This is a genomic window from Streptomyces caeni (genome assembly GCF_042678285.1).
GTDB lineage: Bacteria > Actinomycetota > Actinomycetes > Streptomycetales > Streptomycetaceae > Streptomyces > Streptomyces caeni.
The window spans coordinates 1-50,123 of sequence record NZ_JBHUDX010000051.1; the positions used below are offsets into that span (position 1 = coordinate 1).

Here is a 50,123-nt window from a genome sequence, read left to right on the forward strand (position 1 = left end):
TGGTACTGCAGGGGGGACCCTGTGGGAGAGTAGGACGCCGCCGAACTCCCTTTACGGCTCCGGCTCTTGGGCATTCGCCCGAGGGCCGGAGCCTTTGTTTTGCCGCTCGGCCTCGGTGGCACCGCCCCCTCCGCACCGCGGTGGGAACCCTGCGGGTAAGGTCAGGGGGCATCGTAGGCTCGTTTCCCGCAGGAGGCTCCCGGGTGGAGGTCCAGGAGACCCGTGTCCAGACGGACCGGGTCCTCACCATCCCCAACATCCTCAGCATGGCGCGGCTCGTCGGCGTGCCCCTCTTCCTGTGGCTGATCCTCAGGCCCGAGTTCGGCGGGCCCAAGAGTGACGGCTGGGCCCTGCTGGTGCTCGTGCTGAGCGGCATCAGCGACTACCTGGACGGCAAGCTCGCCCGGCGCTGGAACCAGATCAGCAGCCTCGGCCGGCTCCTCGACCCCGCGGCCGACCGCCTCTACATCGCCTCAACACTGGTCGGCCTCACATGGCGCGGGATTCTCCCCCTCTGGTTGATTGCTGTACTTGTGGCACGGGAGCTGGTCCTGCTGGTGATGGTGGGCGTCCTCAGGCGCCATGGCTATCCGCCGCCGCAGGTGAACTTCCTGGGCAAGGCCGCGACGTTCAACCTGATGTACGCCTTCCCCCTGCTGCTCCTCAGCGACGGAAGTGGATGGATCGCGTCACTCGCTGCTATTTTCGGATGGGCGTTCGCCGGATGGGGTACAACGCTGTACTGGTGGGCAGGAGTCCTCTACGTGGTTCAAGTCCGCCGACTTGTCAGGGCGGACGCCATGGCCGATTGAGCCCGCAGATTGGGCGGCCGTAGTGGCTCGATGGCCCGCGCAGGAAAACTGCGGGACAATCTAGACGGGTGAAGTCGGCTAGACCGTCGTCTCTTCGAGGAGGACGCTTCCGACATGAAGGCCGTCGTAATGGCGGGAGGCGAAGGCACGCGCCTTCGCCCCATGACCTCAAGCATGCCCAAGCCGCTCCTGCCTGTGGCGAACCGCCCGATCATGGAGCACGTGCTGCGGCTGCTGAAAAGGCATGGGCTCAACGAGACCGTCGTCACCGTCCAGTTCCTGGCCTCGCTGGTCAAGAACTACTTCGGCGACGGTGAAGAGCTCGGGATGGAGCTCACCTATGCCAACGAGGAGAAGCCACTCGGTACCGCCGGGAGCGTGAAGAACGCAGAGGAAGCACTGAAGGACGACGCGTTCCTCGTCATCTCCGGTGACGCCCTGACCGACTTCGACCTCACTGATCTGATCAATTTCCACAAGGAAAAGGGCGCCCTGGTCACCGTCTGTCTGACGCGTGTGCCGAACCCGCTGGAATTCGGCATCACCATCGTCGACGACGAGGGCAAGGTCGAGCGCTTCCTGGAGAAGCCGACCTGGGGCCAGGTCTTCTCCGACACCGTGAACACGGGCATCTACGTCATGGAGCCCGAGGTTTTCAACTACGTCGAGCCCGATGTGCCCGTCGACTGGTCCGGCGACGTCTTCCCACAGCTGATGAAGGAGGGCAAGCCGATTTATGGCTATGTCGCCGAGGGCTACTGGGAGGACGTCGGCACGCACGAGAGCTATGTGAAGGCGCAGGCCGACGTTCTGGAGGGCAAGGTCGACGTCGACATCGACGGCTTCGAGATCTCTCCGGGCGTATGGGTGGCGGAGGGCGCGGAGGTGCACCCCGACGCGGTGCTGCGCGGGCCGCTCTACATCGGCGACTACGCCAAGGTGGAGGCCGGTGCGGAGATCCGGGAGCACACCGTCGTCGGCTCGAACGTCGTGGTGAAGAGCGGGGCCTTTCTGCACAAGGCCGTCGTCCACGACAACGTGTACATCGGCCAGCACAGCAATCTGCGCGGGTGCGTGGTCGGCAAGAACACCGACATCATGCGTGCGGCCAGGATCGAGGACGGCGCCGTCATAGGCGACGAGTGCCTCATCGGTGAGGAATCGATCGTTCAGGGGAACGTACGGGTCTACCCGTTCAAGACCATCGAGGCCGGCGCCTTCGTCAACACCTCGGTGATCTGGGAGTCCCGTGGGCAGGCGCATCTCTTCGGCGCGCGTGGTGTGTCCGGGATCCTGAACGTGGAGATCACGCCCGAACTGGCCGTCCGGCTGGCCGGCGCGTATGCCACCACCCTCAAGAAGGGGTCCACGGTCACCACCGCCCGCGACCACTCCCGAGGGGCACGGGCCCTCAAGCGCGCGGTCATCTCGGCCCTCCAGGCGAGTGCCATCGACGTACGCGACCTGGAGAACGTCCCGCTGCCGGTGGCCCGGCAGCAGACGGCGCGGGGCAGTGCCGGCGGAATCATGATCCGGACATCGCCCGGCGTGCCGGACTCCGTGGACATCATGTTCTTCGACGGGCAGGGCGCCGACCTGTCGCAGGCCGGCCAGCGCAAGCTGGACCGGGTCTTCGCGCGGCAGGAGTACCGCCGGGCCTTCCCCGGTGAGATCGGGGACCTGTACTTCCCGTCCAGCGTCTTCGACTCGTACACCGGGTCGCTGCTGCGGAGCGTCGACATCACCGGGATAGCCGAGTCGGGCCTCAAGGTCGTGGTGGACGCCTCGAACGGCAGTGCGGGGCTGGTTCTGCCGAGCCTGCTGGGCAAGCTCGGCGTGGACTCGCTGACGATCAATCCCGGTCTCGACGAGGCCCGGCCGACGGAGTCCGCCGACACGCGGCGGTCCGGGCTGGTGCGGCTCGGGGAGATCGTGGCGTCGTCGAGAGCGGCGTTCGGGGTGCGATTCGACCCCGTGGGCGAGCGACTGTCCCTCGTCGACGAGAAGGGGCGGATCGTCGAGGACGACCGGGCACTGCTGGTGATGCTGGACCTGGTCGCAGCCGAGCGACGCAGCGGCCGGGTGGCACTGCCGGTGACCACCACGAGGATCGCCGAGCAGGTGGCCGCGTACCACGGGACGCAGGTCGAATGGACGACCACCTCACCCGACGACCTCACCCGGGTGGGCCGGGAGGAGTCGACCATTTTCGGCGGTGACGGGCGCGGCGGGTTCGTCGTGCCCGAGTTCAGCAGCGTCTTCGACGGCACGGCCGCCTTCGTACGGCTCATCGGGCTGGTGGCGCGGACGCAGCTCACCCTCAGCCAGATCGATGCGCGGATCCCGCGTGCGCACGTCCTCAGGCGCGATCTCGCGACCCCCTGGGCCGTCAAGGGCCTGGTGATGCGCCGGGTCGTGGAGGCGGCGGGGGAGCGCTCCGTCGACACGACCGACGGCGTGCGGGTGGTGGAGGCCGACGGGCGGTGGGTGCTGGTGCTGCCCGACCCCGCCGAGGCCGTCACCCATCTGTGGGCCGAAGGACCCGACGACGCGTCCGCGCAGGCCCTGCTCGACGAGTGGTCGTCGGTCGTGGACAGCGCCGGCCGATAAATCGCACACCACGCGCGCGTGCCGGACAAGTGCCCCCAAGGGGGCCTGTCCGGCACGTCGGTGGGGCCATTCGGAGGTAGCCCACGCGACGTGCGACGATGTGCGGCATGCCGCAGCCGCCACCCGTTCGGAGCACAGCCTCGCGCCCCCCGCGTCCGGATGCCTCCATGTCGTTGCTCACCAACGTCATGGACCACAGCCTGGATGACGGGTACGCGGAGGCCGCCGCCCGGAAGACGGCCGACGACGCCGGTGGCATGCCCAGAACGGTGCGGGCCAAGCTCGGCCTCGCGGCCGGTCTGGTGCTCGCCGCGGTCGTGGTGACCGTGGGCGCCGCGCAGGCGCGCATAGCGGCACCGACGGTCGCCAAGGAACGCCAGGAGCTCATCGACCGGATCCAGCGGGAGACCGCGGCTGCGGACAAGCTCGAAGGCACGGTCGACAAGCTGCGCGACGACGTGAGCGCACAGCAGCGCGAGGCCCTGAAGATGCACGGGGGCAGCGGCCGAGCGGATCTGGTGGGGCTCCTGTCCGGCGCCGTCGCGGTGCACGGCCCGGGCGTGAAGCTGGTCGTGAACGACGCCAAGGAGGCCAGCACGGGGGGCGACGGCAACCCGCGTGAGACCTCCGGCTTCTCCGACACCGGACGTGTCCGCGACCGTGACATGCAGCGCGTCGTCAACGGCCTGTGGGAGTCGGGCGCCGAGGCGATCGCGATCAACGGGCAGCGGCTGACCTCGCTGTCGGCGATCAGGGCCGCGGGTGACGCGATACTGGTCGACAACAGGCCGCTGGTGCCGCCGTACACGGTGCTCGCGGTGGGGGACGGGCGGCGGCTCAGCACCAGGTTCCAGAACAGCGCCGACGGGCTGTACCTGCATGCGCTTCAGGAGAACTACGGGATCCGGACCGGCATCTCCGCCGAGAGCGACATCCGGCTGCCCGCCGCACCGAGTGTGACCGTACGTACAGCACAACCGAGCACAGAGAAGGGCACATCGTGATCGCCGTACTGGGCCTCGTCGTCGGAGTCGTGGTCGGCCTGTTGGTCCGGCCCGAGGTTCCGGCGGTCGTCGAGCCTTACCTCCCGATCGCCGTCGTCGCGGCGCTCGACGCCGTGTTCGGGGGCCTGCGGGCCATGCTCGACGGCATCTTCGACGACAAGGTCTTCGTGGTGTCGTTCCTGTCGAACGTGGTGGTCGCGGCGCTGATCGTGTTCCTCGGCGACAAGTTGGGCGTCGGCGCGCAGCTGTCCACTGGCGTGGTGGTCGTCCTCGGCATCCGCATCTTCTCCAACGCGGCGGCGATCCGCCGGCACGTGTTCCGGGCGTGAGCGCGATGAGCAACGAGGACCACAGGCCCGAGCCGCCGCGGGCCCCCGAGCACCGGCTGCGCAGGGAGTTGCCGCAGGAGGTCCCCGTGCCGGCGACCGGGACCGCACGGGCGCCGGACGAGGAGCAGGAGCCCGGGTCGGCGCTGAGCGGCCGCGGGCGTCTGGTGAAGGCCCTGTGGCCGCCGCGCGTCACGCGAGCCCAACTCATCGTCGCCCTCCTGCTCTTCGGCCTCGGCTTCGGACTGGCCGTCCAGGTCGCCTCCAACAGCGACGGCGGCAGCGCCCTGCGCGGCGCGCGCCAGGAGGATCTTGTGCGCATCCTCGATGAACTCGACGACCGTACGCAGCGTCTTCAGGACGAGAAGCAGGGTCTCGAACATCAGCGGTCCGAGCTGGAGAACAGCTCGGACCGGGCCGAGGAGGCCCGCAAGCAGACCGCCGAGAAGGAGAGGCAACTGGGCATCCTCGCGGGCACCGTGGCCGCGCAGGGGCCCGGTATCACGATGACGATCGAGGACACGAAGGGAACGGTCCAGGCGGACATGCTGCTCGACGCGATCCAGGAGCTGCGCGCGGCCGGGGCAGAGGCCATCCAGGTGAACGGCGTGCGGGTCGTCGCCGACACATATCTGTCGGATTCCGGCAAAAGTGTGAGTGTCGACGGGAACAAGATCAGCCAGCCTTATCGTTTCAAGGTCATCGGCAAACCGCAGGACCTCGAGCCGGCGCTGAACATCCCCGGAGGTGTGGTGCAGACTCTGGAGAAGGAGCAGGCCACGGTCACCGTGGAACGTTCCACGAAGATCGTCGTGGATGCCTTGCGAGCGGCGAAGCAGCCTGACTACGCTCGGTCGTCCCCCCAGTGAACCGCCGGTGCATGGAGGCGGTCCGGCAAGGGCATGAGGTTGCGGGGGGTCGGCGCACCGAATGGGTGGTGCGTGGTGGAAACTGTCTGGTGGATACGGACGTTGTGAAGATGTCCGGGTCGGCCGGTGTATGCAGTCAGGGTTCGTCCTGCCCCACGGGCGGGTCTGTTTCGGTCAAGGGGAATCGCCCGTGAAGTTGTTTGCGAAGTTGTTCGGCAAGAGCGCGCGAGAGGGCGGCGACAACGCGACTGCCCACCATCGCGCACAGCCGGGAGAGTCCGAGGGCCAGCGCCCGCTGTTCCGGGATCAGGTGGCTGGGCCGGGTGGTGACATGTCCGGAGGTCAGGGCGCGTCGTCGGTTGACCCCGCCGCTTCCGGCCGCATAGGTTTCGGGGACATGTCGGCCCTGGTGTGTTCAAGGTGCGGTCACCGCAATGCGGAGAACAGCCGCTTCTGCTCCAACTGCGGTGCGCCGCTTCGGGCCGGAGTGGTTCCGGAGCGTGCGTCGGAGACGACCTCCACGATCTCCATCTCGGGTCTGGAGGCGTACGACGCGGAGGCCACCGGCCAGACGCCGATGCCGACGCTGTCCCCCGAGGCGCAGGCGGCCGTCGACGCGCTGCCGCTGGGCTCGGCGCTGCTGGTGGTGCGCCGAGGCCCCAACTCGGGCAGCCGCTTCCTGCTGGACGCCGAACTCACCACGGCGGGCCGTCATCCGCAGAGCGACATCTTCCTGGACGACGTGACGGTCTCCCGCCGGCACGTGGAGTTCCGCCGCAGCCCGGACGGCACGTTCACGGTGGCCGACGTCGGCAGCCTGAACGGCACGTACGTGAACCGGGAGCGGATCGACCAGGTGGCGCTCTCCAACGGTGACGAGGTGCAGATCGGCAAGTACAGGCTGGTCTTCTACGCAAGTCAGCGGGGCATCTGACCCTCCCCCGGACTCCGTCCGGGGGGACCCCAGGGAAGGTCCATGCTTCAAACACCGAGCGGCGGTGCCGACAGTGGCACCGCCGCCGCGGACGGCGGCCTGATGAGCATCGGCACGGTGCTGAACGTGCTGCACGAGGAGTTCCCCGAAGTCACCGTCTCCAAGATCCGCTTCCTGGAGTCGGAGGGGCTCATCGAGCCGCAGCGGACCCCGTCGGGGTACCGCAAGTTCAGCGAACGGGACGTCGAACGGCTCGGTCAGGTACTGAGGATGCAGCGGGACCACTATCTGCCGCTGAAGGTCATCCGCGAGTACCTGGACGCCCTGGAGCGCGGCGAGGAGGTGCGGCTGCCGTCCCTGGGCCGGCAGCGCGACGCGGGTGACGGAGAGCTGCTCGGGGACCTGCTGGGCGATGCCGACACCGCGACAGGCGCGCGGATCGGCCGGGAGGAGCTGCTGACAGCCGCCGGGATCCGTGCGGAGCAGCTCGCGGAGTGGGAGTCGTACGGGCTCGTCGCACCGCTGCCGGACGGGACGTACGAGGCGGAGGCGGCCACGGTGGCCACTCTGGTGGCGGAACTGGGCCGGCATGGGATCGAGCCGCGCCATCTGCGGATGATGAAGGCCGCCGCGGAGCGCGAGGCGGGCCTGGTGGACCAGGTGGTGGCCCCGCTGCGACGCCACCGCAATCCACAGACCAGGGCGCACGCCGAGGCACGCGCGAAGGAACTGGCCGGGCTCGCGGTGAAGCTGCATGCCGCGCTGGTGCAGTCCGCCCTGGGCGCCCGCCTGCCCTGAGCCCTGACGTTCGCCGTCGGCGGATCGGGGGCCCGATCTGTGCCCGACTACCCAAACGTCCCGGGCACGGCCTAGGGTTGCTGTGTGAACGAGCTCGATGTCGTAGGTGTCCGGGTCGAGATGCCCTCCAACCAACCGATCGTGCTCCTGCGTGAAGTGGGAGGCGACCGTTACCTCCCCATCTGGATCGGCCCCGGGGAGGCGACGGCGATCGCCTTCGCCCAGCAGGGCATGGCGCCCGCGCGACCGCTGACCCACGACCTGTTCAAGGACGTGCTGGAGGCCGTCGGCCAGGAGCTCACGGAAGTGCGCATCACGGACCTGCGTGAAGGCGTCTTCTACGCGGAGCTGGTCTTCGCCAGCGGTGTCGAGGTGAGCGCCCGGCCGTCCGACGCCATAGCGCTGGCGCTGCGCACCGGAACGCCGATCTACGGCAGCGACGGGGTGCTCGACGACGCCGGTATCGCGATCCCGGACGAGCAGGAGGACGAGGTCGAGAAGTTCCGCGAGTTTCTCGACCAGATCTCACCGGAGGACTTCGGTACGAGCAGCCAGTGACCGCCTCCCTGCAGGCCCGGCCGACGCGGTGCGGTGACCGGGGCCGGCCGGGGGCTGCGTGCGTACACGGGGCTCTTCGCGCACGGGCCGCACCCGGCCGGGCGCGGAGGCCGTGGGAGAACACCCGGCGGCACGCGGAGCGGGCCGCTCCACGGGGTGGGGGCATGGATCGAAGACCAGTGCGATGTCCGGCGATCCTTCGCTCGGGCATTCGGCTAGCCTTTCCCCACGGGAGGGCACGGGAAACCACTCCTAGGGTGATTATCACTCGGCGTGCCGAGTGTGGCGATCGTTGACGCACCCCTGGTGACTGCCTACCGTCGAGAAGGCAAGTCAAGGACGGAGGTCGGCGTGAGAAGCAGCGGCGGCGGTACGGCTGGGGGTGCCCCCGGACGCAGTCCGGGAGGGAGCGGTCCGTATCCTTCCCCAAGCTCTCGGCTCCGTTCCAGCGGGGGGTACGCCCACCCCGGCGGTCCCGTGGGCTCCGCCGCCCAGCGGCCGGCGCCCGTGCCGGGCGGTGCTGGGGCGGCTTCCGAGGACATCGGCTACCGCGGTCCCACGGCGTGCGCCGCGGCGGGCATCACCTACCGGCAACTGGACTACTGGGCTCGAACGGGTCTCGTCGAGCCGAGTGTGCGCCCCGCCTACGGATCGGGGACGCAGCGGCTGTACAGCTTCCGGGACGTCGTGGTCCTCAAGATCGTCAAACGCTTCCTCGACACCGGGGTGTCGCTGCAGAACATCCGCGCCGCCGTCCAGCACCTCAGGGAGCGCGGTTTCCGCGACCTGGAGCGGATGACGATGATGAGCGACGGCGCGACGGTGTACGAGTGCACGTCGCCGGACGAGGTGCACTCGCTGCTGCAGGGCGGACAGGGCATCTTCGGCATCGCCGTGGGCGTCGTGTGGCAGGACGTCGAGAACGCGCTGTCACAGCTGCACGGAGAGCGCGTCGACACCGGTGAGACCATCGTCGGCCCCAATCCGGCGGACGAGCTGGCACGGCGCCGCAATCGGGCCGTCTGAGGCGCCGCCTGCCATACCGCGCTGTCAGTGGTGTAGGGCAGCATCGGAGATGTGAGAACCGCGCCCACGATCCTGCATCTCGACATGGATGCCTTCTACGCCTCGGCGGAGCAGGCGGCCAAGCCGAGCCTGCGCGGGAAGGCCGTCGTCGTGGGCGGGCTCGGACCGAGGGGCGTGGTGGCCACGGCCTCGTACGAGGCCCGGGCCTTCGGGGTCCACTCGGCGATGCCCATGGCCCAGGCGCGTCGGCTCGCGCCGCACGCCGCCTGTCTGGTGCCGCGCTTCGGGCTCTACCGCGAGATCAGCGAGCAGGTCATGGGCCTGCTGCGGGCTCTGTCGCCGCTGGTGGAGCCGCTCAGCCTGGACGAGGCGTTCGTGGACCTGGAGGCGGGGGGAGCGGCCTGGGACGAGGAGTCGGCACGGCTGGCCGGGGTGAAGCTGCGCGCGGACATCCGTGCCGTGACCGGGCTGACGGGCTCGGTGGGTCTCGCCGCCTCCAAGATGCTCGCGAAGATCGCCTCCGAGCGGGCCAAGCCGGACGGACTGGTGCTGATACGGCCGGGCACCGAGCGTGCGCTGCTGGGCCCCCTGTCCGTGCGGACGCTGCCGGGCGTCGGCCCCGCCACCGGGGACCACCTGAGACGGGCCGGGATCACCACCGTCGACGAGATCGCCGAGGCGGGCGAGGACGAGCTGGTGCGGCTGCTGGGCAAGGCCCACGGCCACGCGCTGTACGCCATGGCGCTGGCGCGGGACGAGCGGCCCGTGGTGGCCGAGCGGGAGACCAAGTCGGTGTCCGTCGAGGACACGTACGACGTGGACATCCACGACCGGATCCGGGTCGGCCTGGAGGTGCAGCGGCTCGCGGACAGGTGTGTGCGGCGGCTGCGGGAGGCCGGGTTGTCGGGGCGGACCATCGTGCTGAAGGTGCGGCGGTACGACTTCTCGACCCTGACCCGTTCGGAGACCCTGCGCGGGCCCACGGACGATCCCGCAGTGGTGCGGGAGGCCGCGGCGCGGCTGCTGGACTCCGTGGACACCACGGGGGGCGTACGGCTCCTCGGCGTGGGCGTCAGCGGGCTGGCCGACTACACGCAGGAGGACCTGTTCGCCCAGGCGCATCTCTCCGCAGGGGAGGCCGCGGCGGAGGAGCCCCTGGGGCCGGAGGGCGCGGACGGGCCCGCCGAGGAGCAGACCGCGTGGCCGGCCGAGCACGTCTGGCGCCCGGGACTCGACGTCCGGCACGCCGAGTACGGGCCCGGCTGGGTGCAGGGCAGCGGTCTGGGCCGGGTGACCGTCCGGTTCGAGACTCCCGGCTCGGAGCCGGGACGCGTGCGCACCTTCCGCACCGGCGACCCCGCGCTGGAGCCGGCGGATCCCCTGCCCCTGGTGCCGAGACCGCCCGGGGACCCGCCGGGGACGCGGCGAAGACCCGAGGGCGCCGAGCCGGGTGCCGCGCAGAACGCGGCCGGGGTCCGGTCGCAGAACGCGGCCCGGGCTCGGTGACGGGCAGGGCTCACGTCTCCTCCGATCCTGCGAGATGCCCGAACTCGCGGTCCGCCGGCGTGGGCGGTGCGGCCACGTCCAGGCCGTAGTGGTGGTAGAGCTGCAGCTCCTGCTCGGGGGAGAGGTGGCGTCCGACGCCGAAGTCCGGGGCGTCCTTGATCAGGGCCCGGTCGAAGGGAACCCGCAGTGTGCCCTCCACCAGTTCGCTGGGCTCCAGCGGGACGAACGCGTCCCTGCCGAACAGGCCCGTTCGTATGGCCGCCCACTCCGGTACACCGGTCGCGTCGTCGAGGTACACCTCGTCGACCGTGCCGATCTTGGCTCCGTTGCGGTCGAACGCCTTGCGGCCGATCAGATTCCGCGGATCGATGTCGGTCTGCACGGTCCCTCCAATTGGTCGCAATGCGGACTATGCACTACAAAAGAGCACATTCCGCTACATGGCCACTCGAAGGTTCCCTCGATGTCCCCGCTGGTACGCTGGCAAGCGGCTGCTGAACCCGTGCGGGAGAGTCCTCCGGAGCGATCCGGAGGCGCCGAAGGAGCAAATCCTCCCCGGAATCTCTCAGGCCCACGTACCGCACGGACGAGGTCACTCTGGAAAGCAGGGCAGGTGCCGACGGCTCCCGCTCTCACCGACGGTGAAAGCCGGAGCGCCTTGCGGCGGACCGGTGAAGCTCTCAGGTCGAGATGACAGAGGGGGAGGCCGTCGGGGCACCTTTGCCGTGGTGCCCTTCACAGGTCGCGTCAGACCAGGAGGCCTCCGCAATGACCGCCCACCGCATTCCGCTCGCCGAGCTCGAACAGGGGACGCCCTTCGAGCAGCGCCACATCGGGCCCGACCAGGAGGCGCGGGCCAAGATGCTCGCGCAGGTCGGCTACGGCTCGCTCGACGACCTCACGGACGCCGCCGTCCCGGATGTGATCAAGAACGCCGACGGCCTGGAGCTGCCGGGCGCGCGCACCGAGGCCGAGGTGCTGGCCGAGCTGCGCTCCCTCGCCGACCGCAACCAGGTCCTCGACTCCATGATCGGCCTGGGCTACTACGGGACCTTCACCCCGCCGGTGATCCTGCGGAACGTGCTGGAGAACCCCGCGTGGTACACCGCGTACACGCCGTATCAGCCGGAGATCTCGCAGGGCCGGCTCGAGGCCCTGCTCAACTTCCAGACCATGGTCGCCGACCTCACCGGCCTGCCGACAGCCGGTGCCTCCCTGCTCGACGAGGGGACGGCCGCCGCCGAGGCGATGGCGCTGTCCCGGCGCATGGGCAAGAACAAGAACGGCCTCTTCCTGGTCGACGCGGACGTGCTGCCGCAGACCGTCGCCGTGATCCGGACCCGTGCAGAGCCGACCGGCGTGGAGGTCGTGGTCGCCGACCTGGGCGACGGCATTCCGGCCGAGGTCGCCGAGCGGGAGATCAACGGCGTACTGATCCAGTACCCGGGCGCCTCCGGTGCCGTCCGCGACATCAGGCCCGTCGTCGCGCAGGCCCACGAGCGCGGCGCGCTCGTCACCGTGGCGGCCGACCTGCTCGCGCTGACGCTGCTGACCCCGCCTGGTGAGCTGGGCGCCGACATCGCCGTCGGGACGACGCAGCGCTTCGGCGTGCCCATGGGCTTCGGCGGGCCGCACGCGGGTTATATGGCGGTGCACGAGCGGTTCGCGCGCAGCCTGCCGGGCCGGCTCGTGGGCGTCTCCGTGGACGTGGACGGGCACAAGGCGTACCGGCTGGCACTGCAGACCCGGGAACAGCACATCCGCCGCGAGAAGGCCACCAGCAACATCTGCACCGCGCAGGTGCTGCTCGCCGTGATGGCCGGGATGTACGCCGTCTACCACGGGCCCGAGGGCCTGCGCACCATCGCGCGGCGCACCCACCGCTACGCCGCGATCCTCGCGGCGGGTCTGGCGGCGGGCGGGGCCGAGATCGTCCACGGCGCCTACTTCGACACGCTCACCGTGCGGGTGCCGGGCCGCGCCGACGCGGTCGTCGCCACCGCGCGCGAGAGCGGGATCAACCTGCGCCTCGTCGACTCCGACCACGTCTCGATCGCCTGCGACGAGACGACCACGCGGGCCCAGCTGGGCGCCGTGTGGACCGCCTTCGGTGTCGAGGCGGACGTCGAGGCGCTGGACGCGGGCACCGAGGACGCCCTCCCGCAGGCGCTGCTGCGCACCGACGACTACCTCACCCACCCGGTCTTCCACCAGCACCGCTCCGAGACCGCGATGCTGCGCTACCTGCGCCGGCTGGCCGACCGCGACTACGCGCTCGACCGCGGCATGATCCCGCTGGGCTCCTGCACCATGAAGCTCAACGCGACCACGGAGATGGAACCGGTCACCTGGCCCGAGTTCGGGCAGTTGCACCCCTTCGCGCCTGCCGAGCAGGCGCAGGGCTACCTCACGCTCATCCGCGAGCTGGAGGAGCGCCTGGCCGAGGTCACCGGCTACGACAAGGTCTCCCTGCAGCCGAATGCCGGCTCGCAGGGCGAGCTGGCCGGCCTGCTCGCCGTCCGTGGCTACCACCGTGCGCGCGGCGACCAGCAGCGCACCGTCTGCCTCATCCCGTCCTCGGCGCACGGCACCAACGCCGCGAGCGCCGCCATGGCCGGGATGAAGGTCGTCGTGGTGAAGACCGCGGAGGACGGTGAGATCGACGTCGAGGACCTGCGGGCCAAGATCGAGCGGTACCGCGACGAGCTTGCCGTTCTGATGATCACGTACCCCTCCACGCACGGTGTGTTCGAGGAGCACGTCGCCGACATCTGCGCGGCCGTGCACGAGGCCGGCGGCCAGGTGTACGTCGACGGCGCCAACCTCAACGCGCTGGTCGGCCTCGCCAAGCCGGGCCACTTCGGCGGGGACGTCTCGCACCTCAACCTGCACAAGACGTTCTGCATTCCGCACGGCGGCGGCGGCCCGGGCGTCGGCCCGGTCGGCGTGCGCGCCCACCTGGCGCCGTATCTGCCGAACCACCCGCTGCAGCCCGCGGCCGGTCCGGAGACGGGCGTCGGCCCGATCTCGGCGGCCCCGTGGGGCTCCGCGGGCATCCTGCCGATCTCGTGGGCGTACGTCCGGCTCATGGGCGGTGAAGGCCTCAAGCACGCCACGCAGGTGGCCGTGCTGTCCGCCAACTACGTCGCCAAGCGACTGGAGCCGCACTACCCGGTCCTCTACACCGGCCCGGGCGGCCTGGTCGCGCACGAGTGCATCATCGACCTGCGTCCGCTGACCAAGGCGACCGGTGTGACCGTCGACGACATCGCCAAGCGGCTGATCGACTACGGCTTCCACGCACCGACGATGTCGTTCCCGGTGGCCGGCACACTGATGATCGAGCCGACCGAGTCCGAGGACCTCGCGGAGCTCGACCGGTTCTGCGAGGCGATGATCGCCATTCGTGCGGAGATCGAGAAGGTCGGTTCCGGTGAGTGGCCCGCCGACGACAACCCGCTGCGGAACGCCCCGCACACCGCCGCCGCCCTCGGCGGGAAGTGGGAGCACCCGTACGGCCGGGAGGAGGCCGTCTTCCCGGCCGGCGCCGCGGCCGCCGACAAGTACTGGCCGCCGGTGCGCCGCATCGACCAGGCGTTCGGCGACCGCAACCTGGTCTGTTCCTGCCCGCCGCTGGACGCCTACCAGGAGTGATCGACGCCTGGCATGCGCCGGGGCCGGCCCGGAGCGTTCGTCTCCGGGCCGGCCCCTCGTATGCCGGGACAGCGGTGCCCCGTGTGTGCGGCTCAGGCGGCCGTCATCACCTGGTCGGTGCCCAGCGGGCGGTGCGGGGCGATGATCTGACCGTCGGGCAGAAGCTCACCGGTGTCCTCGAAGAGCAGAACGCCGTTGCACAGCAGGCTCCATCCCTGCTCCGGATGGTGCGCCACAAGGCGGGCGGACTCCCGGTCGGCGGATTCGGCGGTCGGGCACGGTGGCTGGTGCTGGCACATGGTGGTGGGGATCTTTCGCTCTGTTGTGAATTCTGAGATGGCTGTCGTGTCTGTCCCGCGGCTCGTCGCGTCGTTCATGCCGCCCCCCGTTGGCGATACGTCGGTCTGGAACCCAGTGTTGCCCCACGGGCGTCAATCCGCAGGGGTTTCGCAGCACCGCTCCTCACAGGTTCATGACGCACCACCCATGAGGACGGTTCATTCCAACTCCACTGTCCTTTCGGGTGGTTCACCGTGGCCGTAAGGGGCTAGTCCATGTGGGCCGACCAGCGGATCGTCCCTCGTACGAGCGTGGCGGGACACGGACGGGCGACCGGGCGGGAGCGTGCTTGACGGCCCGGATGAGCGTCGTGCCCCACGGCCGTCTCCGGCGGCGGGGCACGACGGGCGGCGGGACCTACGCGGGCGAGCCGAGCAGCGGCGCCGGAGTCACCCGAAGGGTGAGCACCGGGAGGAGTTCGGCGACGCGGTGCGGGCGGTGGGCGGCGATGCCGGGCGGCGCGGGCGCGAGCGGCACCAGGAGGTCGGTCGCCGCCGGGTGGCCCGCCGCACCGTCGGCGGCGCAGTCGCCGTGCAGCCACAGCGTCAGCATGTACAGCTCGGGCACGGACAGGAGCCTGGGCTGGTACGGCTGTTTCATGGCCTCTGCCTGGCTCAGGGCACGCTCGGTGGCGGCGATGTACGGGCCCTCGAAGAAGCGGGAGAACGCCCAGCCGTCGGGGGTGAGCATGGTCTCGGCGGCGGCCACGGCGCGGTTGCCGGCGCGGATGAGGAAGCGCCACCCGGCCAGCCGGGTTGCCGACGCGCCCGCAGGGGCGATCCGGTCGAGCACGTGGACGGGCAGCGGCATCTCCGGAGTGGTGGGTCCCTGAGCGGCGCGCAGGGACGGGGTGCGGGCCTCATGGACAACGGTGGGGGAACCGAGTGCCGTGAGGACGGAGCGGAGAGCGGGCGCGGGAGCCGGGGGGACATGCAGCGGCATGGTGGGTCGCCTCTCATTCGACAGGCACGGGTGCGCGGGGGCGGGCGGACGGCGCTGTCAGCTCTGGGGGGTCAGAGGGGCGGGAACTGTGCCCGGGCGATTGGAAGGCGCTGTGACGAGAGGGCTCAGGACCGCGATCGCCAACTCTCTGCCCCGTGTGCGAAGTTTATATGAAACGTGTTCACCGGGTGTTTCGGCTAGCCGTCCCGCGCGTGACGGGCAAGGGGATATCCGGTCGCTGATAAGTGCGGTTCGTCCCGATGCGGCACGAGTGCCCCGGCAGCGACCTCGGAATACTTGTCCGTAGCGGTCGGCTGGTTCTCGTCGGCGATTTTCCTCACATGGTTGCGCCCTGAAACTGCGTATGGCCGCATGCCTCGTGAATGTGCCCGGACACACCGCCTCCCAGCGTAGCGGGTGACGGCCCGGCGGGGGACGTTATCGATCGTGTTGCCGGGGCATCATCCACCGTGACCCGGGACAGCAGCGGCCGGATCGTCGGCCTGCCCATCCAAGGAGGGACACTTCGATGGGAGAGAAGGTCGTGGCAGGGCTGTTCGACCTGTCCGATCGCCAGCGCTACCGCGGCAAGCTCAGGCAGTGTCTGGCGGGACTGGAGCGCCTGCTGGAGGAGAAGCGGTTCGACCGCCCGAAGAACCTCATGGGCCTGGAGATCGAGTTGAATCTCGCCGGACCCGACGGCATGCCGAGAATGATGAATGCGCAAGTACTCGAAAAGATTGCGAGCCGGGATTTCCAAACGGAACTCGCCATGTTCAACCTGGAAGTCAACATCGCTCCGCACAGGCTGGGCGGCCGGGTATTCGACCGGCTCGCCGAGGAGCTGCGCACGTCACTCACCTATGCCGACCGGAAAGCGAACGAGGTCGACGCCGGAATCGTGATGATCGGCATTCTGCCGACGCTCGGCCGCGACGACCTCGTCTCCTCCAACCTCTCCGCCGTGGACCGCTACACCCTGCTCAACAACCAGATCGTGGCCGCGCGCGGTGAGGACTTCACGCTGGACATCGAGGGGGTGGAGCGGCTCGTGTGCACCTCGCGGTCGATCGCGCCCGAGGCCGCCTGTACCTCCGTCCAACTGCACCTGCAGGTCACCCCGGCGCGCTTCGCCGACGTGTGGAACGCGGCGCAGGCGGTCGCGGCGGCGCAGATCGCCGTCGGCGCCAACTCGCCGTTCCTGTTCGGGCGCGAGCTGTGGCGCGAGTCCCGGCCGCCGCTGTTCCAGCAGTCCACGGACACCCGGCCGCCCGAGCTGCAGGCGCAGGGTGTGCGGCCGCGCACGTGGTTCGGGGAGCGCTGGATCACCTCGGCGCAGGAGCTGTTCGAGGAGAACCTGCGTTACTTCCCCGCTCTGCTGCCGATCTGCGACGACGAGGACCCTCTGCGGGTCCTGAACGAGGGCGGCGTCCCCAAGCTTGCGGAACTCGTCCTGCACAACGGCACGGTGTACCGCTGGAACCGGCCCGTGTACGGCGTCGCCGACGGGGTTCCGCATCTGCGGGTCGAGAACCGGGTGCTGCCCGCCGGGCCCACCGTCACCGATGTGATCGCCAACGCGGCCTTCTACTACGGCGTCGTCCGCGCCCTGGCGGAGGAGGCGCGACCGGTCTGGACACGGCTGCCGTTCGAGGCGGCGGCCGCCAACTTCGACGCCGCCTGCCGCCACGGTGTCGAGGCACGCCTGCGCTGGCCGCGGCGCGGGCGCCATACCGGGACCACCGAGGTGGAGGCCGTGGACCTGGTGCGCGACGAGCTGCTGCCCCTCGCCGAGGCGGGGCTGGACGCATGGGGCGTCGAGCCCGCGGACCGTGACGTCTACCTCGGAGTGATCGACGAACGGTGCAGGCGGAGGACCAACGGGGCGAGCTGGCAGGCCGTCACCTTCCACCGGGCCCTGGAGCGGGGGATGGACCGGACCGCCGCGCTGGCCGCGACGACACGGAGGTACTGCGAGCTGATGCAGGCGGGAGAACCGGTGCACACGTGGCCGGCCGGACTGCCGGAACCCGTGCCGCTGGGATGAGCGGCCGATCGGGCGACTTGGCGTCCGCCGCCTCGGCGGCACGCGGGGCGCACGTGGCACAGGGGGCACACGCGGCGCCGAGGGCCGGTGGTGCCCGCGTCGTGACCGTAGGGCAAGCTGTGACGTGCTACGACGGTGGTGCCCCTCCCCGTTGAGTCCGTACCGTGACGAAGCCGTTTGACAGGACGAATGGGGGGAGGTACGCCCTTCGACTGGAGGCGGGAGTGCAGGTGGAGGCAGGGTCGGCGACCGGTTCTCATCCCACGGAGCAGCCGACGCGGCGGATTCTGCGGGACGAGACGCTGCTCGTGCTGGCTCTCTCGCTCGGCGCGAGCGGGGTGTCCGCGCTGATCAGCTTTGTCGGGTCGGTCACCAAGCCGGGAGGCCTCAAGGAGCAGGCGGCCACCATGAACGCCTCGGCCGCGCCCGGCCGTCCCTGGCTCGATCTGGCCTGGCAGCTCTTCGGGATCGCGTCGGCGTTGGTACCGGTCGCACTCGTCGCGCACCTGCTGCTGCGTGAGGGTGCGTCACTGCGTACGCTCGGCTTCGACCGGACTCGGCCCTGGCCGGATCTCGGGCGCGGCACCGTGGTCGCCGCGGTGATCGGATCCACGGGCATCGCGTTCTACCTCGCCGCCCGCGGTCTCGGAGCGAACCTCACGGTGGTGCCGGAGGCCCTGCCCGGCGTGTGGTGGAAGTACCCCGTCCTGGTGCTCTCGGCGGTGCAGAACGCCGTCCTGGAGGAGGTCATCGTCGTCGGCTATCTGCTGCGCCGGCTCGGCCGGTTGGGCTGGAGTCCGGGCACGGCCCTGGTGGGCAGCTCGGTGCTGCGCGGTTCGTACCACCTCTACCAGGGCATCGGCGGGTTCCTGGGCAACATGGTGATGGGCGTCGTCTTCGTGTGGCTGTACCGGCGCTGGGGGCGGGTCGGTCCCCTGGTCGTGGCCCACTCCCTGCTCGACGTCGGAGCCTTCGTGGGATACGCGCTGCTGGCGGGGAAGGTGGGGTGGCTGCCGACCGCGTGACGGATCCGGACAGGGGCGTACGACACCGCCGTACGCCCCTGCCGTCCCGTGCCGTCATGCGAGCAGGTCGCCCTCGACGACGGTGACGGCGCGGCCGGTCAGCAGGGTGCGGTCGCCGCGGAGCTCCGTGCGGACGCGGCCGGAGCGCGGGGACGCCTGCAGCCCGGTGAGTTCGAGGCGGCCGAGGCGCTCGGACCAGTAGGGGGCCAGAGCGGTGTGGGCGCTGCCGGTGACCGGGTCCTCGTCGATGCCGACGTTCGGGAAGAAGCAGCGCGAGACGAAGTCGTATCCCCGGGAGGGGTCCTCGGCGCGGGCGGTGGCGATGACGCCGCGCGCGGAGTGGCGGCGCAGCGCCCTGTGGTCGGGGGCCAGGCCCAGCACCGTCTTCTCGTCGGCGAGTTCGAGCACAAGGTCGCCGACGCCCGGTCCGGTGTCGAAGGCGGTGCGGGGCTCGGCGCCGAGGGCCTCGGCCACGCCCTCCGGGATCTCGGCACGGGTGAGCGGCGCGCTGGGGAAGTCCAGCGTGATGGAGCCGTCCTCGCGTGGCACGGCGCTCAGCACGCCGCTGAGGGTGGCGAACCGCACGGGCCCCTCGTGGGCGCCGGTGGTGCGCAGCACATGGGCGGTGGCCAGGGTGGCGTGGCCGCACAGGGCGACCTCGGTGGCGGGCGTGAACCAGCGCAGCGCCCAGTCGGCCTCGCCCCCCTCGGGCAGGCGGTGTGCGAATGCGGTCTCGGCGTGGTTGACCTCGCGGGCCACGTTCTGGAGCCATCCGTCGTCCGGGAAGGCGTCGAGGAGGAGGACCCCGGCCGGATTGCCGGTGAAGGGGCGGTCGGTGAAGGCGTCGACGATACGAATCTGCATGTCCCGACGCTAGAGGTGGGCGGAGCCGGCGGGCCAAGGCCAATGCGTGCCGAGTGGACCGGGTCTTGTCACACTCTTGCTTCCGATATATCGTTAACACATCGCGACAGATCGACGATGGAATGGAGTGAGTGCGATGCGTTCCCATGGACACGACTTCGGATTCGAACGGCACGGATGCCACGGCGGCCCCGGCCATCACGCCCGGGGCGGCTTCGAGAGCCTGCGCGGAGCCTTCGGGTCCTTCGGGCCACCGGGAGGGCCCGGCGGCCCCGGTTTCGGCGGGCCGGGCTTCTTCGGCCCGGGCGGCCCCTGGGGCGGCCGCGGCCGGGGTGGCCCGCGAGGGAGGGCTCGGCGCGGTGATGTGCGCGCGTCGATCCTGGCGCTCCTCAAGGACCGGCCCATGCACGGCTACGAGATGATCCAGGAGATCGCCGAGCGCAGTGGCGGCGCCTGGAAGCCCAGTCCGGGCTCGGTCTATCCCACCCTCCAGCTGCTGGAGGACGAGGGGCTGATCGCCAGTGAGAGCGAGGGCGGCAAGAAACTCTTCTCGCTCACCGAGGCGGGCCGCGGTGCGGCGGACGAGGGTCCCGACGCCCCCTGGGAAGAGGCCTCGCGCGGCGTCGACTGGGAGGCCCTGCACGAGATCCGGCAGGCCGGGTTCGGTCTGATGGAGGCGTTCGGCCAGGTCTGGAAGGCCGGCGACAAGGATCAGCGCGACAAGGCGCTCGCGGTCATCAACGAGGCCCGCAAGAAGCTGTATCTGATCCTCGCCGGCGAGGACTGAGGGCGGGTCGAGGTGGAAGCGGGCGCCCCGCGGCATGATGTCCGCGGGGCGCCCCCTTCGTCCGTGCGCGGCGTGCTCAGGCCACCAGCGCCCCGAGCCTGCGCAGCGATTCGTCGAGGGCCGCCGTCGCCGAGTCCTTGAGCTTGCCCGCCATGAGGGAGACCGCCGCACCGGTGAACTCGCCGTCGATGCGGACCGAGGTCGCCCCGCCGTCCGGCGTCAGCGTGTAGCGCGTGGCGACGTTCACGGCCATCGGGCCCTTGCCCCGGATGGCCAGAACGCGCCCGGGCTGCAGCTCGTCGATGGTCCAGGTGACCTCGGCCGGGAAACCCATGAGCTTCATGTTCTCCTCGAAGGTCCCGCCCACCTCCAGCGACTCGGGGCCGCCCTTCGGGAAACTGGTGTGGGTGGCGTTCCACTCGCCGTACGCCGACCAGTCCGTGAGCTGGGCCCACACCTTCTCGGCGGGTGCCTCGATACGCGCTTGCGCGCTGACTTCGGCCATGCGACCACCCCTTCGCGTCGGCTGCTGCGTCGGGCGCAGCTACGGTGTCGCGGAACGTAGCCGCAGGGCCTGGAACATTCAATACTGATGAACCGTCAGAAATTGTGGAGGCGGCTCCGGTTCCTTGCGGCGGGCCCCGCAAGGCGGCGCGCGGTCCCTGGGGGGAAGACGGCGCGATGTCATCCGCAAGGAGGAGACGCCGGTCGGCCATGCCCAACCTGTGTCGGACACGAGAATGCTGCCCGCCGGGGATGACCTGGGGTCATGGGGCTGGTGGGGTGGGGGACGTGCCACTCCGTCACACGCGGCGCGCCGCCGGGCGCGGCGCGCACCGCACGGACCCCGACGCCCGGCTCAGTGACGAGCTGGCCGCGGTGGTCGCGTGTGCCCGCAGGAGGGCGGTGCGCGACGGCGACCGGCAGATCGACACGGCGCATCTGCTGCACAGCCTGCTGGAGTCCGACCCCGAGGTGCGCGGTGTCTTCGACGGCCCGCAGACCGCACGGCTGCTCGGCTATCTCGTCCAGCGCGCCATCGGCTACGGCCTGCGGTGGCGTGGGAGCGTCGAGGACTCCGGAGCGGGGTCGGTGCCCAGCGGATCGGGGGGCTGGTCGCCGGCGGCGGCGAGCGCCGTGAACGCGGCCTGCGCGCGTGCGGAGCGGCGCGGCGGCGCCCGTGCGCGGGGGCTGGACCTGCTCGCGCTGATCGCCGCGGACCCCGGGTCGCGCGCCGTCGAGGTCCTCGCCCGCTCCGGTGTCGACGTACGGGCCCTGGCGGCGCGGATCGACGCGGTGGCCGCCGTCGAGGGGTGCGCAGGGGACGGCGGGGTCGTTGCCCGCTGAGAGGCAGGCGCGCTGAGACGGGTGCCGAGGTCCACCCCGTGAGACAGGTGCTATTGAGAGTGACGCTCATGTCGACGCCTGTCATCATGTGCCGGTGCACACGTCTCAGGGCAGTCAGGGCAACCACGGCAGAGGCGTCGGGCTGGGGCTCGCCCTCGCGTCGGCGGTCGCGTTCGGCGGATCGGGGGTCGCGGCCAAGCCGCTGATCCAGGCGGGGCTGAACCCGCTCCACGTGGTGTGGCTTCGAGTCGCGGGCGCGGCGCTCGTGATGCTGCCGCTCGCCGTGCGCCACCGTGCGCTGGCGCGCGGCCGCCCCACCCTGCTCGCCGGGTTCGGGCTGCTCGCCGTGGCCGGTGTCCAGGCCTGCTACTTCGCCGCGATCTCCCGCATCCCCGTCGGCGTCGCCCTGCTCATCGAGTACCTCGCGCCCGCGCTCGTGCTCGGCTGGGTGCGGTTCGTGCAGCGGCGGCCCGTGACGCGCGCCGCGGCGGTCGGCGTGGTCCTCGCGGCGGGCGGACTGGCCTGCGTCGTCGAGGTGTGGTCGGGGCTCGGCTTCGACCCCCTCGGCCTGCTGCTCGCGCTCGGCGCCGCCTGCTGCCAGGTCGGCTACTTCGTCCTGTCCGACCACGGTGGCGACGCCGGGGAGCAGGCCCCGGACCCGCTGGGCGTCATCGCCCACGGCCTGCTCGTGGGAGCCGCCGTGCTCACCACCGTCACCCGCCCCTGGCGCATGGACTGGTCCGTCCTCGCGGGCACCGCGCGGATGAACGGCACCCAGGTGCCGGCGTTCGCCCTCCTGGCCTGGATCGTCCTCGTCGCCACGGTCCTGGCGTATGTCACCGGAGTGCTGTCCGTGCGCCGGCTCTCGCCTCCGGTGGCAGGCGTCGTGGCCTGCCTGGAAGCGGTCATCGCCACGATCCTGGCCTGGGTGATGCTCGGTGAGCACCTGTCGGCGCCTCAGATCCTCGGTGGCGCGGTCGTCCTGGCGGGCGCCTTCATCGCCCAGTCGTCGGCGCCCGCGAAGGGGTCCGCCGAGCCGGTGGCGAGGGGCGGCACGGAAAGGGAGTTGCCGGCGCATGAAACGGCCGCATAGCGTGCCGATCATGCATTCGGACGCACTCGTTCTTCCGCCTCCGGCCGTCTGAGGCGGGCTTTCCGGACCGCATGCCCGGCGCACCGCCGGGCGGAACGGTGCTGCCCGCAGAGGAAGTCCACGGACCCCGCCGCTCGGACCTGACCGATCCGGGGTCTCCTTGCGAACTTCTGCGTATCTGCGGAGACGACTCGTGTCGAATGCTGTCTCTGGCCTGCCCGTCGGGCGTGGCCTCTTCTATCTGATCGTCGCCGGTGCCGCCTGGGGCACGGCGGGTGCCGCCGCCTCCCTGGTCTACCGAACCAGTGACATGGGGCCGGTCGCCCTGTCCTTCTGGCGCTGCGCGGCGGGACTGCTCCTGCTGCTCGCCACCCGCCTGCTGCGTCCGCGCACGCGGAGCGCCGCACCCGAACCGCTCGCCCGCAAGGCGGTACGGGCCGGTGCCACCGGCCTGGGGCTCGCCGTCTTCCAGACCGCCTACTTCGCGGCCGTCGCGGCCACCGGACTCGCCGTGGCAACGGTCGTCACCCTCGGCAGCGGACCGGTGCTCATCGCGCTCGGCGCCCGCCTGACCATGGGGGAGCGGCTCGGCCGCGGCGGGGCGACCGCCGTCGTCGGGGCGCTCGCCGGCCTGGGGGTGCTCGTGCTCGGCGGCGGTGACGCGACCGTGCGCCCGTGGGGCGTGCTGCTCGCGGTCGTGTCGGCGGCCGGCTACTCCCTGATGACGCTGCTGACGCGGTGGTGGGGACGCGACGGCGGGGCGGACGCGTCCGGCACGACCGTGTGGACGTTCGCGGTCACCGCTGTGTGCCTGCTTCCCTTCGCCGCGGCCGAGGGCCTGGTGCCGCACACCGCCGAGCCCGGCGATGTCGTAGGGCTGCTGGCGTACATCGCCGCGATCCCCACGGCCCTGGCCTATGCCCTGTACTTCGCGGGTGCCGCCGCCGTACGGTCCGCCACCGTGTCCGTGATCATGCTGCTGGAGCCGGTCAGCGCGGCGGTGCTGGCGGTCGCCCTGCTCGGCGAGCGACTCACGGCGTCGACCCTGGTGGGCACCGCGCTGATGTTGGGCTCGGTCGCCGGACTCGCCCTGGCGGAGGCGCGTGGGGCACGGAGACCGGAGGGCGAGCCGGTCCTCGTGTGACGGGGCGCTGGCCGGTACGGATCGATCAGGTGCAGGTGACCCTGTCCGCCGACGGCGGCTCGGGCCTCCAACTGGTCCTGGGAGCCGGCCGCGGCGCCCGCGGTGGTCTGCCCGACTTCCCGCAACTGGTCGCCGGGCGGCTGGAACCCTTCCACCGGGTCGTCCTCGTCCTCTCCCTGAGCGGCCGCCCGGCCGCCCGGCCGTCCTGATGGACGGCGTGGTCACCCACCGGGAACTGACTCCCGGTTCGCTTCCCGCCGGCAGCCGGCTCACGGTCACCGGTGAGGACGTCAGCGTCATGATGAACCTGACCGAGAGATCCTGCCAGTACCCGGCGCAGGACGAGTCGGCCATCGTCAACCGGATCATCCTCGGCTGCGCCCGCTTCGGGCTGGCTCCCGTGGTGGTGCCACCGCCGGTGGTCGACCCTCCGCTGCCGATCGACCGGATCCCGGTCCAGCAGGGCACCGATCTGGCCCTGCTGACAGCCTTGGCCGGGCGCTTCGGGTACGTCTTCCACGTCAGCCCGGGGCCGGCGCCGCTGACCAACACCGCATACTGGGGTCCGCCGAAGTGGATCGGGAAGCCGTCCCCCGCCTTGTCGGTCGACTCGGGAGCGGCGACCAACGTCCGGCAGATCACCTTCCGCCGCGACGCGCCGGCCCCCACCACGGTGGCCGGACTGGTGCAGGACCGGCTGAGCAACGCCGTGTTCCCGGTGCGCGGCGTGGGCAGCCCGCGGCCCCCACTGGCCGCCGAACAGGGCTGGGAGGTGCACGGCACCAACCTGCGTACCACGGCCTTCCGGGACAGCGGGCCGAGCGTCGTACAGGCCGCGGCGCGGGCCCAGGGCACCGCCGAGGCGTCCAACGACTCGCTGGTGGCCACCGGGGTGCTGGACACCCGCCGGTACGGGGCGCTGCTCACCGTCGGAGGGCTGGTGGGGGTGCGCGGCGCAGGCTGGCAGCACGACGGGCACTACTACGTGCGGCGGGTCACCCACGCCATCACCAGGGCCGGTCGGCACACCCAGGAGTTCACGCTGAGCCGAGAGGGTGTGGGAGCCACCGTGCCGGTGGTGCCGCGGTGAGCGGCCCGACGGCCGAGGGGGCGCCATGAACGGCCGGTTCTTCGGCAAGTACCGCGGGAAGGTGGCCGACAACGTCGACCCCAGGCAGCAGGGCCGGCTGCGGGTGCGTTGCCCGGCGGTGCTGGGGGAGGGGGCGAGCTGGGCGATGCCGAGCGTGCCGTACGCCGGACCCGGGGTCGGCCTGTTCCTGCTGCCGCCCACGGGCGCGAACGTCTGGGTGGAGTTCGAGGGAGGTGATCCGGACTACCCCATCTGGGCCGGCTGTTTCTGGGGCACCGGTGAGGCCCCGGTCACCCCTGCCACGGCGGACAAGAAGGTGCTGCACACCGCCGGAGTCACCGTGACCGTGGACGACCTGCCCGGCGGCGGTGGCCTGACCGTGCAGGTCGCACCGCCGCTGGTGCCGACGCCGCTCAAGCTCGCGCTGACCGCCGAGGGAATCGAGCTGTCCAACGGCTCGTCGAGCATCAAGCTCGGCCCGGTCTCGGTGTCGGTCAACAACGGTGCCCTGGAGGTGATGTGATGCCCGGCCGCCTGCTGACCGCCTGCCCGCCGTGAGCTGTGCACACGGCGGGCAGGCGGTGCCCACCGAGCCGGTGCCGCGGGTGCTGCTCGACGGGGAGCCGGCGGTGACCGCCGCGAGCTCCTACACCATCACCGGGTGCCCCTTCCTGCCGCCGGACGGCAACGGCCCGTGCGTCAGCGCGCAATGGGTGCGTACCGCCCTGCGGGTGACGATCGCCGGGAGCCGCGCGTTGCTGTCGGACGGAGGCGCGGTGTGCACACCGACCGGCACTCCGCTGACCGTGCCGGCCGTCAAGACCCAGGTGCGGGGGATATGAGATGCACATCGGATTTCCGTTCCGTGTCGACAGCCGGGGCCGGACAGCCGCAGCGGACGACGAGGACCACGCCCGCGCTCTGATCGAGCAGGTGCTCTTCACAGCCCCGGGCGAACGGGTCAACCGGCCCGACTTCGGCAGCGGACTGCGGCAACTGGTCTTCGAGTCGGCCGCCGGGGAGCTGGCCACCGCCACCAGGGCACTGGTGCACGCCGCCCTCCAGCAGTGGCTGCCCGCCGAGGTCGGGGTGCAGGCGGTGGACGTGGCAGTGGCCGACCCCACCGCCGAGGTGACGGTGCGCTACCGGACCCGGTCCATGCCCGCTCCCCGTACCGCCGTCTTCACCAGGACGGTGTAGACGGGGTATCGCCGAGATACGGGTCAAAGGGGGCAATAAGTTGATCTTGGGCCGTTGAGAGGCCGCGGCACTGGCGATCTCGCGCAATTGGGAGTCGCGTATGCACGGCCGAGTCCAAATGGTGCTCGCGTTGAGTGATCAGCGCGAGCTCGGCGGACGTCGATCGCCAGGGTCTACCGCTGCCTGGCGCGGACAACGTGCGAAGGCGCCCGACCATGCCAGAAGGCACCGAGGCAGCCCTTGCCATCAGGGGAAGTCCGGACACTCCTCGGCAAAGCCCTGCGAGACGGGCCGCCATACGCCGTGGTCCTCTCGCACGCTCAGGCGATCCGCTTCCTCCGCGGTCTCGATCAGCTGAGCAGTGGTCAAGGGGGCGGCCGCCGCGAAGACCCGCCCGAGGTGATGGCAGTGCAGCACCGGGCGGAGTTCCTCCGAGTACGGCTCATCGGCGACCGCGAAGAGATCGGGCAGGGTCCAGCCCAGCGGACCCGCTACGGCAGATAGCTGCTGCCGACGGTGCGGACTCGGGTCCCAGCGCCAGACCATCCCGTGCAGCGTGCTGAGGGACAGTCCCATGAACGGCAGTTCGCGGATGCCGAAGCCGCGATTGCGGATCAGCGCGCCGAGCACGGCGGCAAACTTGGTCTCGGCGGGACGGCGGCCCGGCCACGCCGGCTGCACGAAGCGTTCTGGAGCGGCGACGCGGGGCAGTGAGCGGACGAATGCCTCCAACGCGGCGAGCTGCGAGTGGTCGCAGTAACTGACGCGGTATGCGAACTGCCTCATGACCCCGGCGTCGCGCTCCGGGGGAAGGAGTTCCGCCGACACCGGCTGGCCTGCGACAACGAGAAGGTCGGCGGCCGGTATGTCGAGTTCGGCGGCAAGTTCGGTGAGTCGCTGTGGGGCGGTGTCAGTTCCGCTCGCGGCGAGGCTGCTCAGGATGGTGGCCCGTTCCATGTGAGGAAGGTAGCGGGTGGGCTGCCAGGACAGCCGGGGCCGCATGAGCCGGTTGGGACTCACCTTCGGCGATTGCCCGGGGCGTATCAGCTCCAGATTCCACCGGCTTCGACGACCAGGTGAGTGGTGGTCTTGTCGTGGTAGCCCAGGGCTTGTGGGCCGTACGCTGAGCAGAGCCGCCTTGGCGGCTTCCCCCGTGCCAACGGGACGGCCGTCGTGCCGTCGTTGTCGCGCTCCTCCAGCAGCCGCGCGGGCTCGGTGCGCTGAACGGGACTCATGCGGTCGTGGATGCCCAGGCAGATCGAGGCGTTCACCTCGGTGCGGATCTTCGAGGCCATCTTGTCGAAGGTGGAGAACCCAGGCAGCTCCAGCCCGGCCTCCACGACCTTCTCCAGCGCGATGTTGATGAGGTCCGCCGGCCGGTTCTTCGCCGCGGCCTCCTTGCGGATCGACTGCTCGGCGATCCGCCGGGCCTCCGCCTGGTCGTACGCCACGCCGACCCGCTTGCGGACCAGGCCCCGGTGGCGCTTGGCGGTCCGCTCCGCCCGGTAGACCGGCAGCGTGCCCTCCGGCAGCTCCACCGCACGGCGGACGAACTCCACCACCTGCTCCGGCACGTCCTCCAGCGCCGGAAAGCACCCCATGCGCTGATACGACTTCAGCATCAGCAACAGGGTCAGCAGATGCTCGTCCCCGTCGGTCGCCCCGGCCGCCCACTCCAGCTCGTCACGAGTCGGCGAGAAGAACAGATGCAGTTCATGCGCGGTGATCAGCCGCTTGAACCGCGGATACGCGGTCCGCTCGATCGAGGTCACAACCCACCCCAGGCCCCAAGATGATGGTCAACATCACCACCAACGACGCTGAACCGAACGGGTGACGGGCCGGACGCTCAGGGCTTCAAGATCAACCCATTGCCCCTTTGACGCGTATCTAGGTCACACCCCTGTGACGGTCCGCGGCGTGGATGTGGTCCTGATCCGCGGCACGGGTGCCGTGGCAGGCAGGGACCGCGGGATTCCGGTGGCGGAGGCGGGCGTGGGGGCCGGACCCGCTCCCTGCGCCCCGCTCAGCGCTCGCGCCTGCGCACCAGGTGATCGCGCGCAGCGGCGTCGCGCGGCGCCCCCCGGCCCGTCAGCCCGGCCGCGATCCGGTCCTGGACCTCGCCCGGCTTGTTCCCGGCGTACTTGAACTTCGCGTGGACGCCGGTGACTTCGAGGCGCAGCCCGCGGATGCCGGACAGCAGGCGGCCGTACGGCGCCGCGCCCGCCGCCGCCCGCGCGGAGCCGCCCTCCGGCTGGAAGCGGCCGAGCTGGCGGTTCAGCAGGTCCGCCTTCTCGTGCGGGTCGTCCACCGGGCGGGCCGTGCACCTGAGCTGGACCGCCGCGTAGAAGCTGGTCGGCACACCGTGCTCCGGTGGGACGTCCGGCGCGGCCTGCCAGGGACCCGGCACATACACATAGTCGTCGACCACACTCAGCAGCACGTCCGGGTTCGCCTCCAGCGCGGGCCACAGCGGGTTCGGGCGTGCCAGGTGGCCCAGCGCCTCGCCGCGCTCGGCGTCGTAGGCGAAATGGAGCGGCTGGACGGACGGCGGCTCGCCCGGCAGGCCGTTCACGGCGAGCTGCCCGAAGTCGTGCGCGTCGAGCCACCCGCGCCACTCGGAGTCGTCAAGGGGCGCGTCCCAGGGGTGGACGAGCATCACAGGGCCGCCAGGTAGTCGGGGAGCGCGACGCCGGGGGCCAGGTCGGGTTCGGCGAGCGGGGTGCCGTAGACCGTGTGGACCGGGACGACGCCCGCCCAGTGCGGGAGCGAGAGGTCCTCGGGCTCCTCGTTCACACCTCCGGTGCGCACTTTCGCCGAGACCTCGTCCAGGTCGAGCCGGATCACAGCGGTGGCGGCCATTTCCTTGGCGCTGGCGGGGCGGGCGTCGCGCGAACGGCCCGGCACGACGTGGTCGACCAGTGCGTCCAGGGCCGTCCGCTTCTCCTCGGGGCCGGTGACCTGGCGGGCGAGGCCGTGCACCATCACGGAACGGTAGTTGACCGAGTGGTGGAAGAAGGAGCGGGCCAGTACCAGACCGTCCACGTGCGTCACCGTCACACAGACGGCGAGCCCGGGGTCCCGCGCGCCCGTCATCCGCAGTGGGCGCGAGCCCGTCGAACCGTGGAGGTAGAGCCGCTCGCCGACGCGCGCGTACAGCGTGGGCAGCACGACGGGGGCGCCGTCGCGGACGTAGCCGAGATGGCACACGTATCCCTCGTCGAGTATCTCGTGCACCAGGTCCTTGTCGTATGCCACGCGCTCCGCGGAGCGCGTGGGAACGGTGCGGCCGGTCGGTGCGTAGGCGCCGGGCGGCGACGCCGGCGGCCGGGTCTCCTGCATGATGTGCGCTCCCTATTGCACTAGTGCATAATGTGCTTTGTGCTAGGAGAATATCGGATCAAGGGGCGGGGCGCAGCGGAGATTGCGGCGGACATCGAGCGAGCGGTGGGGGACGGAGGGCTGGAGCCCGGCCGGCTCCTCCCCTCTCTTCGGGAACTGGCCGTCGAACTGGGCGTGAACCCCAACACGGTCGCGGCCGCCTACCGCATCCTGCGTGAGCGGGGGGTCATCGAGACCGCGGGGCGGCGGGGCAGCCGGGTGCGGTCCGCGCCGGCCACGACGGGACGGGACCACCTGCGCGTCGAGGTGCCCGAGGGGGCGCGCGACGTTTCGAGCGGCAACCCCGATCCGCTGCTGCTGCCGCCGCTGCGGCAGGCGTTCGCTGCGGCTGCCGCACAGGGCGAGCGGGAGCCCGTGCTGTACGGAGACGTCGCCGTGGAACCGGAGCTGGCGCGCCTCGCGCGGGCCGATCTCGACGCCGGCGGGGTGCCCGACGGGCCGCTCGCCGTGCTCTCCGGATCGCTGGACGCCGTCGAGCGAGTCCTGGCCGCCCACCTCAGACCCGGGGACAGGGTCGCCGTCGAGGACCCCGGGTGGGGCAGGATCCTGGACCTGGTTCCGGCGCTCGGGCTGCGCACGATGCCCGTCGGCGTCGACGACGAGGGACCGCTGCCCGCCGATGTGCGAGGCGCCCTGCGGGCGGGGGCGCGTGCTCTCATCGTCACGGACCGGGCGCAGAACCCGACCGGTGCGGCGGTGAGCGCCCCCCGCGCCCGTGCCCTGCGTTCCGTGCTCCACGAGCACCCGGGGACCCTGCTGGTGGAGGACGACCACGGTCACGGGATCGTCGACGTGCCCCTCCACCCCCTCGCCGGGGTCACCCGGAACTGGGCCTTCGTGCGCTCGGCCGCCAAGGCGTACGGGCCCGATCTGCGGCTCGCCGTCCTCACCGGGGACAGCGTCACCGTCGACCGGGTCCTGGGGCGGCAGCGGCTGGGGCCGGGATGGGTGAGCCGGATCCTGCAGCGTGCCCTGGTGCGGTTGTGGGCCGACGGCGCGGTGGACGCGCGGGCGGTGGCGGCGGCGTACGCGCGGCGCCGGGACGCGCTGATCGGGGCGCTCGCCGAGCGTGGGGTCACGGCCCACGGGCGCAGCGGGATGAACGTGTGGGTGCCCGTGCCGGACGAGACCGGAGCGGTCGCGCGGCTGCTGCACGCGGGCTGGGCCGTCGCGCCCGGCGCGGGCTTCCGGATGAGCGCGCCGCCCGGCATCCGGATCACCGTCTCGACCCTGACCGCGCAGGAGACCGGGCCGCTGGCGGACGCGGTCGCCACCGCTCTCGGCCCCGCTCCCGCCCGCAGCTACGTCTGACTCCGCGGCCCGCTCCTGGGCCGGGCCTGTGTCAGCGCGGCGCCCGCCAGCACGACCGCCGCGCCCACCGGGGTCGACCAGGTCAGCGACTCGCCCAGGACCGCCACACCCGCCGCGGTGGCGATGACCGGGATGAAGTACGTGACCATCTGGGCCGTCGTCGGGCCGACCTCGGCGACCAGGCCGTACTGGACGAGCACGGCGATCCCGGTGCCCAGGGCGCCCAGCGCCGTCACCGAGAGCAGCGGGACAAGCGGGAACCGGCTCGGCAGGGTGGTGAACAGCGGGGTGACCACGGCCAGTTGGGCGGTGGCCAGCAGCAGTTGTGCGCCCGTCAGCGACAGGTGCGAGTGCCGGGAGCCGGCCAGGGTGCGGCGGACGTAGATCCAGCCGACCGGGTAGCTGAGCGAGGCGAGCAGGGCCATCGCCGTGCCCGTCGCATCCAGGCCGTCGAAGCCCTGCCAGGCGCCGAGCACCGTCAGCACCCCCAGGAACCCGATGCCCAGGCCCGCGACCCGCCGCCGGGTCGGCCGGTCCTCGGAGAGCGCCACCAGGGAGAGTGCCATGCCCCACAGCGGTGAGGTCGCGTTGCAGATCCCGGCGAGCGTCGAGGGGATCGTCAGCTCCGAGTAGGCGAAGAGCGAGAACGGCAGCGCGTTGAGGAGGAGCGCCGCGACCGCGAGATGCCCCCAGGTGCGGGCGCCGCGCGGAAGGCGCTCCCGTTTGACGGCCATCGCCGCCGCGAGCACCGCGGTGCCGAACGCCAGGCGGCCGAGCGTGACCTGGAACGGGGCGTACGCCTCCGTGCCGACCTTGATGAACAGAAAACTGAAGCCCCAGATCAGCGAGAGGACGCCGAAGCGGATCCGCCAGTCGAGCCTGGACCGGCGGCGGGGGACGAGGGAGGAGGCGGTGACGGTTCGTCGGGTGGCGGCGGTGCTCATGGCGGCAACGATGGCGCAGGGCATCTCGTAGCACAATCGAGATTTCACTGGCAGTATCTCTTAGCATTGCTTACATGTTGAACCTGGAGCGCCTGCGCACCCTCGACGCCCTCGCCCGGCACGGCTCGGTCAGCGGGGCGGCCGAGGGGCTGCACGTGACGACCTCGGCCGTCTCCCAGCAGATGGCCAAGCTGGAGCGGGAGGTGGGGCAGCGGCTCCTGGCCAGGAACGGGCGCGGGGTGCGGCTCACGGACGCCGGCCGGCTGCTGGCCGACCACGCGGCGCGCATCCTGTCACAGGTCGAACTCGCCCAGGCCGACCTGGAGGCCCAGCGCGGCCAGGTGGCGGGTGAGTTGCGCCTGTCGGCCTTCCCGACGGCAGCGCGCGGGCTGTTCCCGACCGCGCTCGCCGCGCTGCGGGCCGGTCATCCGGCGCTGCGGCTGCGCTCGTGCGAGCTCGAGCCCGAGGCCGGAGTCGCCGGCGTGGTGCGCGGCGACCTCGATCTCGCGGTCGTCCTCGACTGGTACAACAAGCCGATGCCGCTGCCCGACGGCCTGGTGAAGGCGGCGATCCTCGACGATCCTGCTGACGTGGCGATGCCCCTCGGGCACCGGCTCGCGGACAAGGCGGAGGTGGACCTCGGGGACTTCGCCGACGACGAGTGGATCACCTGGGGCGAGGGCGAGTTCTGTCACGAGTGGCTGATGTTCACGCTGCGTTCCAAGGGCATCGAACCGCGCATCGGCCACCGCGCCTGCGAGACGCACACACAACTGGGTCTGGTCGCGGCCGGACTGGGGGTGTGCATCGCCCCGTTGCTCGGGCGTCACCCGATGCCGGAGGGCGTCGTGACCGTGCCGCTGCGGCAGCGCGTGCGGCGGCACGTCTTCGTGGTGTGGCGGGCCGACGCCGACCGCCGTCCCTCGATCAGGGCGGCGGTGGAGGCGCTGCGCACGGCGGGGCGGGCCATAGCGGCGATGTGAGCCGGAGCGGCCGGGCGGGCCGCAGCGGGCGGTGGTCGAAGCGGCCGGTGGTCGGAGCCGCCGTGCACGTCAGAGCGACCCCAGCTTGCGGAAGTCCCAGGAGACGATCTTCGTCGGGGTCAGCCGCAGCCACGCGTGGCGGCCGTCGTGCGGCATCTCCTCCAGGCCGAAGTTCTTGCGCGCGAACAGCGTCTCGGGAACGTCGAGTTCGGCGCACAGCTCCCCGGTGCGGGGAGCCTCGCCCACGAACTCCACCGTGCCGGACAGCTCGGCGCCCCGCAGTTGGTCGTACTCCTCGCCCGTGTCGATCACCACGGCGATCCGCGGATCGCGGCGCAGCTCGGCCCAGCGCTTGCTGCGCACCACCGAGTACAGCCACAGTGAGGTGCCGTCCCAGGCGAACCACAGGGCGCTCACATGCGGGGTGCCGTCGGCCGACACGGTCGCCACCCGGCAGGTGCGCTGGGTGGTGAGGAAGTCGTCCAGCTCGCCGGACGTCATCATGATCTTCCGGCCCCGGCGCTGCGTGACGGTCATGCGGGATCCCCCTCTTCTTCTCCCACGTCGTGCCAGAGAGATCCTCTGACATCACGTCAGAAAAGAGAAGGGGTCGTCTTCCCCTCGGTGGCGAGGGCCGATACTCTCCCCCGCGCCGGCCGTCGACGACAAGGGGAGCCATGCCGTCCCCCGAACAGCTTCGCGCACTCCTCGACCCCCGCACCACGGTGCTGCTCACCGTCGAGTGCCAGCAGGGCGTCGTGGGCCCGGACGGCGCCCTGCCCGAACTCGCCGAGGAGGCGCGCTCGTCCGGGGCGCTCACCAACGTGGCGCGCCTGGTCGCCGCCGCTCACGAGGGCGGGGTGCAGGTGGTCCACGCCCTCGCCGAGCGGCGCCCGGACGGCCGTGGCGCGAGCCGCAACGCCCGCCTCTTCCGCGCGGCCGAACGGCTGCCGGTCCGGCAGCTGTCCGGCACCCCGGCGGTCCGCGTCGCGGAACCCGTCGAGGTGACGGAGGAGGACCTCGTGGTACGGCGGCTGCACGGCCTGTCGCCGATCGCGGGGACCGAGGTCGACGCGCTGCTGCGCAACCTGGACTGCCGCACCCTGGTCGTCACCGGGGTCTCGGCCAACGTGGCGGTCCCCAACGCCGTGTTCGACGCCGTCAACGGCGGCTACCGGGTCGTCGTGCCCGCGGACGCCATCGCGGGAGTGCCCCCCGAGTACACGCCCGCGATGGTCCGCAACACCCTGGCGCTGGTCGCCACGATCGCGACCACCGACGAGGTAGTGGCCTGCCTCGCGCCACCGCGCCGGGCGGCACGGGGGTGAGGAGGCGCGGGGTCAGGCGAGCTTGATCTCGTCCCCGGCCACGGTGATCTCCGCGGTGGACAGCGGCTGGGTCGCGGGCCCCTTCTTCACGCTGCCGTCGGTCGCGGAGAACTCGCTGTTGTGGCAGGGGCAGGTGATCACACCGTTCGAGATGTCCCTGACCGCGCACCCCTGGTGGGTGCACTTGGACGAGAACGCCTTGAACCGGCCCGCCGACGGCTGGGTCACCACCACGCCCTGGTCGGCGAAGACCTTGCCGCCGCCCTCGGGGATGTCGGAGGTCTTCGCCAGCACCGTGCCGCCGGAGCCGGCCGTCGCATTCTCACCTCCGTCCGTGCCACCGCTGCTCGGACTGCCGTTGCCCTGTGCGCCGGCCGGACTCGACGACGTGTCGTCCGAGCCCCCGCACGCGGTCAGCGCGACGGCGAGCCCCGTCGCTCCGACCGCCGCCACGACTGTGCGGCGGGCCGGTGCCTGGACGGGCTGTAGCGGTTCGCTGGTCATGCTGACGTTCCCTTCCACGGATGCTTCGTAGATCTGCACGGAGGTACGGCCTGCGGGCGCTCCCTGTTCAGACGATGTCCACATCTTGACCTGCTCCCGACGTGAGTCGCCGCACGGCGCACACGGGCCGCGCCGGAAGGCCCCCGAACGTCCCAGTAACCTGGGGTGGTGCTCAAGGAAGTCTTCGCGACCCGCTACATCACGCCACTGCGCGAGGGCGGTTCGCTGCCGGGGCTCGTCGAGGCCGACGACCTGGGCCTGTACGTCATGAAGTTCACCGGCGCCGGACAGGGCCGCAAGACACTCGTCGCCGAGGTCGTCTGCGCGGGACTCGCCCGGCGGCTGGGCCTGCGGGTGCCCGGCCTGGTGACCGTCGGCCTCGACCCGGTACTGGGCCTCGGCGAGCCGGACCAGGAGGTGCAGGGGCTGCTCAGGGCGAGCGGCGGACTCAACCTGGGCATGGACTTCCTCAGCGGGGCGATCGGCTTCGACCCGCTCGCGTTCGCGGTCGGCCCCGAGGAGGCCGGGCGGATCCTCTGGTTCGACGCGCTCGTCGGCAACGTGGACCGCTCCTGGCGCAACCCCAACCTCCTGATGTGGCACGGCGACCTGTGGCTCATCGACCACGGCGCCACCATGATCTGGCACCACAACTGGCCCGGCGCGGAGGTCTCGGCCGCCAGGCCCTACGACGCCTCGGAGCACGTTCTCGCCCCCTTCGCGCCGGACGTCGCGGGCGCCGCCGCGGAACTGGCGCCCCTCGTCACCGGCGACCTGCTGACCGAGGTGACCGCGGACATCCCCGAGGAGTGGCTGGCCGGCGAGCCCGGTTTCGGCACGCCGGACGCGCTGCGCCGGGCGTACGCGGCCCTGCTGCTGGCCCGCGCCGCCGTCATCCATGAACGCATCCAGGGCCTTGAGACCCGTCAGGGGGACAAGTGAACTCGGCCGGACAGGTGAGCGGGCGGGACGTGTTCGAGTACGCGCTGCTGCGCGTGGTGCCGCGCGTCGAACGCGGCGAGTGCTTCAACGCGGGCGTGCTCGTCTACTGCCGCGCGAAGTCGTTCGTCGCGGCCCGGACGCACCTCGACGAGGGGAAGCTGTGCGCGCTGGACCCGGACGCCGATGTGGCCGGGGTGCGCGCAGCGCTCCGTGCCGTCGAGGGCGTGTGCGCGGGCGGCGAGGCGGCCGGGCAGGCGGCGCGCGACGACGCCGGGCGGCGCTTCCGCTGGCTGATCGCGCCGCGTTCGACGGTCGTCCGGCCCGGGCCCGTGCACACCGGGCTGACCGCCGACCCGGCGGCGGAGGCGGAGCGGTTGCTGGACCTCCTGGTGAGGTAATGGATCACATGCGCCGGGTGTGCCGTTGACACCGGGTGCCAGGGCTTCTAGCGTCACGTCTGCTGAAGGTACTAAGCGGTCGCTCACCTGTGGGGCGTACCGTGGAGCCGCAGACTTTCCGAAGGTGTTCCAGGCTTTCCAAGGGCGAGGAGAACCAGCAATGTCCACCACTGAGCAGCGGGTCGCCGTCGTGACCGGCGGTGCGCGCGGCATCGGCGCCGCCACCGCCGTACGACTGGCCGCCGAGGGCCGTGCGGTCGCCGTGATCGACCTCGACGAGGCCGCGTGCAAGGACACCGTGGAGAAGATCACGGCCGCGGGCGGCAAGGCCGTCGCCGTCGGCTGCGACGTCTCGGACGAGGCGCAGGTCGAGGCCGCCGTCGCGCGGATCGCCGGGGAACTGGGCGCGCCCACGATCCTCGTCAACAACGCCGGCGTGCTGCGCGACAACCTGCTGTTCAAGATGAGCGTCTCGGACTGGGACACCGTCATGAACGTGCACCTGCGCGGCGCCTTCCTCATGTCGCGCGCCTGCCAGAAGCACATGGTCGACGCGGGCTTCGGCCGTATCGTCAACCTCTCCTCCTCGTCGGCGCTGGGCAATCGCGGCCAGGTGAACTACTCGGCCGCCAAGGCCGGCCTGCAGGGCTTCACCAAGACGCTGGCCAAGGAACTCGGCAAGTTCGGCATCACCGCCAACGCCGTCGCCCCCGGCTTCATCGCCACCGAGATGACCAAGGCCACCGCCGACCGCGTCGGCATGGGCTTCGAGGACTTCAAGGCCGCGGCCGCCACCCAGATCCCCGTGCAGCGCGTCGGCGAGCCCGACGACATCGCCAACGCGATCGCCTTCTTCACGGGCGAAGCGGCCGGATTCGTCTCCGGCCAGGTGCTGTACGTCGCCGGCGGACCGCTCGACTAGGGCCGGGAGCGGACACATGACTGCACTGCCTGAACTCTCCGGCAAGGTCGCCCTCGTCACGGGCGCCAGCCGCGGCATCGGCTACGGGATCGCCGAGGCGTTCGTCGCGCGCGGCGACCGCGTCTGCATCACCGGCCGCAACGAGGAGGCGCTCAAGGAGGCCGCCGAGAAGCTCGGCGCAGACCGGGTCATCGGCGTTCCGGGCAAGGCGCACGACGAGGCCCACCAGGCCACCGCCGTCGAGCGCACGATGGAGGCGTTCGGCCGCGTCGACTTCCTGGTGAACAACGCCGGCACCAACCCGGTGTTCGGGCCGATCGCGGACCTCGACCTGGGCGTCGCGCGCAAGGTGTTCGAGACCAACGTGATCTCGGCGCTCGGCTTCGCGCAGCGGACCTGGCACGCCTGGCAGAAGGACAACGGCGGCGCGATCGTCAACATCGCCTCGGTCGCGGGCCTCGCACCCTCGCCCTTCATCGGCGCCTACGGGGTCAGCAAGGCCGCGATGATCAACCTGACCCAGCAGCTGGCGCACGAGTTCGCGCCCCGGGTACGGGTCAACGCGATCGCGCCGGCCGTGGTGAAGACCAAGTTCGCGCAGGCCCTGTACGAGGGCCGGGAGGCGGAGGCCGCCGCGGCCTACCCGCTCGGCCGGCTCGGCGTGCCCTCCGACATCGGCGGCGCCGCGGCCTTCCTGACCTCGGATCAGTCCGACTGGATCACGGGCCAGACGCTGGTCGTCGACGGCGGCGTCTTCCTGAACGCCGGGGTCGCCTGACGCACATCTCGACACGGGCGCGGATGGGCCGGAACTCGTGACGGAACCCGCGCCCGTGTCGCAGCGATGCGGGCAGGGGGTGATGACAACGTTGTCATCACGTGCTGGTCACGAGCCCGGGTGGAGCACGGTGAACCCGGCCCGGCACTGCGGTATTGTCTGCCGATCCCTGGTGTGGCAGCTCGAGGAGCAAGGCGTGTTCAGTAGGAACCGAAGTCTGCGTCAGCTGGCGACGATCGCATCCATATCTTTGGTGACCGGGTGCGGAATTCTGTCGTCGGACTCGTCCGGCGACAAGGGCCCGATCGTCGTGGGAACCACTAGCTCACCGAGCACGCTGGACCCCGCCGCGGCCTGGGACAACTCCTGGGAGCTGTTCCGCAACGTGTACCAGACGCTCCTCAACTACCCGGACGGGGCGACCCAGCCGGGGCCCGACGCCGCCCAGAACTGCTCCTTCACCGACGCCGCGAACCGGACGTACCGCTGCGTCCTGCGTGACGGGCTCACGTTCTCCAACGGGGACAAGCTCGACGCCCGCGCCGTGAAGTACTCGATCGACCGCATCAAGCGGATCAATGTGTCCGGCGGTCCGGCCGGACTGCTGGGCAGTCTGGACCGGGTCCAGGTGAAGGGCGACCGCGAGGTCGTCTTCCACCTCAACGAAGCGGACGCAACGTTCCCCTTCGTCCTCGCCACGCCGGCCATGTCGATCGTCGACCCGGCCGACTACCCGGCCACGGAGCTGCGCAAGGACGGCAAGATCACCGGGTCCGGGCCGTACACGCTGGAGTCCTACGAGGAGGGCAAGCAGGCCCGGCTCGTCGGGAACAGCCACTACAAGGGTTACGCCAAGCGGAAGAACAACGCGGTCACCATCCGCTACTTCCAGGACTCCACCAGCATGGTGAACGCCCTCAAGGACCGGAAGATCGACATCACCTACCGGGGTCTCGCCGCCTCCGACATCGTCTCCCTCCAGAGCGGCGGCAACGACAAGACCATCCAGCTCGTGGAGAACTCCGGCATCGAGATCAGCTACCTGGTCTTCAACCCGAAGGACCCGTGGGCCGGCAAGCTCGCCGTCCGCAAGGCGGTGGCCCAGGTCGTGAACCGGGACGCGATCGCCCACAACGTCTACAAGGACACCGTCGAGCCGCTCTACTCCATGGTCCCCGCGGGCCTCACCGGCCACACCACGGGCTTCTTCGACCACTTCGGGAACCCCAGCACCTCCAAGGCACGCAAGATCCTCCGCGAAGCGGGCATCACCCAGCGCGTCCCGCTGACCCTCTGGTACACCGTCGACCGCTACGGCTCCGAGACCGCTCCGGAGTTCCGGGAGATCAAGCGCCAGCTCGAGGACTCGGGCCTCTTCCAGGTCACCCTCAAGAGCCGCCCCTGGAAGACGTACGTGACCGGCTACCAGAAGGGCGAGTACCCGGTCTTCGGCCGCGGATGGTTCCCCGACTTCCCCGACCCGGACAACTACATCGCGCCCTTCGTCGGCAACCAGAACGCGCTGGGCACGCCCTACCCGGCGCCGGAGATCACCGGGGTGCTGCTGCCCCAGTCCCGGCGCGAGAGCGACCGCGCGAACGTGGTCAAGCAGTTCGAGCAGGCCCAGCAGGTCCTCGTCGACGACGCCCGGCTGCTGCCGCTGTGGCAGGGCAAGCAGTTCCTCGCCGCGAGCGAGGAGATCTCCGGCGGTGAGCGCGCCCTGGACCCGTCGACGATCATGATGATGTGGGAGCTGTCCCGCAAGACCAGCTGGTAGTCCCGGCGCGCGGGGTCCGGGAGTCCGTTGTCAGTGGTCGCCTGTAGGTTCTGAGACCTGGAAGTGACCGCACATCGGAGGAAGTTGACGTGACCGACATCGCCATGCTGCCGGAGTCCTGGCGGGGCGTTCTGGGCGACGAACTGCAGCAGCCCTACTTCAAGGAGCTGATGGAGTTCGTCGAGGAGGAGCGCGCCAAGGGTCCCGTCTACCCTCCGCGCGAGGAGGTCTTCGCCGCGCTCGACGCCACACCGTACGAGCGGGTGAAGGTCCTCATCCTCGGCCAGGACCCGTACCACGGCGAGGGTCAGGGGCACGGCCTGTGCTTCTCCGTGCGGCCCGGGGTGAAGACCCCGCCCTCGCTGCGGAACATCTACAAGGAGATGCACGAGGAGCTGGGCACCCCGGTGCCGGACAACGGCTATCTGATGCCGTGGGCCCAGCAGGGCGTGCTGCTGCTCAACGCGGTGCTGACGGTCCGCGCCGGCGAGGCGAACTCGCACAAGGGCCGTGGATGGGAGAAGTTCACGGACGCGGTGATCCGCGCGGTCGCCGGCCGGCAGGACCCGGCGGTGTTCGTGCTGTGGGGCAACTACGCGCAGAAGAAGCTGCCGCTGATCGACGAGACGCGGCACGTCGTCGTCAAGGGCGCGCACCCCTCGCCGCTGTCCGCGAAGAAGTTCTTCGGCTCGCGCCCGTTCACGCAGATCAACGAGGCGGTGGCCCGGCAGGGACACCAGCCGGTCGACTGGGCGATTCCGAACGTGGGGTGAGCCCCGGGCGGGGCCCGGCAGCGGCCCGGCCCCGCCTTCGCCCGTCCCGGTCGCCTCGCGTCGTCACCGGCATGGCCCAGCGTCCGTACGGAGCGGCCTGAGCACGATTGCCACAGAGGGCGGTTAGCGTCATGGGTGGGGGAGCGACGATTGTGGAGGACGCGGTGGCCAAGCGACAGGAGCAGGCGGCGCCGGACGCCGTCATGACCCGTATCGGGCAGGTCGTGATGCTGCACCACGGCGGCGACCGCGAGGAGGCCCGGGACCGCTTTCTGCGGCTGTGGGCCGAGATCGGCGAGGACGGCGACCCGCTGCACCGCTGCACGCTGGCGCACTACATGGCGGACACGCAGGACGACCCGGCGGACGAACTGGCCTGGGACCTGAGAGCGTTGTCGGCCGCCGAGGAACTCACCGACGAGCGCCTCGCCGGGCACCATGGGGCGCTCGCCGTCCGCGCGTTCTACCCCTCGCTCCATCTGAACCTGGCCGCCGACTACGTGAAGCTCGGCCGTTGCGAGGCCGCCCGTGCCCATCTGCACCGGGCCCGCGGCGCGGTCGGCGCCCTCGGTGACGACGGCTACGGTCACGGCGTCAGGGCGGCGATCGGCCGGCTGGAGCGCAGGCTCGCGGGGGAGGGGCCGACGGAGGGCGCGCCCGAGCCCGGTCCCCCGGACGGCCCCGGCGGCGGGAGGCTGGGGCCGCCGAGACAGCGGCCGTAGGAGCCGTCACGACGGCCCGGCACAGGCTCGTGCGGCGCCCTTGAAGCCCCGGGGCCCCTAGGGGGTGTTTCGAAAGTCCCGCACAGCACCCACGGCGCCCGGGACGCTCCCCCAGGCTCTTCGAGCAGGGGGCACCCCCACTCGGCGCGCCGGCCGGAACCCCGAGTACGTCCAGTACGAGGGCTTTCGTCCGGCACGCCGAGAGCACGCACCGGACACCGCGGGCACCGCACAGGACTTTCGAAACACCCCCTAGGCCCTGAATCGTCCGTACGCGCCCCGCACGCGTCTCCCACTCGTCCCGCCCCGAGCGGCGCCTCAAGGCCCGTAGACGCGTCCGCAGATGGCAACCTCGGGGCTGTCCGGCCGCCACCCCCCGTATCTGCGGCCGAGCGCGCACACATCGGGGTTCTTCGGGATCGCCGCGGAGGCGGACGGTCGCCCGCCGGTGTACGGCCCGGGAAAAGACGGGCCCGGGGCCGTGGACGGGCGGTGCGGACCGGCCGTCCGTGCCGCGGTGGGGCCCGGCCGGGCCGTGCCGTTCGGGGCGGCGGCCGACGGCGGCGGGTCGTCGGAGGGACGGACCATCTCCAGCGCCTCCCGCGCCGGGGCCTGGACGACGTGCGGCTGTCTGCCGCCGTCCGCGCGCGGCGCGGAGGGGCGCGAGGGAGCCGACGACGCGCCCGGTGCGGGCGGTCGCTGGACGGTGACACAGCCGGCGAGGGCCGAGACGGCCACGGTGACCAGGAGCAGCGTTGCGGTCGTCGTCGTTCGATGCACCCGCGCAACTCTGCTGCGTCCGGTCCGCTTAGGGGAGCGGACAGGCGCAGGATGCCCCGCACGGGTGATCTCGGCCCCCGTACGGAGGGCGCGCGCCCTCCGTGGGTGACGTCAGTCCCCGGTGGCCCCGTCGATCCGCTCGCGGATCAGGTCGGCGTGGCCGTTGTGGCGGGCGTACTCCTCGATCATGTGGGTGTAGATCCAGCGCAGGCTGAACCGCTCGTCAGTGAACCTGCTCGGGCCCTCGGAGAGGTCGTCCAGGCCGAAGCGGGCCGCGTGGCGGCGCGCGACCGCGATCTCGGCCTGCCAAGTGGCGTACGCCTCCTGCCATGTGTCGGCCTCGGTGAGGTGGAACTCGGCATCCGGGTCCTCGTCCCCGCCGTAGACCGGCCCCGGATCGTCACCGACGAGAACCTTGCGGAACCAGCCCCGTTCCACCTCCGCCATATGCCGTACGAGGCCCATCAGGGACAGCTCGGACGGCTCCACCGAGGCGGTCCTGAGCTGGGCGTCGGTGAGGCCCTCGCACTTCCGTGCGAGCGTCTGGCGGTGGTAGTCGAGCCAGCCCTCCAGCATGGCGCGCTCGTCGGCGTTCAGGGCGGGTTCACGGCGCTGAGTGGTCACCACCGCATTCTGGCCGGGCCCCACCCGCCACCGCCACGCCCGTGCGGGGGGCGGTCAGCGGCCGAGCATCCCGTCGAGCAGTTCCCGCAGACCGGCGCGCATCCAGTCGAGGCTCGGGGCCTCCGCCGTGAAGGACCCGGCCACGCACGAGAACAGCAGCCCGTCCAGCCAGGCCAGCAGCGACAGCGAGTGCCGGGCCGGGTCGGTGGAACCTATGGCGGCGACGAGGCCGGTGAGCTGGTCGCGGAAGCGGGCCCCGGCCGCGTCGAAGTGCCGGCGCAGTTCGGGCCGGCGGGTGGCCTCCAGGGCCAGTTCGTAGCGCGCCAGCGTCAGATCGCGGCCCTGGGTCAGGGAGCGGTGGGCCGCCAGGGCCAGGCCGTCCACCACCGCGCCGGACCCGGCCGCCGGGTCGGGCATCTCGTGCAGCGCGAGCACCCGCGCCTCCCGGTCGGCGAGACGTCGCACCGCGAGTTCCAGGAGGGCCAGGCGTGTCCGCGCCAGATTCGAGGTCGAGCCCTGGGGCAGCCCCGCCGCCCCGTCCACCGCCCGGTGTGTGAGCCCGCGCATACCGCGCGCGGCGAGCAGGGCGAGGGCGGTGTCGGCGACGAGGTCGGCGCGGGAGGCGCCCGTGGTGTGTACGGACATGGAGGCCAACCTACCCGTCCTACTACATCTGTAGTAAGGTCGCCGCACCACTCACTACAGGCGTAGTGTCTTTCGTGGGCACGAGGAGGAGCCATGGCACAGTCGTCACACGCCGTCGTCATCGGGGGAGGGATCGGGGGCCTGACCGCGGCGGTCGCCCTGCACCGCGCCGGCCGGAGGGTCACCGTCCTGGAACGGGCCGGCTCGCTGGAGCCGGCCGGCGCCGGAATCTCGCTGTCCCCCAACGCCCTGCGCGCCTTGGACGTCATCGGGCTCGGGGACGAGATCCGGGGCCTTGCCGCCTGGCAGGGCGACGGAGGGCTGCGCACCCCGAGCGGGCGCTGGCTGATGCGGTCCGACGGCGCCGCGGTGGCCGAACGCCTGGGCGGCCCGATCGTGCTGCTGCACCGCGCCACCCTGATCGACCGCCTGGCCGACCGGCTCCCGCCCGGCACCGTCCGCACGGGCGCGCCCGCGACCCTCGCCGACCCCGGTGACGCCGCCGGCCGCCCGGCCCGCGTCACCACCCCCGACGGGGACCTGGAGGCAGACCTGGTCGTCGCCGCCGACGGCATCCACTCCGCCGTACGCCGCGCGCTGTTTCCGGGGCATCCCGGCGTCGTGTACAGCGGATTCACCACCTGGCGGATCACGATGCCGCTGCCGGGGGTGGAGGTGGCGCCTCACGAGACGTGGGGCCGGGGCCGCCTGTGGGGAACCCAGCCGATGAAGGACGGCAGGGTGTACGCGTACGCCGCGGCCCTCGAGCCCGCCGGGGAGCGCGCGCCGGACGGCGACGAGAAGGCCGAGCTCGTGCGCCGGTTCGGGGACTGGCACGATCCGGTCCCGGCCGTCCTCGCCGCGGCCCGCCCCGGCGACGTCCTGCGGCACGACGTCCACCACATCGCCGAGCCGCCGCCCGCCTTCCACTCCGGCCGGGTCGTGCTGCTCGGCGACGCCGCGCACGCCATGCCGCCCCTGCTCGGCCAGGGCGGCAACCAGGCCATCGAGGACGCGATCGTGCTGGCCCACGCCGTGTCCCGGCGCAGCGCGAGCGGCGGGACCTCCACCACCGACGCTCTCGCCACCTACACGGCGGCCCGGCTGCCCCGCACCATGACGATCGTCCGCAAGGCCGTCGGCACGGCCCGGCTGAACCTGATGCCCAGCCGCCCCGGCATCGTCGTGCGCGACGCCCTGGTCTCCGGGGTGTCCCGGGTCGCCCCCACCCTCTTCCTGCGGGGACTGGACGACATCGTCGGCTGGCGCCCCCCGCAGCAGCCGTATGCTTCCGGTGAGGCACCCGTCGGCAACCCCTAGGAGACATCCTGTGAAGGTCGGCTGCATCGGACTCGGAGACATAGCGCTGAAGGCGTACCTGCCGGTGCTGGCGTTGCAGCCGGGGCTCGAACTGCATCTCCAGACGAGGACCCCCGCGACGCTCCACCGTGTCGCGGACGGTCTGCGCCTTCCCCCGGAGCAGCGGCACACCGATCTGGACGCGCTCCTCGCCCAGGGCCTCGACGCGGCGTTCGTGCACGCGCCCACCGCCGCCCACCCGGAGATCGTCGCCCGGCTCCTGGAGGCGGGCGTGCCGACGTATGTCGACAAGCCCCTCGCCTACGAGTTCGCCGACTCCGAACGGCTGGTGCGGCTCGCCGAGGAGCGCGGCGTCGCTCTGGCGGTCGGCTTCAACCGGCGCTACGCACCCGGCTACATGCAGTGCGCCGACCATCCGCGCGAGCTCATCCTGATGCAGAAGAACCGCGTCGGCCTGCCCGAGGACCCGCGCACGATGATCCTCGACGACTTCATCCATGTCGTGGACACGCTGCGGTTCCTGGTGCCGGGACCGGTCGACGACGTGACGGTGCGCGCCCGCACCGAGGGCGGGCTGCTGCACCATGTGGTGCTCCAGCTGGCCGGGGACGGATTCACCGCGCTCGGCGTGATGAACCGGCTGAGCGGTTCGGCGGAGGAGATCCTGGAGGTCTCCGGGCAGGACACCAAGCGGCAGGTGCTGAACCTGGCGGAGATCGTCGACCACAAGGGCCAGCCGACCGTGCGGCGGCGCGGGGACTGGGTGCCGGTGGCCCGGCAGCGCGGCATCGAGCAGGCCGCACTCGCCTTCCTCGACGCCGTCCGGGCCGGCACGGTGCTCAGCGCCCGTGACGCACTGGCGACCCACGAACTGTGCGAGCGGGTGGTGGCTGCGGTGCGGGAGCGCGCCGCCGCCCGCTGAGAGCCCGGACGCCCTCCGCCGCGCACAGCGCGGCGAGGATCCCCAGGGACGCGTACACCGGCCAGTCGCCGTAGCGGACGTACGGGGTGACGCCGCGGGCCAGCGGGATGTCGTAGACCGCCGAGGTGCTCGCGTCCGTGCCGAGCCAGGAGCCGATGCGCTCCCCGCCGGGGCCGTAGACGGCGGAGACACCGGTCAGCGTGGCGTGCACCATGGGGCGGCCGGTCTCGGCGGCGCGCAACGCGGCCAGCGAGGCGTGCTGCGCGGGCGCCCAGCTCTGCTGGAACGTCGATGTGGACGACTGGGCGATCAGCACCGCCGCGCCGTCGTCCGCGAGATGGCGGCTCATGTCCGGGAACGCGGACTCGAAGCAGATCATCGGGCCGACGCGCAGCCCGCGCCCCACGTTCATCACCACCTGCTCGGTGCCGCGCCTGCGGTCCTCGGCGGCCGCCCTGCCGACCGAGGTGGCCCAGCCGAGCACGGATCGCGCCGGTATGTACTCGCCGAACGGGACGAGTCGCATCTTGTCGTAGCGCTGGCCGGTGAGGCCGTCCGGGCCCACGAGCACGGAGCTCTTGTAGATGCCCGGGCGGTCGGAGCGGCGGGCGTCCACGTTGACCAGGATGTCGGCCTTCACCAGCCGGGACAGCGCCGCGATCCGGCCGGCGAGATCGGGACGCCGCGCAAGGTCGAAGCCGACGCTGCTCTCGCCCCAGACGACCAGGTCCACGTGCTGCCCCGCGAGCCTCCGGGTCAGCTGCTCCTCGCGGGCGAACCGCTTGTCGCCGCTCTCCGCCCCGTCGATGACCCCGGGCTGGACGACCGCGATCCGCACCCGCCCGTCGGGGACGGGCCGCGGCGCCCAGACCCAGGCCGCCGACGCCACTACGGCCGTCGCGACGAGCCCGGCCACGGCGGGGACACGCGAGCGGCGCAGCGACACGAGCACGGCCACGGCGACGTTGACGGCCACGACGAGGAAGCTCAGCAGCCACACTCCACCGACCGACGCGAGCCGCAGCGCGGGCTGCACCTGCCACTGGCTCGACCCGAGCAGCCCCCAGGGGCCGCCGAGCCCCTGCCAGGAGCGGACGAGTTCCACCATCAGCCAGCCGGAGGGCAGGACGAGAAGGGCGGCGCCGATCCGCCCCGGGGAGGGGACCCCGGCGAGGAAGCGCCGCACCAGCCAGCCCCAGGGGGCCCAGAGCGCGCCGAGCAGCGCCGCGATGACGAACGTGAACACGTTCAGGTTCGGTATCAGCCAGTGGTGCACGGCCGTCATGAAGCCGAATCCGCCCAGCCAGCCGTCGTAGGCGGCCCGCCTGCCGGTCGGGGCGGAGCGGGCGAGCAGGATCCACGGGACCAGCGCGACATACGCGAACCACCACCACGAGGGGGCGGGAAAGGCGGACATCGGCAGCGCACCCGCCAGCACGGCGGCGGCACCGCGCCGCCACCGGGAGGCGAGCCAGTCGCCGGGCATCCTCATGCGGCGTCTCCTCCCCGGTGCGTGCTTCCAGTGTGCGCGCCGCCGACGATCTCCGACAGAGGGCCCGGCGGTCCACGGGGACTCGCTCAGTCGGCCGCCTCCTGCCCGTGCGGGGCACGTCGCCACTTCTCCTGGACGACCATCTCACGCAGCCGCCAGCCCTCGTCCGTGCGCAGGAACGCGAACGCGTACCGGCCGCCGCAGACGAAGTCGGGTTCGGACGGTCCGCCGTCCTCTGCCGCGAACCGCATCGGATTGACGTAGTCGGCCTGTACCCGGGCCGTGTCGCCCACGTCCTGTTCCAGGACGCCGAACCGGACGCGCCGGTTGACGATCAGGTGCTGGCGCACCGGGAACAGCCGCATCGTCCGGGCGAGCCATGCCGCGACCTGCCCGGCGTCGCCCTCGATCCCGCCGGCCGAGCGGTAGTCGGCACGGCCGTCGGCCGTGAACAGCCCTTGGTACGCCTCCCAGTCGCCGTCGTCCACGGCCACCGCGTACTCGGTGACGAGTCCGTCGACGGCCAGCCGGTCCAACACGGTCGCGAGCTCCACACGCTGCGTCATCGGATCAGTGTTGGGGACGTGGCGGGCGCAGCCAAGGGGCCGTGCGGGCCCTTTCGCGGGACCGGTGCCGGCAGACCGGTGGCGACGGCCTCGATCCGAGACCGGAACAGGTGCCCCTCACCCCGCGGCGGGCGCCGGGACGAGACCGTCGGCGACCAGACCCGCGAGGACCGCCTGGCCCAGCGCGTGCACGGCGGACTGCGGCCGCACCATCACCGTGAACTCCTTGATCCGGCCGTTGTCGTCGAAGTGCAGCAGGTCGATGCCGTGGATCTCCCTGCCGTCCACGGTCGCCCGGAAGAGCAGGACCGTCGAGGGGGACTCGGTGCCGTCGGCGCCGGTCTCGCCCGCGCCCGTGTACTGCCCGATGTAGCGGAAGTCGTCGAAGGTGCGCATCAGGACCCCGAAGAGTCCCAGCACCATCGGCCGGCCCTCGAAGGGCTGGAACTTCACGGGGCTGTAGAGGCGGATGTCCTCGGTGAACAGGTCCTCCAGGGCGGTGAGGTCGCGGTTGTCGACGGCCTCGCGGAAGCGCTCGGTTGCGGTCACTGCTTCTCCCCATAGTCATGAATATGAGTAGTCATATTCTTGAGTATCATGGCTGGGGTGTCCGTGGACAGCGGCAGGAGGGAAGCGATCCGATGGCGTTGCGCCACGCCGTGCTCGCGGCGCTGCTGGACGAGGAACTGAGCGGGTACCAGCTCGCCAAGGCGTTCGACCTGGGGGTGGCGAACTTCTGGTACGCACAGCCCCAGCAGCTGTACGCCGAGCTGACCCGGCTGGAGCGGGACGGGCTGATCACGGGCCGCGAAGTGGTCCAGGAGACTCGGCCCACCAAGCGCCTGTTCAGGGTCACCGAGGCCGGCCTGGCCGAGCTGGAGCACTTCTCGGCCGCGGACGCAAAGCCCTCCTTCATCCGTGACGACCTGCTCGTCAAGGTGCAGGCCGCCGAGCGGGTCGACACGGGGACGCTGATCGCGCAGCTGGCCGAGCGGGCCGCCTTCGCCCGGGCCAAGGTCGAGGTGTTCGGCACGCTGCTGCACGCCATGCGGGGCGATCGCACCGAGGAGGAGTTCCTGCGCCACGGTGCCCGTATCGGTCCCTATCTGACGTGTCTGCGCGGCCTCGCCTTCGAGCAGGGCAACCACGACTGGTGCGAACGCGCCATCACCGTCCTGCGGGCGAGGCAGGCCGAGACACCCGGCGCGTCTGCGATCGTGGAGTGATCGACGTCTTCGACGTCTTCGGGGTGTTCGACGACGTCACCGGCCTTCGGCGGAAGGGTACCTATGACGCGTCCGGTCACGGTGGTCACCGGAGGCAGCCGCGGGATCGGTGCCGCGACGTGTGTGCGGCTCGCGGCGGACGGGCACGACGTGGTGCTCGGGTACGTGCGGGACGGCGAGGCCGCGGAGCACACCGCGACCGCCGTACGGGCGTCGGGCGTCCGGTGTGTCACCGTGCGGGTGGACACCTCCGAGGAGGCCGATGTCGACCGGCTCTTCGAGACGGCCGCCGAGGCGCTCGGGCCCGTGACCGGCCTCGTCAACAACGCCGGGGTGACGGGTCCGCTGGGCCGGCTGGCGGACACGGACCCGGCCGATCTGCGCCGGGTCGTGGAGGTCAACCTGCTGGGCGCGCTGCTGTGTTCACGCCGCGCCGCCAGGGAGATGCCGGCGCGCGGCGGCGGTGTGATCGTCAATGTGTCGTCGGCCGCGGCGACGCTGGGCAGTCCCGGCGAGTACGTGCACTACGCGGCGACCAAGGCCGCGGTCGACGCCCTGACGCTGGGCCTGGCCAAGGAACTGGGCCAGGACGGCATCCGGGTCAACGCGGTGGCACCCGGGGTGATCGACACCGACATTCACCGGGCGATGGGTGACCCGGGCCGCCCCGAGCGCGTGGCGGCCACGACTCCTCTGCGCCGTGCCGGCCGGGCCGAGGAGGTCGCCGCGGCGATCGCATGGCTGATGTCGCCCGAGTCGTCCTACACCACCGGTGCCGTGCTGCGGGTGGCCGGCGGCCGGTGAGCCCCCGCGCGGCGGGCCGGTCGTCTTCCTCAACGGCACGTCGAGCGCGGGGAAGCGGAGCATCGCGGCCCGGTCGCTGCGGATCGTGGATGAGCCCTGGCTCCACATGCCCGTCGACGCGTTCCACGCGATGCGCTCCGGGCCGCCTCTGTCGCCGGTGGAGCTGAAGGCGTTGCTGCGCCGCACGTGGCGGGGCTACCACCGGGCCGTCGCCGGGATGGCCGCCGGTGGCGGAAACGTCGTCGTCGACCACGTGCTCGGCGAGGAATGGCGGCTGCGGGACTGTCTCGACCTGTTCCCGCCGCAGGACGCGATGCTGGTGGGGATGCGCTGCCCGCGCGAGGAACTGGAGAGGTGTGCACGGGCCCGTGGTGACCGCCCGTCGGGGCCGGCGGTGCGGCAGCCGGAGCTGGTGCACGCCCGTGGTGTCTACGACCTGGAGGTGGACACGAGCCGTGCGGAGGCGGGCGAGTGCACTCGGCGGATCAAGGGGTTCCTGCCCGGGCGTCCACGGCCGACGGCCTTCCAGCGCCTGCTGGACGGCGGCCGGTGAGGGTGGGTCAGGCCGCCTCGATGACCTTGCCGCGTATCGCCGCCGCCCATTCCACGACCAACAGCTCGTACTCCGCGCGCTCCTGGGCCGACAGGGAACCGCCCGCGCGCAGCCACAGGGCACGGATCCGCTCGTTTAAGTCGTCGGCGGAACGTGCGGAACCAGGGCTCAGGGAATCGGGGGACATGCGCACAAGCCTAGGGGCAAGGGCTGACAGCGCGCTACCACACGGCTACAGGGGCCGTATGCGGTTGGTCACGATCGTTCGCCGGGCGGACGTCGGGGTTCGGCGCGGTCGCGCGCCGCGCCGGGATCAGCCCGCCGACTCGGCCGCGTGCGGGCTGAGCACACCTGCGGCGACCAGCGCGATGATGGCGACGCCGAGTGCGATCCGGTACCAGACGAACGGCATGAAGCTCTTGCTCGAAATGA

Annotated in this window: 56 protein-coding genes, 1 pseudogene and 1 riboswitch; of the genes and pseudogenes, 37 read left to right on the forward strand and 20 right to left on the reverse strand. The window is 71.5% G+C overall.

Translation table 11 applies throughout. The annotated features are described in order from the left end of the window. Positions 1–203: 203 nt before the first annotated feature. The 10 genes from ACFSL4_RS18960 to ACFSL4_RS19005 all read left to right on the forward strand — a co-directional run bounded on the left by ACFSL4_RS18960 (position 204) and on the right by ACFSL4_RS19005 (position 10,443). Positions 204–812, forward strand: coding sequence for a CDP-alcohol phosphatidyltransferase family protein (locus ACFSL4_RS18960; RefSeq protein ID WP_381084116.1), 609 nt, complete (start codon positions 204–206; stop codon positions 810–812). 114 nt (positions 813–926) lie between these two features. Beyond that, on the forward strand, positions 927–3,422 hold the full coding sequence (locus tag ACFSL4_RS18965) for a sugar phosphate nucleotidyltransferase (RefSeq protein ID WP_381084118.1): 2,496 nt from the start codon (positions 927–929) through the stop codon (positions 3,420–3,422). Positions 3,423–3,520: 98 nt separating this feature from the next. After that, a complete protein-coding gene (locus ACFSL4_RS18970) occupies positions 3,521–4,426 on the forward strand; it encodes a DUF881 domain-containing protein (protein ID WP_381084120.1) in 906 nt (301 codons plus the stop codon). Continuing rightward, the gene (locus tag ACFSL4_RS18975) at positions 4,423–4,755 is read left to right on the forward strand and encodes a small basic family protein (protein WP_019708255.1); all 333 of its coding nucleotides are present in this window, start codon (positions 4,423–4,425) and stop codon (positions 4,753–4,755) included. The genes ACFSL4_RS18970 and ACFSL4_RS18975 overlap by 4 nt, the downstream gene beginning before the upstream one ends. A 5-nt stretch (positions 4,756–4,760) precedes the next feature. Further along, positions 4,761–5,621: a DUF881 domain-containing protein gene (locus ACFSL4_RS18980; RefSeq protein WP_381084219.1), complete on the forward strand. Its 861-nt coding sequence runs from the start codon at positions 4,761–4,763 to the stop codon at positions 5,619–5,621. A 61-nt stretch (positions 5,622–5,682) separates the two neighbouring features. Then, positions 5,683–6,555, forward strand: a complete 873-nt coding sequence (locus tag ACFSL4_RS18985; RefSeq protein WP_381084123.1) for an FHA domain-containing protein — start codon at positions 5,683–5,685, stop codon at positions 6,553–6,555. 42 nt (positions 6,556–6,597) lie between these two features. After that, a complete protein-coding gene (gene ftsR / locus ACFSL4_RS18990) occupies positions 6,598–7,353 on the forward strand; it encodes a transcriptional regulator FtsR (protein ID WP_381084125.1) in 756 nt (251 codons plus the stop codon). A gap of 84 nt (positions 7,354–7,437) precedes the next feature. Further along, positions 7,438–7,911: a bifunctional nuclease family protein gene (locus tag ACFSL4_RS18995; protein ID WP_004002801.1), complete on the forward strand. Its 474-nt coding sequence runs from the start codon at positions 7,438–7,440 to the stop codon at positions 7,909–7,911. A 351-nt stretch (positions 7,912–8,262) separates the two neighbouring features. Beyond that, a complete protein-coding gene (locus ACFSL4_RS19000; protein WP_381084127.1) occupies positions 8,263–8,937 on the forward strand; it encodes a MerR family transcriptional regulator in 675 nt (224 codons plus the stop codon). A gap of 51 nt (positions 8,938–8,988) precedes the next feature. Further along, positions 8,989–10,443: a DNA polymerase IV gene (locus ACFSL4_RS19005; protein ID WP_381084129.1), complete on the forward strand. Its 1,455-nt coding sequence runs from the start codon at positions 8,989–8,991 to the stop codon at positions 10,441–10,443. Between the two features lie 10 nt (positions 10,444–10,453). On the opposite strand, the gene ACFSL4_RS19010 is transcribed toward ACFSL4_RS19005, so the two are convergent. After that, on the reverse strand, positions 10,454–10,825 hold the full coding sequence (locus ACFSL4_RS19010; RefSeq protein WP_381084131.1) for a PRC-barrel domain-containing protein: 372 nt from the start codon (positions 10,823–10,825) through the stop codon (positions 10,454–10,456). A gap of 113 nt (positions 10,826–10,938) precedes the next feature. After that, positions 10,939–11,034, forward strand: a riboswitch (glycine riboswitch). 177 nt (positions 11,035–11,211) lie between these two features. On the opposite strand from ACFSL4_RS19010, the gene gcvP reads away from it, so the two are divergent. Further along, entirely contained in the window at positions 11,212–14,097 is a 2,886-nt protein-coding gene (gene gcvP, locus ACFSL4_RS19015; RefSeq protein WP_381084133.1) for an aminomethyl-transferring glycine dehydrogenase, read from the forward strand. A gap of 92 nt (positions 14,098–14,189) precedes the next feature. On the opposite strand, the gene ACFSL4_RS19020 is transcribed toward gcvP, so the two are convergent. Both ACFSL4_RS19020 and ACFSL4_RS19025 read right to left on the reverse strand, forming a co-directional pair. Beyond that, on the reverse strand, positions 14,190–14,396 hold the full coding sequence (locus tag ACFSL4_RS19020; protein WP_103840200.1) for a DUF5999 family protein: 207 nt from the start codon (positions 14,394–14,396) through the stop codon (positions 14,190–14,192). 397 nt (positions 14,397–14,793) lie between these two features. After that, complete coding sequence (locus ACFSL4_RS19025; RefSeq protein ID WP_381084135.1) at positions 14,794–15,378, reverse strand: hypothetical protein; 585 nt, start codon at positions 15,376–15,378, stop codon at positions 14,794–14,796. Positions 15,379–15,907: 529 nt separating this feature from the next. Between ACFSL4_RS19025 and ACFSL4_RS19030 the strand changes: the two genes are divergently transcribed. Both ACFSL4_RS19030 and ACFSL4_RS19035 read left to right on the forward strand, forming a co-directional pair. Continuing rightward, positions 15,908–17,425: a glutamate-cysteine ligase family protein gene (locus ACFSL4_RS19030; RefSeq protein WP_381084137.1), complete on the forward strand. Its 1,518-nt coding sequence runs from the start codon at positions 15,908–15,910 to the stop codon at positions 17,423–17,425. 224 nt (positions 17,426–17,649) lie between these two features. After that, positions 17,650–18,450: a CPBP family intramembrane glutamic endopeptidase gene (locus ACFSL4_RS19035; RefSeq protein WP_381084139.1), complete on the forward strand. Its 801-nt coding sequence runs from the start codon at positions 17,650–17,652 to the stop codon at positions 18,448–18,450. A 54-nt stretch (positions 18,451–18,504) separates the two neighbouring features. On the opposite strand, the gene ACFSL4_RS19040 is transcribed toward ACFSL4_RS19035, so the two are convergent. After that, positions 18,505–19,314, reverse strand: a complete 810-nt coding sequence (locus tag ACFSL4_RS19040; RefSeq protein ID WP_381084141.1) for a PhzF family phenazine biosynthesis protein — start codon at positions 19,312–19,314, stop codon at positions 18,505–18,507. Positions 19,315–19,450: 136 nt separating this feature from the next. Here ACFSL4_RS19040 and ACFSL4_RS19045 point away from each other — a divergent pair, with 136 nt between their 5' ends. Continuing rightward, positions 19,451–20,101: a PadR family transcriptional regulator gene (locus ACFSL4_RS19045; RefSeq protein ID WP_381084143.1), complete on the forward strand. Its 651-nt coding sequence runs from the start codon at positions 19,451–19,453 to the stop codon at positions 20,099–20,101. 76 nt (positions 20,102–20,177) lie between these two features. On the opposite strand, the gene ACFSL4_RS19050 is transcribed toward ACFSL4_RS19045, so the two are convergent. After that, positions 20,178–20,606, reverse strand: coding sequence for a type II toxin-antitoxin system Rv0910 family toxin (locus ACFSL4_RS19050; RefSeq protein WP_381084145.1), 429 nt, complete (start codon positions 20,604–20,606; stop codon positions 20,178–20,180). Between the two features lie 251 nt (positions 20,607–20,857). On the opposite strand from ACFSL4_RS19050, the gene ACFSL4_RS19055 reads away from it, so the two are divergent. The 8 genes from ACFSL4_RS19055 to ACFSL4_RS19090 all read left to right on the forward strand — a co-directional run bounded on the left by ACFSL4_RS19055 (position 20,858) and on the right by ACFSL4_RS19090 (position 25,975). After that, positions 20,858–21,448 carry a Clp protease N-terminal domain-containing protein gene (locus ACFSL4_RS19055; RefSeq protein ID WP_381084147.1) on the forward strand — a complete coding sequence of 197 codons (591 nt, stop codon included), beginning with the start codon at positions 20,858–20,860 and terminating at the stop codon, positions 21,446–21,448. Between the two features lie 88 nt (positions 21,449–21,536). Further along, positions 21,537–22,541, forward strand: a complete 1,005-nt coding sequence (locus ACFSL4_RS19060) for an EamA family transporter (protein WP_381084149.1) — start codon at positions 21,537–21,539, stop codon at positions 22,539–22,541. A gap of 193 nt (positions 22,542–22,734) precedes the next feature. Continuing rightward, a complete protein-coding gene (locus ACFSL4_RS19065) occupies positions 22,735–23,685 on the forward strand; it encodes a DMT family transporter (protein WP_381084151.1) in 951 nt (316 codons plus the stop codon). Between the two features lie 29 nt (positions 23,686–23,714). Continuing rightward, positions 23,715–23,894 carry a hypothetical protein gene (locus ACFSL4_RS19070; RefSeq protein WP_381084153.1) on the forward strand — a complete coding sequence of 60 codons (180 nt, stop codon included), beginning with the start codon at positions 23,715–23,717 and terminating at the stop codon, positions 23,892–23,894. A gap of 8 nt (positions 23,895–23,902) precedes the next feature. Further along, on the forward strand, positions 23,903–24,775 hold the full coding sequence (locus tag ACFSL4_RS19075) for a hypothetical protein (protein ID WP_381084155.1): 873 nt from the start codon (positions 23,903–23,905) through the stop codon (positions 24,773–24,775). Between the two features lie 25 nt (positions 24,776–24,800). Continuing rightward, entirely contained in the window at positions 24,801–25,298 is a 498-nt protein-coding gene (locus tag ACFSL4_RS19080; RefSeq protein WP_381084157.1) for a phage baseplate assembly protein V, read from the forward strand. Positions 25,299–25,329: 31 nt separating this feature from the next. Continuing rightward, a complete protein-coding gene (locus ACFSL4_RS19085) occupies positions 25,330–25,617 on the forward strand; it encodes a hypothetical protein (protein WP_381084159.1) in 288 nt (95 codons plus the stop codon). A 1-nt stretch (position 25,618) separates the two neighbouring features. Next, positions 25,619–25,975 carry a GPW/gp25 family protein gene (locus ACFSL4_RS19090; protein WP_381084161.1) on the forward strand — a complete coding sequence of 119 codons (357 nt, stop codon included), beginning with the start codon at positions 25,619–25,621 and terminating at the stop codon, positions 25,973–25,975. Between the two features lie 246 nt (positions 25,976–26,221). Here the strand turns inward: ACFSL4_RS19090 and ACFSL4_RS19095 are convergent, their stop codons facing one another. From ACFSL4_RS19095 to ACFSL4_RS19110, 4 genes are all read right to left on the reverse strand, one after another. Next, positions 26,222–26,932: a hypothetical protein gene (locus ACFSL4_RS19095; RefSeq protein WP_381084163.1), complete on the reverse strand. Its 711-nt coding sequence runs from the start codon at positions 26,930–26,932 to the stop codon at positions 26,222–26,224. 86 nt (positions 26,933–27,018) lie between these two features. Further along, positions 27,019–27,747 (reverse strand): DUF4158 domain-containing protein, encoded by a 729-nt coding sequence (locus ACFSL4_RS19100; RefSeq protein ID WP_381084165.1) that lies wholly within the window; start codon positions 27,745–27,747, stop codon positions 27,019–27,021. Between the two features lie 254 nt (positions 27,748–28,001). Further along, on the reverse strand, positions 28,002–28,634 hold the full coding sequence (locus ACFSL4_RS19105; protein WP_381084167.1) for an FMN-binding negative transcriptional regulator: 633 nt from the start codon (positions 28,632–28,634) through the stop codon (positions 28,002–28,004). Beyond that, positions 28,634–29,317, reverse strand: a complete 684-nt coding sequence (locus tag ACFSL4_RS19110) for a pyridoxamine 5'-phosphate oxidase family protein (protein ID WP_381084169.1) — start codon at positions 29,315–29,317, stop codon at positions 28,634–28,636. Before ACFSL4_RS19110 ends, ACFSL4_RS19105 begins: the two co-directional genes overlap by 1 nt. Positions 29,318–29,356: 39 nt before the next feature. Between ACFSL4_RS19110 and ACFSL4_RS19115 the strand changes: the two genes are divergently transcribed. Further along, positions 29,357–30,688 carry an aminotransferase class I/II-fold pyridoxal phosphate-dependent enzyme gene (locus tag ACFSL4_RS19115; protein ID WP_381084171.1) on the forward strand — a complete coding sequence of 444 codons (1,332 nt, stop codon included), beginning with the start codon at positions 29,357–29,359 and terminating at the stop codon, positions 30,686–30,688. Here the strand turns inward: ACFSL4_RS19115 and ACFSL4_RS19120 are convergent. Further along, a complete protein-coding gene (locus tag ACFSL4_RS19120; protein ID WP_381084173.1) occupies positions 30,679–31,632 on the reverse strand; it encodes a DMT family transporter in 954 nt (317 codons plus the stop codon). The genes ACFSL4_RS19115 and ACFSL4_RS19120 overlap by 10 nt on opposite strands. A 74-nt stretch (positions 31,633–31,706) precedes the next feature. Here ACFSL4_RS19120 and ACFSL4_RS19125 point away from each other — a divergent pair, with 74 nt between their 5' ends. Next, positions 31,707–32,615 (forward strand): LysR family transcriptional regulator, encoded by a 909-nt coding sequence (locus ACFSL4_RS19125; protein ID WP_381084175.1) that lies wholly within the window; start codon positions 31,707–31,709, stop codon positions 32,613–32,615. A 69-nt stretch (positions 32,616–32,684) separates the two neighbouring features. Here the strand turns inward: ACFSL4_RS19125 and ACFSL4_RS19130 are convergent, their stop codons facing one another. Next, positions 32,685–33,152, reverse strand: a complete 468-nt coding sequence (locus ACFSL4_RS19130; RefSeq protein WP_381084177.1) for a pyridoxamine 5'-phosphate oxidase family protein — start codon at positions 33,150–33,152, stop codon at positions 32,685–32,687. Positions 33,153–33,292: 140 nt separating this feature from the next. On the opposite strand from ACFSL4_RS19130, the gene ACFSL4_RS19135 reads away from it, so the two are divergent. Further along, positions 33,293–33,943: a cysteine hydrolase family protein gene (locus ACFSL4_RS19135; RefSeq protein WP_381084179.1), complete on the forward strand. Its 651-nt coding sequence runs from the start codon at positions 33,293–33,295 to the stop codon at positions 33,941–33,943. A 12-nt stretch (positions 33,944–33,955) separates the two neighbouring features. Here ACFSL4_RS19135 and ACFSL4_RS19140 read toward each other — a convergent pair whose 3' ends face one another. Then, positions 33,956–34,447 carry a Rieske (2Fe-2S) protein gene (locus ACFSL4_RS19140; RefSeq protein ID WP_381084181.1) on the reverse strand — a complete coding sequence of 164 codons (492 nt, stop codon included), beginning with the start codon at positions 34,445–34,447 and terminating at the stop codon, positions 33,956–33,958. Positions 34,448–34,615: 168 nt separating this feature from the next. Between ACFSL4_RS19140 and ACFSL4_RS19145 the strand changes: the two genes are divergently transcribed. From ACFSL4_RS19145 to ACFSL4_RS19175, 7 genes are all read left to right on the forward strand, one after another. Next, the gene (locus tag ACFSL4_RS19145; RefSeq protein ID WP_381084183.1) at positions 34,616–35,389 is read left to right on the forward strand and encodes a HipA family kinase; all 774 of its coding nucleotides are present in this window, start codon (positions 34,616–34,618) and stop codon (positions 35,387–35,389) included. Between the two features lie 14 nt (positions 35,390–35,403). Next, positions 35,404–35,787, forward strand: coding sequence for a DUF3037 domain-containing protein (locus ACFSL4_RS19150; protein ID WP_381084221.1), 384 nt, complete (start codon positions 35,404–35,406; stop codon positions 35,785–35,787). A 160-nt stretch (positions 35,788–35,947) separates the two neighbouring features. Continuing rightward, complete coding sequence (gene fabG, locus ACFSL4_RS19155; RefSeq protein ID WP_381084185.1) at positions 35,948–36,709, forward strand: 3-oxoacyl-ACP reductase FabG; 762 nt, start codon at positions 35,948–35,950, stop codon at positions 36,707–36,709. Positions 36,710–36,725: 16 nt separating this feature from the next. Next, positions 36,726–37,487 (forward strand): SDR family oxidoreductase, encoded by a 762-nt coding sequence (locus tag ACFSL4_RS19160; protein ID WP_381084187.1) that lies wholly within the window; start codon positions 36,726–36,728, stop codon positions 37,485–37,487. A gap of 196 nt (positions 37,488–37,683) precedes the next feature. Beyond that, entirely contained in the window at positions 37,684–39,264 is a 1,581-nt protein-coding gene (locus ACFSL4_RS19165; RefSeq protein WP_381084189.1) for an ABC transporter substrate-binding protein, read from the forward strand. Positions 39,265–39,353: 89 nt separating this feature from the next. Then, positions 39,354–40,037: a uracil-DNA glycosylase gene (gene ung / locus ACFSL4_RS19170; RefSeq protein WP_381084191.1), complete on the forward strand. Its 684-nt coding sequence runs from the start codon at positions 39,354–39,356 to the stop codon at positions 40,035–40,037. 164 nt (positions 40,038–40,201) lie between these two features. Beyond that, positions 40,202–40,759 carry a hypothetical protein gene (locus ACFSL4_RS19175; RefSeq protein WP_381084193.1) on the forward strand — a complete coding sequence of 186 codons (558 nt, stop codon included), beginning with the start codon at positions 40,202–40,204 and terminating at the stop codon, positions 40,757–40,759. Between the two features lie 318 nt (positions 40,760–41,077). Here the strand turns inward: ACFSL4_RS19175 and ACFSL4_RS19180 are convergent, their stop codons facing one another. The 3 genes from ACFSL4_RS19180 to ACFSL4_RS19190 form a co-directional block, all read right to left on the reverse strand. After that, entirely contained in the window at positions 41,078–41,539 is a 462-nt protein-coding gene (locus ACFSL4_RS19180; RefSeq protein WP_381084195.1) for a hypothetical protein, read from the reverse strand. A gap of 111 nt (positions 41,540–41,650) precedes the next feature. Beyond that, positions 41,651–42,163, reverse strand: coding sequence for a DinB family protein (locus tag ACFSL4_RS19185; RefSeq protein ID WP_381084197.1), 513 nt, complete (start codon positions 42,161–42,163; stop codon positions 41,651–41,653). Between the two features lie 54 nt (positions 42,164–42,217). Next, complete coding sequence (locus ACFSL4_RS19190) at positions 42,218–42,808, reverse strand: TetR/AcrR family transcriptional regulator (RefSeq protein ID WP_381084199.1); 591 nt, start codon at positions 42,806–42,808, stop codon at positions 42,218–42,220. A gap of 93 nt (positions 42,809–42,901) precedes the next feature. Here ACFSL4_RS19190 and ACFSL4_RS19195 point away from each other — a divergent pair, with 93 nt between their 5' ends. After that, positions 42,902–44,128, forward strand: a complete 1,227-nt coding sequence (locus tag ACFSL4_RS19195) for an FAD-dependent monooxygenase (RefSeq protein WP_381084201.1) — start codon at positions 42,902–42,904, stop codon at positions 44,126–44,128. A gap of 10 nt (positions 44,129–44,138) precedes the next feature. Further along, positions 44,139–45,050, forward strand: a complete 912-nt coding sequence (locus ACFSL4_RS19200; protein WP_381084203.1) for a Gfo/Idh/MocA family protein — start codon at positions 44,139–44,141, stop codon at positions 45,048–45,050. On the opposite strand, the gene lnt is transcribed toward ACFSL4_RS19200, so the two are convergent. From lnt to ACFSL4_RS19215, 3 genes are all read right to left on the reverse strand, one after another. Then, complete coding sequence (gene lnt / locus ACFSL4_RS19205; RefSeq protein WP_381084205.1) at positions 44,968–46,542, reverse strand: apolipoprotein N-acyltransferase; 1,575 nt, start codon at positions 46,540–46,542, stop codon at positions 44,968–44,970. The genes ACFSL4_RS19200 and lnt overlap by 83 nt on opposite strands. A gap of 86 nt (positions 46,543–46,628) precedes the next feature. Further along, positions 46,629–47,108, reverse strand: coding sequence for a nuclear transport factor 2 family protein (locus ACFSL4_RS19210; protein WP_381084207.1), 480 nt, complete (start codon positions 47,106–47,108; stop codon positions 46,629–46,631). Positions 47,109–47,225: 117 nt separating this feature from the next. Continuing rightward, complete coding sequence (locus tag ACFSL4_RS19215; protein WP_381084209.1) at positions 47,226–47,657, reverse strand: nuclear transport factor 2 family protein; 432 nt, start codon at positions 47,655–47,657, stop codon at positions 47,226–47,228. A 92-nt stretch (positions 47,658–47,749) separates the two neighbouring features. On the opposite strand from ACFSL4_RS19215, the gene ACFSL4_RS19220 reads away from it, so the two are divergent. From ACFSL4_RS19220 to ACFSL4_RS19230, 3 genes are all read left to right on the forward strand, one after another. After that, the gene (locus tag ACFSL4_RS19220) at positions 47,750–48,334 is read left to right on the forward strand and encodes a PadR family transcriptional regulator (protein WP_381084211.1); all 585 of its coding nucleotides are present in this window, start codon (positions 47,750–47,752) and stop codon (positions 48,332–48,334) included. 63 nt (positions 48,335–48,397) lie between these two features. Next, positions 48,398–49,138, forward strand: a complete 741-nt coding sequence (locus tag ACFSL4_RS19225; RefSeq protein ID WP_381084213.1) for an SDR family NAD(P)-dependent oxidoreductase — start codon at positions 48,398–48,400, stop codon at positions 49,136–49,138. Further along, on the forward strand, positions 49,107–49,691 hold the full coding sequence (locus tag ACFSL4_RS19230) for a chloramphenicol phosphotransferase CPT family protein (protein WP_381084215.1): 585 nt from the start codon (positions 49,107–49,109) through the stop codon (positions 49,689–49,691). Before ACFSL4_RS19225 ends, ACFSL4_RS19230 begins: the two co-directional genes overlap by 32 nt. A 7-nt stretch (positions 49,692–49,698) precedes the next feature. Here the strand turns inward: ACFSL4_RS19230 and ACFSL4_RS19235 are convergent, their stop codons facing one another. Both ACFSL4_RS19235 and ACFSL4_RS19240 read right to left on the reverse strand, forming a co-directional pair. Continuing rightward, positions 49,699–49,878, reverse strand: a complete 180-nt coding sequence (locus ACFSL4_RS19235; protein WP_381084217.1) for a hypothetical protein — start codon at positions 49,876–49,878, stop codon at positions 49,699–49,701. A 126-nt stretch (positions 49,879–50,004) separates the two neighbouring features. Continuing rightward, a pseudogene (locus tag ACFSL4_RS19240) lies at positions 50,005–50,123 on the reverse strand (undecaprenyl-diphosphatase); the annotation flags it as partial.

Coding starts and splice junctions, on each gene's coding strand:
- ACFSL4_RS18965 (WP_381084118.1), top strand. CDS start 927: ATGAAGGCCGTCGTAATGGCGGGAGGCGAAGGCACGCGCCTTCGCCCC.
- ACFSL4_RS18970 (WP_381084120.1), top strand. CDS start 3,521: ATGTGCGGCATGCCGCAGCCGCCACCCGTTCGGAGCACAGCCTCGCGC.
- ACFSL4_RS18980 (WP_381084219.1), top strand. CDS start 4,761: ATGAGCAACGAGGACCACAGGCCCGAGCCGCCGCGGGCCCCCGAGCAC.
- ACFSL4_RS18985 (WP_381084123.1), top strand. CDS start 5,683: ATGGGTGGTGCGTGGTGGAAACTGTCTGGTGGATACGGACGTTGTGAA.
- ftsR (WP_381084125.1), top strand. CDS start 6,598: ATGCTTCAAACACCGAGCGGCGGTGCCGACAGTGGCACCGCCGCCGCG.
- gcvP (WP_381084133.1), top strand. CDS start 11,212: ATGACCGCCCACCGCATTCCGCTCGCCGAGCTCGAACAGGGGACGCCC.
- ACFSL4_RS19020 (WP_103840200.1), bottom strand. CDS start 14,396: ATGTGCCAGCACCAGCCACCGTGCCCGACCGCCGAATCCGCCGACCGG.
- ACFSL4_RS19025 (WP_381084135.1), bottom strand. CDS start 15,378: ATGCCGCTGCATGTCCCCCCGGCTCCCGCGCCCGCTCTCCGCTCCGTC.
- ACFSL4_RS19030 (WP_381084137.1), top strand. CDS start 15,908: ATGGGAGAGAAGGTCGTGGCAGGGCTGTTCGACCTGTCCGATCGCCAG.
- ACFSL4_RS19040 (WP_381084141.1), bottom strand. CDS start 19,314: ATGCAGATTCGTATCGTCGACGCCTTCACCGACCGCCCCTTCACCGGC.
- ACFSL4_RS19045 (WP_381084143.1), top strand. CDS start 19,451: ATGCGTTCCCATGGACACGACTTCGGATTCGAACGGCACGGATGCCAC.
- ACFSL4_RS19050 (WP_381084145.1), bottom strand. CDS start 20,606: ATGGCCGAAGTCAGCGCGCAAGCGCGTATCGAGGCACCCGCCGAGAAG.
- ACFSL4_RS19055 (WP_381084147.1), top strand. CDS start 20,858: ATGACCTGGGGTCATGGGGCTGGTGGGGTGGGGGACGTGCCACTCCGT.
- ACFSL4_RS19080 (WP_381084157.1), top strand. CDS start 24,801: ATGAACGGCCGGTTCTTCGGCAAGTACCGCGGGAAGGTGGCCGACAAC.
- ACFSL4_RS19090 (WP_381084161.1), top strand. CDS start 25,619: ATGCACATCGGATTTCCGTTCCGTGTCGACAGCCGGGGCCGGACAGCC.
- ACFSL4_RS19095 (WP_381084163.1), bottom strand. CDS start 26,932: ATGGAACGGGCCACCATCCTGAGCAGCCTCGCCGCGAGCGGAACTGAC.
- ACFSL4_RS19105 (WP_381084167.1), bottom strand. CDS start 28,634: ATGCTCGTCCACCCCTGGGACGCGCCCCTTGACGACTCCGAGTGGCGC.
- ACFSL4_RS19110 (WP_381084169.1), bottom strand. CDS start 29,317: ATGCAGGAGACCCGGCCGCCGGCGTCGCCGCCCGGCGCCTACGCACCG.
- ACFSL4_RS19120 (WP_381084173.1), bottom strand. CDS start 31,632: ATGAGCACCGCCGCCACCCGACGAACCGTCACCGCCTCCTCCCTCGTC.
- ACFSL4_RS19125 (WP_381084175.1), top strand. CDS start 31,707: ATGTTGAACCTGGAGCGCCTGCGCACCCTCGACGCCCTCGCCCGGCAC.
- ACFSL4_RS19130 (WP_381084177.1), bottom strand. CDS start 33,152: ATGACCGTCACGCAGCGCCGGGGCCGGAAGATCATGATGACGTCCGGC.
- ACFSL4_RS19135 (WP_381084179.1), top strand. CDS start 33,293: ATGCCGTCCCCCGAACAGCTTCGCGCACTCCTCGACCCCCGCACCACG.
- ACFSL4_RS19140 (WP_381084181.1), bottom strand. CDS start 34,447: ATGACCAGCGAACCGCTACAGCCCGTCCAGGCACCGGCCCGCCGCACA.
- fabG (WP_381084185.1), top strand. CDS start 35,948: ATGTCCACCACTGAGCAGCGGGTCGCCGTCGTGACCGGCGGTGCGCGC.
- ACFSL4_RS19160 (WP_381084187.1), top strand. CDS start 36,726: ATGACTGCACTGCCTGAACTCTCCGGCAAGGTCGCCCTCGTCACGGGC.
- ACFSL4_RS19190 (WP_381084199.1), bottom strand. CDS start 42,808: ATGTCCGTACACACCACGGGCGCCTCCCGCGCCGACCTCGTCGCCGAC.
- ACFSL4_RS19195 (WP_381084201.1), top strand. CDS start 42,902: ATGGCACAGTCGTCACACGCCGTCGTCATCGGGGGAGGGATCGGGGGC.
- lnt (WP_381084205.1), bottom strand. CDS start 46,542: ATGAGGATGCCCGGCGACTGGCTCGCCTCCCGGTGGCGGCGCGGTGCC.
- ACFSL4_RS19210 (WP_381084207.1), bottom strand. CDS start 47,108: ATGACGCAGCGTGTGGAGCTCGCGACCGTGTTGGACCGGCTGGCCGTC.
- ACFSL4_RS19220 (WP_381084211.1), top strand. CDS start 47,750: ATGGCGTTGCGCCACGCCGTGCTCGCGGCGCTGCTGGACGAGGAACTG.
- ACFSL4_RS19225 (WP_381084213.1), top strand. CDS start 48,398: ATGACGCGTCCGGTCACGGTGGTCACCGGAGGCAGCCGCGGGATCGGT.
- ACFSL4_RS19235 (WP_381084217.1), bottom strand. CDS start 49,878: ATGTCCCCCGATTCCCTGAGCCCTGGTTCCGCACGTTCCGCCGACGAC.